Source organism: Neptunitalea chrysea (assembly GCF_027924145.1).
Taxonomy (GTDB): Bacteria; Bacteroidota; Bacteroidia; order Flavobacteriales; family Flavobacteriaceae; genus Neptunitalea; species Neptunitalea chrysea.
This window is the reverse complement of record NZ_BRVP01000009.1, coordinates 115343-162145: the sequence shown is the minus strand read 5'-3', so window position 1 is coordinate 162145 and position 46803 is coordinate 115343. Positions and strand designations below refer to the sequence as shown.

The window sequence follows — 46803 nt, the reverse complement described above, 5'->3', positions numbered from 1 at the left end:
ACTGAATCATCTTTCTCTTGTAAGCTATAGTAAAATACACTTTTACTAAGCAACAATAGTTGTTTTTTTCTCATTCTTAATCCAGTCGATTAAGCATTGGGTTTGTTCTTCAGATTCAGGTGTAGATACTACCACCGCTTCGTAGTTGTAAATGTATATTAATCCGTTATTGCCTTTACAGGTATGCACATAGGTATTGGGTGTTAATTGGGTAATGCGTAAACCGTTGTTGTCTAAACTAGTGGTTTGCCCATTTAACAGCATTGCAAATACAAGAAAAAATAGTAGTAAGTACTGTTGCTTTCTCATCGTATTTAAGTACTTAAAATTCGCTAGTCAATCATATAAAAATAAACTAATCAATAGTTTACCCCCACTTATATTGTTTTTCATCAATATAAGTTAAACCATAACTTGTCAATTCGGCAATAAATACCTCCGGATTTTCTACCGCTTCTTTAGGTATCATTACTGCGTTATTATTATCCATTTGTAAAAAGAAATGCGTAGGTACTTCAATTAAATTTTTAAATTTTTTAATCTTCATACTAGTTTGCCCGCCTTCTTCTATCACATTTACAAACTTCTTAGAAATTTCTAAGGTTGTCTTTTGTCCTAGTGCATCTTCAAACTTCTTTTTTATGTTTCGCAAATACATACGTCTGTAACTATATGCATTATAAATTGGTTGCAGCCACCACCAAGCAATAGCAAACACCATAAACACCAAGCCATACAACCATTTAGATGTGGCAATTACCACAAAAACCCCCAGGCCTATGTATAAAATAGGTACTAACCAACGAGAGCGTAAACGTCTTTTTCTGTGGGTATCAGACTTAGAGGTAATGTATAAACGGTACTCGAGTAAATCTTCTGCCGATACGGTATATGATAGGGTCATAACTTACAATTTAATAGGGCTGCTAAGGTAAAAAAACCAATGCAAACTAAAATACACAAACAAGCTAAAGTAAGCACACTTTTGCTAGGGTACTTGCCGTATAAGTTAAAACAACCCAAAACACTATGAAATCAGGTATCATTAATCATAAAAAACTCCAAAAAAAGTACCTGCAAGACGGTGGTATTTACCAACAGGCATGGAAAACTTATTCGAACGAGTGGATTGACTCATATTGAATTAAAAAGAAATTGGTGGAAACTTCACAACTACTACTACCGTTGCTACCAGAAATGCAAACTACACTTAATAATGGTTGGCGTTAGAGTAGTCAAATTTTTAAGTATCGTACCTAATATCTAAATAGTCATTTTACGGTATACCGTAATACGGGAATCCGTTTGTATAGTATTTTCGCCCTGTATGAAATAAATATATCAATAACACAAAAAACTTGTTAAAAATTGATAGAAAATAACTGTTTTATACTCTGAAAATTTTGATTAATTAGAAGTTACCTTTACATTTAAGGTTAATAAATCTGCTAATAAATACTTGAAGTCTATTTCAACACACAACCTACATCTACTGCCCTCTCCGGCTAAACTAAAGAGCATATGCACATCGTTAGCCGTTTTAGATGCCATAGTTTGCCCAGAGAAACAGTCGAGGTGTTTTAGGTACAGAACCAACAAGAACTCTTACAGTTCTCTATTCCATTATTGTAATGGTATAGAAGACCATATGCATATATATTTCTCAGATTTTGGCACTTTTATAAATGGTTTTGCCTCAGAAAGTGTAATGAATTGCCAAAAGAAAATTAACCACCCTACTAAACTTAATAGCTTGTGCAGACTATTTACATTTGGTAGCAACGAAACACAAACTCATTTACCCTTATGGGATGGGTTAACCACCAATTTACCGGTATACTTTCATGAGTTTTTGTTGAACGATCCGTTACACTCTATAGGATCTACCTTTTGTATATGGAACATTAACCATAAAGATACCTGGAGAATTGGTGATATCGCCTTCCCTGAAGATGGCTATTCAGACGGATCTGAAGAACTTATGGTGTTGTTAGACGGCTCTCCGAAAACGTATCTTACTTGGGCATCTGAGTATTATGATCTACATGAATTTGATTTATATTACCTAGAATATATCTATGACCATAGAATAATAGATTATGCTATTGTAAGAGCCATAAATCCTGAATTTACTCATTGGTATCAACTGAAAAAAGAGCTGGATTGGATAGGCTACCCTAACGAGCTTTAAATGGCATTAAACAATAAACTACTTTGGGGCAAGCATGTATTAAGAAGTACATTTCTATTATGAGACCAGTTTCGGAGTATCTAATCTCGATTATCGATTAACATCATAAAACTAACATACCTCTTATACTTTTTCACTATTTTTGCCGTTTTAAAAAACTCAGAAGATTTCCTGAGTATTGAATTTAGATTAGCGAACAAAACATATGAAACGCACTATAGTATTTTACATTTTAACCCTATTTACAGCCACCTTTTCTTTTGCACAAAGCTTTGAAGGTATCTTAAGTTACTCGGTAGACATTGAGCTTTCGGCAAAAATGAAAGAAAAAGGAATGACCAAAGAAACCGTTATGGTCATTATGGATGAAGATGGTGGTTTTCCTGAAACTATTAACTATAAATACAAAGGTGGTAACTATGTATTAGAAGTACCAAAATCGGGGAGTAAAAGTATATATATTGGTGCTAAAAACACCCTTTATTCGTTTAGTAAAGATAAGCCTCAACTTATTACTGCTACAGATACTAGTGTAAATCTAGAACATCTTATGTACGGAATAAATCCGTCTGTGACAACCGAAGAAACCGATGTTATTATTAACGGTAAAACTTGCAAAAAAATAGTGATTAGCTGGAGCAATGGTACTTATGAATATTATTATAGCGACAACTATCTTTCTATGGATCCTGCATTGTATAAAGACTTTAATTATAATATGTGGAATGCCTACCTTAAAATAAGCAAAGCGCTCCCCTTACGTATTGTAAAAAAAGGCGGAGACGAGTCTATTACGTTAATTATGAACCTTGAAACAGCATCGTATGCCAAACTTGACGATGCTATTTTCAACTTGCCTGCAATGCGTATTGATGAAGAGTTATCTGCCATTATGCCTTCTAACCAAAAAACGTATAGAAAGCTATAAACCATTTATAAACTACTTAGTGCTACATTTTATATCATTCCAATACTACTTTTTGGAATAGCACCACTTTTGTGACTGATTTCCATAAAACAAACTTTTCTATAGAATTTGGATATAAAATCATCTAAACTATTCTACATATCGCTCATAATCATAGACGTACTATCTATGTAACTTACATAATATGTGTCTTTTATAAAACCAAAACTTAATTCTTATGAAGCGAAAAGATTTTTTAAAAGGACTTGGGGCATTGGGTGCTACCATTCCTGTTTTGAGTTTTACAAAAACACCTGTTGCTAATATAATGGATGAACCCTCTAATAACGATTTGTTATTTGACTGTACCGAAACTCCTTCTGAAACCTCAGGTCCTTACCCAACACCAAACACGGTGACAACCTCTACCTTAGTAAGAACTGACATCACAGAAAGTACCGAAACGGGAATTCCGCTTACGTTAACTATTACTATATCGGGTATCTCGGGAAGTTGTGGTGTAGTAGGCTCATAGAGTAGACATTTGGCATTGTAACAAAAGAGGGTGTTATTCTGCTTACTCGGGGCAACCTGATATAGATGGCACTCAGGACACCACCGGAGAAACCTGGCTACGCGGTATACAATATACAGATAGTAACGGGCAAGTAAATTTTACTACTATCTACCCAGGATGGTATACCCCACGTGCTACACATATACATGTGCAGGTATACGACACCGCTAACAGCTTATTGTTAACCACACAGTTAGCATTTCCAGATGCTACCAATACTACCGTAAACAACTATTACAATACCAGTGGCACCAATAATTTCACCAATACGAACGATATGGTTTTTAGCGACTCCTATACCGATGAGTTAATGACGGTTACTGGAGATACAACCAACGGTTATACAGCTACAGCTAATATATTTGTAAGTGCCACTTTAGGCTTAGATGAGTTTACTTCGGAAACAGGAGGACAATTTTCTATGCTTATTGCTCCCAATCCTGTAGAGAGTAGCGCTCAAATTGTATTCAATCTAATTCAGCCTTCAGAGGTTTCATTTGAAATTATAGACATTACCGGAAAAGTTCTTATAAGCATTCCTAAAGAAGCCTATACCAAGGACAAAACAAAGCAAATGTAAATATTACTGGTTTAAGTACCGGAGCCTATTTCTATAAAATAAAAGTACATAATGTAAGTGGTGAGTTTACGCAAACCAAAGAGTTTATAAAAAAATAACCTGCTCTGAGCAATCCCTCAAAGCAGCACAGCTCAATATTTGAGCAACCCATTTTTTCCTGTTTTTCATAAAACCTATACCCTCCTGTACTAACAGTAGTATCGGTTTTTTTATTCAATGGACACATATAACTATATAACTTTCAATCTGTAAGCGTTTTTGGGCATTATACGTTTTTTCATAAAAAAAGCGTACGTTTGTGTAAAACTCAAAAAGCGTACGAATGAAAAAACTTTTACTTTCATGGTGCATGGGGATGTGCGCCATAGTATCTTTTTCTCAGGTACAAAATCTCGACTTTGAAAACTGGGAAACCGACTTTAATCGTCCATCCGGATGGGAATGTGCCTACTATTACAATCCTAGTCCGGTAACTAACTTTTATTTTCCACCGGAAACCAATGCACAAAGCAACAACTTTGCGTTAAAAATATGCTTGTGGTACATGTACGTAGAAGATATGGCTATACAAAAAGCCTCTATAGATTATCGCCCTTCCTCATTACAAGGCCATTATAAGTATGAACAAAACCTAATTTACGATGCCAATTATAATGAGGTTATAGATACGGCTGCGGTAAGCGTTTACCTTACCAAATGGAATACCACAACGGTACAAAGAGACACCATTGGCACCGGTATCTTAGAGTTTGGAGAAGAAAAAACGGCGTATACCGCCTTTACCAACCCAATTACCTATATAAATCAACAGGTACCCGACTCTATCATTATGATTTTTGAACCCTCTAAGTTTCCTGTGTATACCTTACCAGGCACCAACGGGGTTACCAGCACCAGCTTTTTTACCATAGATAACCTATCCTTAACTCAGGGGCCGTTAACCAATGCAGAGGTATTAGCGCAACAAGTTGCTCTATACCCTAACCCTACCAATGCCAATATACGTATTACCAATTTTACAGGAACGGTATCTGTCTATACCACTGCAGGAAAAAAGGTTCTTAACGAAAAAGAAATTACTTTAGGCACTAATGAGCTAGGATTAAAACAACTACCACCCGGCGTATACCTTTTAAAACTACAACAACAAGATCAGGTATTTTATAAAAAGGTTGTTAGGGAGTAAACTACGTTATAACAGATCTAGGAACGTTTAATATTGATTATTAAATAAAATAAACAAACATAAAGTTTGGTTAAAAAGCAGGAAGGTATGATTTCCTGCTTTTGTTTTTTGTGTACCTTCCGCCACAAAAGTTTAGAATACATGCAAAAATTAATGACATTTCTGGTATTTATAAGTCTTTCTATGAGTGCTTTGGCACAAACTACCTTTGTGTTAGATACCGCCTCTATAGAAAACCCTAAGTTTAAAAAACCAGTAGAACGAAACAATGCCGACATCACCTATTACAGTACCTATACGGCAGATACCTTACAGTTGCAAATACGTATACCAGATAGCTTAGTGGTGTTTGAAACTACTCACGACCATACGCCAATTATAAACATAGGAATATCTCCTAAATACTACGATCCAAAAAGGGCTACTAACCTTGTGATTGTAAAAACCCTTTCTACCTTAAATCCGGAGGAATTAGTAGTAAAAGATATCTTGAATATCTACGAGAATTTCACCGATCATCTGGAAGATTTGATGGTACTGAAAAACGGTAAAGACCGTATTGACGGGCAAGATGCGTATTGGTACATGGCCACGTACCGTAATACAGAAACCGACGAAATTAACACTACCTTGTCTTTTTACGTGGTACACCCTGTTACCAAAAAAGCGTATAATATATTTATCTTCTCTTTTGAGCCATTAAATTATACAAAACAACTAAGCATTTATTATAACTACTTACAAACCATCAAATTTGATACTAGACTGCCAATTAAAGACGATAAAAATATTAAGAACGGCATGCTCTATTTAGGAGATGAATAGGTAAAATGTATCGCAGCTATTTTTTTGATGGAGTTTTTGTTTGGTAAGTATTTTCAAAATTAAATAATACCTGATATCTCCCAAAATTCCGTATCTTTAAGTAAACTACTTCGAGGCAAGCCCACGAAGCATTTAATCTCAATTATTGAGTAAAGATTTCACATACCATGAATGCGGACGATTTTAAACCGGTTACGATAGATATTACGCCCAGAGAAAAAGTATTTTGTACCTGTGCAGCGCATAAGGAAGAAAACATTTTACTCATTACGCTTTCGGGAGTTTGTGAGTATGGTTCTCGTGGTGAAAACTATGGTAGGTTCTTTTACGAAAAAATAGGACTCGCTATTCTTAAACACCAACCGAATGCTATACTGGTAGATATGCGTAACCTTAGCTATGAATACGGCGATCGTATTGTAGGTGTGTTTCAAATATTTAACGAGGTTCGTATTTTTGGAGACGATACCGTACTGGCTGCTTTTGTGCTTTCCGACAAAAATATAAAGGGCATTGCCTCTTTGCTAGGGTTTCATCTTAACCACCCTGAACCTCCAATATTTTTAGATATACACGAAGCTTACACTTACCTATATGAGTATGATAAAATATGATGTCTATGAAAAATGCACTAAAAGCACAATTCTTCCATATCACTAATACCTATACTGCTTCACATGAAATTGCCTCCGATTTATGGAACGAGATAGAAACTGCTTACACTGGTAAAAAACGATATTACCATAACCTGCAACACATACACTACATGTGGCAATTGGCAAGCAAACATCAACAGTACATACCAGACTATAAGGTGCTCTTATGGGCCATTTTTTATCATGATTTGGTATACAATGTAAGTTATGGTAATAACGAGTTAAAAAGTGCTAACATAGCCGTAGCACGTATGGCGCAACTAGGAATTTCAAAAACTGAACAACAGTTGTGTCATGACCTTATCATGGCTACCAAACACCATAACGCTACTAGTACCACAGCGGCTTATATGGTAGATTTTGACTTGGCTATTTTAGGAACTTCACCAGAAGTATATGCTACATATAACCAGAACATACGTAAAGAGTACGCTATCTATCCTATGTGTATGTACAAAAAAAGAAGAATAAAAGTCTTAGAACATTTTTTGGCAATGGAACGCATTTTTAAGACCGATACGTTCTACACGTTATTAGAAAGCAAAGCACACGAAAACCTTTTTGAAGAACTTAAAGGGTTACGGTAAACATTGTGTTTATATAGCACTTATTTCTATAAACACAATTACCATCTAAAGATTGTATAGGAATTATGCCCCTACATCACTATTAAAAAAACTGTTATATTTGACTATTGTTTTTACAAACCAACAAATAGTTACTACATGAGCCGCTTAAAACACCTATACTCACTACTTATACTTTGCTTTTTTTTAGTTAACGGTACTGCATTTGCACAAAAAAAGGCATACGTAATTACTTATAATGAACAAGGTATTACTATAGATGGGGTACACATTTCTATTAAAAATTCGGTGAAACAATTAGAAGATTTAATTGGTACTACTGCCAGAACACAAAAATTTGCGGGCACTGCATATGCTCATATTTTTGATGAAGCCGGTATGGTAGTTTACTCTAACGATAACCACGTAGAAGGACTTACCCTTAACTTTATGGCTAATTATGAGCAAGGTGGTCCAACCAAAGCTTTTAAAGGTGATTTTAGTATTAACGGGACCAAGGTTTCTAAAAAAACACACCAAAAAACCATTTACAACTTAACCGATGTAGATATGCACTGCCCGGGCAGCACCTATTGCGATTTGCAAATATTGCAAACCCCAGCAAGTTGCATTATCAGTTTTAATAAAAAAGGAAAAGTTGCCGTGGCTAACTTTACATTTGTACACCCGTATATAAAACCCGGGAACTCTAAAAAGCCAGTAAACTAAAGAGTTAAACTTTACACAACTTACAATTTCACTAGTAATTTCCTGTATTTGTTACACAACATACTTCGTGCAATTCTCAGAGCATTTAATCTCAATTATTGAGTGAAATAATGTTGTTAGCAAGTTGCATTACCTAATAATTATTATGTATCTTATCTCAAACTAAAAAAGGAACATTGTAGTGCTAACCTACTAATACCGTTATGGATAACAATAAATTCAATATTGCCGTTTTAATTGATGGCGACAATGCGCAACCTAAACTGATTAAAGAAATTATAGAAGAGGTGTCTAAATATGGGAAAGCTACCATACGCCGTATTTATGGCGACTGGACATCGCACTTAATGAATGGCTGGAAAGATGTCATTAATCAGCATTCATTGAACCCTATTCAGAAATTCTCGTATACTACCGGAAAAAACTCAACAGACGGTTCATTAATTATAGATGCTATGGATATACTGCACAGCCAAAGTTCTAACGGATTTTGCATTGTAAGTAGCGATAGTGATTACACCGGACTTGCCAAACGTATACGTGAGGAAGGTTTGTTTGTAATGGGCATTGGACAAAAACATACACCGGAAGCTTTTGTAAAATCGTGTGAGGTATTCACGTTTACCGAAAACTTACTCCCTGAAGAGCAACTGGAGGAGCAACCTAAACACAAACAGAAACTTACCAAACCTGCGAAAGCTACACCCGAAAAACATAGAATTAAAATTGATAAAAAGGATTTGGCCATTATTGATAAAGCCTTTGAGATTTCGTTAAACGAAGATGATGAAGCCTACATCTCTAAAATTGGGGATAACATTCGTAAAATTGATCCCAGTTTTGACCCCAGATCATACGGAGTGAAAAGTTTAACCAAATTGTTTGAAACTATAGACAAGTACGAGGTGGTTAAAAATATGGTTAACGGTTTGAATCATCCGTTGTTACGATTGAAGTAAACTACTTAGAAGCAACCCTAAAAAGTATTGATGTAAATTACGTTTTTAGTTAGAGGTACACCGTTAAGGATTTAATCTCGATTATAGAGTAAACCTTCTCGATGGATAAGTAAGCTGTAACAAAAACACATAATACCGACTAATTAATTACAACGTTTTACACTAACAATCAGTCATTAACACAAAACATTATGAAAGTAGGATCTACCAAAAACAATTTAGCTACTTTAAAAGCCTTATACATTACATACGCCTTTCTTCTAATATTACGCCTACTTGTAGTTATAGGATTTAGCTTGCTTTTTTGGACATTATTTGATACGCCTGAGTTTCAATCGGAACTGATTGAATCGGGTGATTTTGATTCAGCTATGCTAGATGCCCCTATTAAAATAATAATTGAAGCAATATTTGCCGTTATCTTTGTAGTTGGATTAGTACATTGTATTTTAAATGTTGTAGCAGTTAATTATATTGATAAAAAAAAGGGACAAACCTTTATTTTTATAGTAGGTATTCTTAATCTATTTAGTGGCATTTTAGGTATTGGTTTAGGCGTATTTACCATTATAGAAATTACTAGACCCCATGTAAAAGAAGTATTTGAAAAAGCATAGATTTTATATCATATAATGTTAAAATACAGCTATATGAGTGTATTTTATAAGTACATATAGCCCCAAAATACCGTATATTTGAATTGTAAAAATGTGAGTATCGTAGTATGACAGCAGGCAACAACACCTTAGATGAATTTTACCAGCAGGCAGCCTCCTTTATGGGTAAAGACATTGCTGAGTTGCTGCCGCCAGGAATTCAAAAAGAAGTGGGACATTTTAACGTGTTCGATATCTCGAAAACCATACACGAATACAAGCAGAAACACATAATGCCCTACAACCGTAGAAACTATTATAAAATTAGTTTAATACGTGGTAAAAACAGAGCCGAATATGCCGATAAGGTTATTGAGATTAAAAACAATGCCTTGTTATTTGCTTCTCATAAAATACCCTATCACTACATTCCGTTAGATGAAAACCAACGTGGCTCATTTTGCGTGTTTACCGATGCCTTTATGGTAAAAAACAAAAGCGGTCTTATATTAGATGATCTCCCTATTTTTAAAAGTGGCAGTGTTCCTATTTTTGAAATTACAGACGAACAGGCCAACGAACTGGCACTTGTGTTTAAAAAAATGGAAAACGAAATTACCTCAGACTACGAGTTTAAATACGATTTACTGCGAACTTATGTAACCGAGCTATTGCATTACGGGCAAAAACTTCAGCCGGCTACCACGCTTACCAATACCAAAAATGCAGCCTCACGCATCATATCGCTGTTTATAGAATTGTTAGAGCGTCAATTTCCTATTGAGAGTCCTAACCAACAATTAACCTTACGTTCTGCTAACGAGTATGCCGAGCGTTTGGCCATACATGTAAATCACCTAAACAAGGTACTTAAAGAAAATACAGGAAAAACCACTACCGAAATTATTACCGGACGCATTTTACAAGAAGCGAAAATACTTTTAAAACAAACCAGTTGGTCAATTTCTGAAATTGCTTATAGTCTAGGGTTTGAAGAGGTGGCTCATTTTTCTAACTTCTTTAAAAAACAAACCAGCCTAACACCATTAAAGTTTAGAGCATAAGTTAAAAGCTCAAGGTTAGCCATTATGTAATGCTTACATACAAGTGGTTCATGTGCTGCTTTTCTATTCTAAGTTTTCTAATAATCTTATTATTTACTCAACTGAGACCCTAAACAAATTTCAAGGTGACAAAGACTATCAACTTTTCAACTTCTCATCTTCTATTTGAATTTTGCAAATGATGCTTTGTTACTTGCAAACAGTTAAGGTCATTTACGCCTCATCTTTGCAGTGTACAATTAAAAAAACAGAAGTATGAAAACAAAAATTGCATTAATTACCGGCGGTAGTAGAGGTTTAGGAAGAGAAATGGCACTACAACTTGCCAAACAAGGTACTAATATTCTATTAACATATTTAAGTAATAAAGAAAAAGCAGAAGACGTAGTAAAAGAAATAGAAGTGCTAGGGCAAAAGGCTTGGACATTACCTTTAAATACGGCAAAAACCAGCACATTTGACGCGTTCTTTACAGAAGCCTCTGCACTCATAGAAAACGCTACCGGAACTCCTCATTTTGATTATTTAGTAAATAACGCGGGTACAGCATTGTACAAATCATTTGCAGAAACTACCGAAGCAGAACTAGACAATATGATTAACATTCATTTTAAAGGCGTGTACATGTTTACCCAAAAAGCACTTCCGTTTTTAAATAATGGTGGACGTATTGTAAATATCTCAAGTGGGTTGGCGCGTTTCTCATTCCCTGGGTCATCTGCCTACGGAGCTATGAAAGGGGCAATTGAGGTACTTACCAAATATTTGGCAAAAGAACTAGGTGATAAACGCATTACCGTAAACTCGGTAGCACCAGGTGCTATTGAAACCGATTTTGGCGGTGGTCGTTTAAGAGACAATAAGGAAATAAACGACACCATTTCTGCCCTTACGGCATTAGGTCGTACCGGACTACCGGAAGACATTGGTGGTGTAGTTGCCTTTTTATGTTCAGAACAAGGCCGTTGGATCAACGGACAACGTATTGAAGTAAGCGGCGGTATATTTTTATAAACCGTTTCCACAAACACTTTATATCCTCTATCTGTAAGTATTTGCAAGTAGGGGATTTTTTTTACAATAACTATACTGAAAATTGGTTATATTTGTACTAGTAAACAATTAACTACCTTACTAATTCTCTTAACACCTGTATTTGGTATTTGAATGGTATGTAGATTAAGGGTTCTGTTATTATAAAAAAAATCTGTTATTTTAGTTCATATGAAAAATTGGACAAATCTACCCGTTTTAGAACACACTACCGTACAACTAATTCCGATGGAGTTAGCGCACAAAGAAGCCTTATTACAAGCTGCTTCCGATGGTGAACTTTGGAATCTTTGGTATACCTCTGTACCTTCTGCTGATACTATAGACGCTTATGTAGACACGGCTCTTGCAAACAAAGCTACAGGGTATGAATTTCCCTATGTAGTAATACACAAACCTAGTGGTCGTATAATTGGCACTACTCGTTTTACCCTAATGGATTCCGTAAACCGTCGTTTAGAACTTGGATATACATGGTATGCCGCATCGTACCAACGTACTGCCGTAAACAGTGAGTGTAAATTTTTAATGCTAGGCCATGCCTTTGAAGTATTGAATTGCATAGCTGTACAAATTTCTACCAACTGGCATAATCATAAATCGCGTGCGGCTATTGCCCGCTTGGGAGCACACCAAGATGGTGTTTTACGCAATCACCGTATCAATACCGATGGTAGCTATAGAGACACTGTTATTTTTTCGATTACTGACAGGGAATGGATTAGTGTAAAAAAGAACTTGCTTTTAAACTTTAGAAAATATGATAGCATAACATTATCTCCAAACTCTGTGGTCTAAAATTGTTCAACTACTTTATAAACCTAACATAATTCCTTTCAAAAAATATCATGATTTCTACGTCGTTACATCCTAATTTTTAATATCTTAAGGTTATGAAAATTGCCTTATCTCAAACACAGCCCATAGCAGGAGCTATTGCTTCTAATCTAGGCACTCATTTAGAATATATTAAACAGGCTGTTACCATGAAAGCCGATCTTATTGTTTTTCCGGAACTTTCCTTAACAGGTTATGAACCACGATTAGCGAAAACGCATGCCGTATTGTTAGACGACGCCTACCTACAAATTTTCTCGGAAGTAAGTAGTAAACATAATATCACTATCTGCTTTGGGGTTCCTTTACAAACAGAGGAAGGCATAACTATAAGCATGCTTATTTATCAACCTAAAAGAGCCTTACAGATTTATACTAAGCAACATCTGCACCCAGACGAAGAGCCCTTTTTTATGGAAGGCAACAAACAAATTTGGCTAGAAATAAAAAAAATGAAAGTGGCACCAGCTATTTGTTATGAATCGTATGTAGAAGAGCACAATAAAATTGCTTTAAAAAACACAGACGCCATGTACATGGTATCGGTTGCTAAAACAGAAGATAGCATAAAATCTGCCGGCTTCTATTATGCAGAAATTTCCAAAGCGTATAGCACCACTATATTTGCTGTAAATAGTGTAGGGTTAAGTGATGATATTATTTGTGGTGGGCAATCGGGTGTTTGGGGATCTGATGGAAAAATAAAAGGACAATTAGACGCTTCGCATCCGGGAATATTGGTCTACGATACAGAAACCGAAGAAACTCAAAAACACTATTGGTAGTAAACTACTTCGGGGCAAGACCGCTATTAAAACTTTATGATACCACCTATACTATTGATGCTGAAATCAAAACCTATAAAAACGGAATTGAATATGCCGACCATGAATTTATAAAGAATAATTAGTACATATCTCTTATCTTTATAGGAATAAAAAACCGTAACCATGGCATCTGATCAGACCTTTGTAGACTTTGTTACCGATCAAATACATAATGCAGGTGTTATACACGCTCGCAAAATGTTTGGCGAATATGGCATTTACTCCGATGGTAAAATATTTGGTCTTATCTGCGACAACAAGCTTTTTATAAAACCTACCCAAGCAGGCAGAGATTTTATTGGCACACCAGTAGAAGCACCACCCTATGAGGGAGCTAAGAATAGTTTTCTGATAGAAGATAAACTGGAAGATGTAGACTGGTTAAGCGAATTGATACGTATTACCGTAAAGGAACTACCCGAACCCAAACCCAAAAAAAAGAAAACAAAAAAATAAGCGTTCACAATTAGTTATATATGGGCATCTAAATACCACTAACATCAAATGGATTTAGTACAACACTGCGAGCTTTGTGACCATCAACAAAAAGATTATATAGAAGGTAGTTTCTGTAAGTTTACCAATAAGAAGCCTGAATTTAATACAACCTGTATTAAAATAGGCCTAACCAATAAATGCGAAAAACGAATTAAAGAGGTAAACATAGCCTACCAAAAAGTGATGCAACGCAAAACAATCACCTGGCTCTATTTTTGTATCTTTTTAACCATTGGACTTTCATTTATTATAGGTGGTATTGTATATTTAGTAACCACCGAAACATTCTTTAGAAATGCTTACAAAGTTCCGGGATTCCTTATTATTTTCGGAGTTGGATTTCTGTTTATTTCATTTCCGCCACTTAAAGGCTATTTACGAGATAAGTATCTTACTGAAAAGAAAAAAAATACTCTAGATTCTGTGTTACAACTATATGGTGTTACCTACAATATAGTTGTAAAACTAGGTAAAGAAAAGAACGGAGATCCTAAAATACATACCCAGCTCACTATTAAGAAAAATCGTTAATATTCTGTATTCATGCCCTATAAACGCAACTATTTTATATTTTAGTCGTTAAATTGCTTTGGTTAATAGCATCTATGACGAAAAAGAAAAAAATAAGAAATGTTGTTATTATAGTAGCAATAGCCATTCTTGTTGCATTTATGAGTACAGCTATGGCTATAGAACGGTACGCTAAAGAATACTATGACACACCTTCAGATGTTGCACTCGTATTGGGCGCAGGCACTAGTAAAGGTAAAATCTCATATGTATTTGAACAACGTATTTTACATGCAGTTAAACTCTACAAAAACAACAGTGTAAAATATATTATTTTTACCGGAGGCTATGGAGAAGGACAAACCATCTCTGATAGTAAAGCCGCCAAAAACTTTGTCATTTCTAAGGGAGTACCTGCCAAGAATATTTTGATTGAAGAAAGTTCTACCATTACCTTTAGCAATATTAAAAATGCCCGAAAAGTGATGGATGAAACCGGATTATCATCTGCGCTTTTAGTTTCGGATCCGTACCACATGAAAAGAGCTATGGCTATGTGTAATCAAATGAATATTAAAGCATTGCCTTCTCCTACCCCTACATCTATGTATCGCTCTAGCAGTAAAAAATTTGAGTTTCTTATGAAAGAAACCATTAATTATTGGGGCTATCTAACGCTTGGTCGTTTCCGTTCTACCGAATAAGAATACACTAATTTCTTTTTTATATCACAGGGTTTTTTAATACTTTGTCAGACAACTAACCTTAGGTAAACAAAATGAGACTTTATACTATTAAAGACAATCAGCTACGCAGTAAATTAGTTATGCTGGCTTTTTCCTTAATTATTGCTCTATTTATTATTATCATGACTGGCGAAGGTTTACAATGGCACTACCTAATACTTATTAGAGATGGTGAATTTACCAATTATGCCTCTGGAGAAATGTTAGATTCATTTGTTCAAATTTGTTATATGCTAGCTGCCATACTAATTATAAGTAGTATGATCGTATTTTTACTATGGTTTAGGCGTGCCTATGATAACATACACAAATATGAACTTAAAATGCCTGATAGTGATCCTTCTGCCGCTACATGGTGCTTTTTTGTTCCGTTTTTAAATTTGGTGAAACCAGCCCACATTATGAAAGAGATTGTGGAATTTAACGAAACTATGCTAAAAAAAATAGATGTTACTTATGTACGGCCAAAGGTTACTTTATTGGCATCTGTTTGGTGGTTAGCATACATTTTTGCTGGTATTATAGGTAGAATTGACGGGGTTTTAACTAAAAACGCAGAAGACATTAATGATTATATAATTAATATACAGGTATCACTTGTAGCAGATGTTTTACTTATAATATCGGCAGCAATATCGTTACTAGTGGTTAATTTTATATCGAAAGAAGAAGCTAAAATATTTAAACATATCTCAACCGAAAAAGAGCTAGCTCTTGCACCTCAGGAAACAGCATAAATTATGAAAATTGTAAAACTAATGACCTTGTTAATGGGGATGGTTATGGTAGTAGCGTCATGTGATTTATTTACCATACCCGAACCAAAGGAAACAGAAGCGAAAAAAAACAATAACAACGATATAGTAGCAAATGATGAGAATATAAAGCTCTCATCGTTTTTAAAAAGTAACGGATTAGAGGTTACTGATATAAAAATGCTTATTAACGACACTGAAAATACCAGAACTTCTTTTAAATACGGTGAAAAAGTTGTCTTTAATTTATATGATGTTAAAGGATTTACGGTTGAAGAAGATCAGATTTACCCAACAGCTTCTTTATATATTATTGATAGTGATGGGGATAGCATATACGGGGTGCCTAATTTACTCGAATATGACAGTAACGGGATTTCTAAGGACTCTACAGATTACACATTCTATCTTAGTACTTTTTTTGATTATGGTATTCCAAAAGAATATGATCTAGCACTCCATTTAAACGATTTAAAAGGAACTGCAGAAGCCGATTTTAGGATGCCATTTTCTTTGGTAGATAACAATCTTTTTAACATACATGATTTAACCGGAATCACCGCTAATCAGGTATTTCTTAATAGTACATATAATGGCTATGCTTTAACCTCTCATCAAACCGAATTAAGAGGAGACTTTAATATTATTATTAAAGGTCTTAAAGGTTTTAAAACGGTAGATGGGTTGACACATCCGCAAGTGTATTTAAACTTAAAAGATGCAAACAAGAAAAGTATTATAAAATCAAAAAACATGTTTAAGGATTATACAACAATAGGAGTTGACCCCGAATTACTTGAAGATATAATTACTTTAGACTTTAACCTTAGCGAAGGTTATCTTGACAACCCAGTAAACATTGAAGTAATGGTTAGAGATAGTATTTCTGAAGTTATATTTAGTGCAGATACGAACATCTATTTTAATTAAACTACAAAACAAATTATCATTAGAATCATACTATTTTGAGAACTATACTCCCCATACTTACTTGCCTTATAATTTGTTATAACGCAATAGCGCAAACCCCTCAAGAGATAATACAAAACTTATTAGATGTAGCACTCATCACTCAAGAACAAAGAGTTGATTACCAAGATGATTTAGATGCATTAAACCATGCTCCTACTACTGCCGATTATTTATCTTTATTATACAGACTAGAATACCATGGTAATCCTGGAGTTGCTTACTATGAGTATTTTGATGATCTTAAAAAAGAAAACCAACATAAGATTCATACTAAATATAGCACTACAAAAAGTATAAGAGATGTGCTTACTACCAAGCTTAAAAAATTAGAAAATATCGGATTAATTTCATCCTACCTAAGTACAAAAACACTAGCCTTTGCAGAAAAATTAGATAAGCGCAGTGGTTTTGCAGAAGCTTATGCCTTTAGTTATCTTATAGCAATCATAGAAAGGCAAGAGGTGTTATATAACCCTGATTACCATTTAAGAGCTTTTGCAGACTCGTTAAAAACAAACGGTTTAATTACTTCACAATATAATGAGTTGGTGGAAAGCATAGAAAACAAAACCCTTATTGGAACCAGAGATTTATTAAAATATTGCGACAATACACTTACCATAGAAAAAGCTTCGGATAATGAAAGTCTAGAAGATTATATGATTTCCATTCATGAGAAGGTAATACGTATGCTATCAGAAAAAATTCAGTTTTATAATTTTTATTCCTATAAAACAAAGGCGGATAGAGCCCCTTCAAATCATAAAAATTGCCATCTTATTACCGCCATAAGTGCTTATGAAAAGGAGTATGAATATCGCAGCTCAACGCTGTTTTGTGGTACAGACGAGACAAAAGATAAACTTAACTATATTTTAGAAGAGAACTGGCAGTATTTATTTAATAAAGTATTTGTAGAAGAGCAACTACCTTACCGTATTTTCCCAATAACTACCTTAAAAGACAATAGAGGAGGTGTTGCTTATATGTTGGTACCCTTAGACGCAGTTTCTTTTTTATCACAAAAAAATAACCTTATACATATTAATACCGAAAGAGATGTCTCTTACAAGTCTAACGGAATTTCAAAAGAAGCACTAGGCGTAAGGTTTAATCAATGTAACGCAATAGGATTGTTTGACCATTTATCGAAATCAGAAATGGAAAAAGCTGCTTCTTTATCTAATCAACAATACATTACAAGTTATTGGAAATGGATACACAACTACCCATATGTTTTAGAAGAAGTAAGCACCACAATACCTGATGGACTAACCCCTTATAAAGAGCTTTTAAAAGTGTTTTCTGAATTAAGTCATGGAGATCTTAAACCCAAAAATATTGTAGATAACTATTACGAAACAGAAGTACCAAATACGATTAGTTTTACAGCTAACGGCACTAAATTCTCTAAAACAATTGCAACTAACGCTCAATTTAAATTAGACTTAGATTTTATTCATTTTATGAATGAGGTTGCTGTTGCTTTAAATCTTCCTAGAAGGTTTTACGGCTATGTAGACAATGAAAAGGAAATTATAACCATGTTGTACCTAACCAATGAGCAATTCGACTTTTTTAACAATACAAACTTTAGTCTATAATAACACTTATCTATTATACTAAGGGTTTTATTTTATAGTCATTTTCTGTGGTATTGTCTTGGTTATACTAATAGCTTTATTAGTTTTTATAGTGGTTAAAAAAAGAAAAGAATAGTACACTAAGTTTTTGTTAAGCCGTATGCTATTGTGACAAGGCTTTGTATCTTGTACATCTATACAGATCATACACTATGAAACTAAAACATATTATTTTTGATTTTGACGGTACGCTGGCCGATTCCGAAGAACTGCATTTTAAAGGTTGGAATGAAACCCTAAAACCTTATAATGTGCAATTAGATGATTTTGAACATTACCTTAAAACCTATGCGGGTATACCAACCCCTGCCAATGCAAAATCGTTTATAGATATGTTTAACTTACCAATGACTGTAGAAGAATTCTCTGAAAAACGAGAAGATACATTTCATAACTTACTTAAAGAGCACAATCCTGTGTTTATGCCATATGCTATAGAAACATTAGACTTCTTTAAAGCTATGGGATATCCGCTGTATTTGGTTACCGGAAGCCCCAGAATGACCATTGATATTATTTTTGAAAAAACCGGATTGGACAAATACTTCGAATTTGAAATCACCCGATCGGATGTAACCCATAGTAAACCTCACCCTGAAAGTTACTTAAAAGCCATAGAAAAGATTAATGACACCCCCGAAAGCATGATTGTTTTTGAAGATACCAAAAGTGGTGTTACTGCTGCTAAAAGTGCTAAATTACGTTGCTTTGCCATTCAGCATGATATAGCAGCTCATGATAATTTAGTAGCTGCAAATAAAATTTTTAGCAACCTAAAAGACATGACCTCCTATCTTAAACAGAGTGAAATAGTTACAAAATAAAACAACCTGTAAAAATAAAAACATTACTATTTGTAACAAAAATTTACCGTTATAGGTAATTTTATTTCAGTTAAATGTATAAAGAGACATTTTCCATCACCATTTGTTATTAATAACGTGTTCCTAAAAAATTTACCTGTTTATATTTTTACACCTCATCGTATTTTCGGTACTTTGCTGCTAACAACCCCTTTAGCACATTTTATGAGAAACCATATTACCTTTGAAAAAGGTATTGTAATTCTATGGATAATTTTAAGTTACACGGCTCTATATATTATATTAAGTTTTAGTATTACACAGTTCTTTGTTCCGTTTGTATTAAAGATATTAAACAATACAATGTCCATTACATCAGCTAATTTACCTACATTATATAAGACACTGCTTTTGCACTTACCACAGCTAATATTGTGTTTAGTAAGTATACATCGCTTTGCCCAAGAACTACTGTACGGATACGCCCCAAAAAAGCATCAAAAAAATATACAATCTCTTATATTTTTTAGCATTACTTTTCTCTTTAATATTTATGTAAGTCTATCAGATTCTGATATATTTAACTTTCTATCGAATTTAAAACCTGTTAAAAGTAATATCTTGATTTACTATATTACCATTATTATTATAGGTAGCTTTTTAGGTTGCATTATACACCGTGTACAATGCTTACCCTGCTTTAAGCGAACCTTCAACTCGTAAACAAAACAGCCCGAAGCATTTAGTAAGCATTGCATTTCTATTTAGAGACAAATCTCGGAGCAATTAATCTCGATTATCGAGTAAAAATCACTCATTAAACTAACGTAAGTGTTATGTAAGGGATTCATAAACAAGATTCACGTTAACATACAATGTAATGCTAACGAACTTTTAACCAAAGCATTCAGTTCTTTATGATAAATACCTCAAGCGTTACCGCCTTTAATAACAAATTTTTGCTGTTTTGCTACTACCACTTGAAGGGTAGCAAGTTCACGTAGGCGTTTTACAATTTGAGATGCCGTTATAATGCTACTTAGCAGTTAAGAAGTGAAAGCTCTCGTAGAAATGTCTGAAACGTAAATCGTATACCCCTGCATTTTGGAATTTATACCACTTTTCTGGTGTTTTAAGAATAATTTCCTCACTGTACACTTCTGGATTGTTTCTTTTAGTAGCAATAATATGCTCTGCTTGCAATCCGTCAATAGTTACTGTTTCTCGTTGCACGATATAATCTTTATAAAAATCGGCATTTGTAAAATAAAAATCAATTCGTTCTTGATCATCGGCATCACTCCAGATAATCACAAATTCTGAATTCGAAAAACCGGCTTCTCTACCACAATAAAAACTTGTATCGCCTCCCTTTGCTTTCCATTTCTTAGGATAATTCACAGTATACCCCACCTTTTTATCTTTAAAGGTTTTATACTCTTCATCCTGTGCTATTGCACTTCCGGTAACAAATACTAGCAATACTGCTAAAAAATTAACATATAATTTCATGTTGGTAGTAAGTTTAGATATCTCGCCTGCGAATATACTTATTTCTAATTATTTATATTAGAGTGCATTTTGTTTTAACATTACAATGAATTAAGGATATTACAATTTTAAACACACTAAAAAAGGGCATTTACACAAAGTAAATACCCTTTTAACCAATCAATAAAAAATCTACTACCTCATTTTTATTTTCTTTTTAGCTTTTTCAAATAAGCTGATATTCCGGTGGTGTCTATATTTCCTTCAATAGACCAAGCAAAATCTAACTTTAGTTGGTTTTTAAATATTGCATCGTTAAGACCTGTATAGGAAGCACCTACATAAGGCGTAATAGACTGCGGATCGAACTGCAAGGTTAACGGATCTATAGAGGCCATGGCATGGCAACTCATGCAGTTGGTACGTACCCCAACATAGGTTGGTATTTGTTCGGTTGGCGTATCTATATCACTAAAGTAACCAGCAAATACACCATAACTAAATCCAGCTTCTAAATACGGATTAAACGAATAGTTAGGAGCTTGATTTTTTGGAGTTTTATACTTACCCTCTAATGGGTTTACCATATAATACGCTACCGACATAGCGTAATGACTAGCTGCTGCGTCTAACATCTCAGGTTGTTGGTTGGCTATGGCTTTAGAACTTGGTAAAGGTGCATTGGTAGCATCTGGTGCCCACCAATAGGTTTGCCATGTCCAGCGCTCAATTTCACGAGTAGTAACATGCATGGCTACTAGTATTACCGTATCTCCCTCGCTGGCTTTTTCTTCGTTATCATCTAGCCCTTCATTATAGGCACTGGCATCTTCTGCAGATAGGGTATAATGTATAAAGTCTGATAGGTTATAAATATACTTCGCCGGAATATTATCAGAGTCAAACCCCTTATCTAAGTAATGTAACTGACTCCCATTTCCTGCTCCTTTACCTTTAGTGCTTACTATAACATACGTTCCCCAATCGGTTTCGTTAAATGCTTTAAATGTTTCGGTAGTACCATGCCAAGTAGCAATAGGAAATAATTCTAAAGAATCGCTAGCTGTTTTTAGTAACTTGTATACAGGCTTTATAAGAATTGAGGTATTAGGAAATGCCGGAATATTTTTAATAACCGAATCACCTTTGCGCTCGTAAATTTCATACAACTTGGTAGCCATAAACAAACTACTATCTTTAGCTCGCTTAGCCGCAGTAGGATCATAAGCTACCGACTCTTTTACCGATGTATTTATTGTAAAAGACTTTAACTGAATGGGCTTAAAATCCACCGACCCTGCATGCCCTAATTGTTTTGGTGTTTTAAGGTTGGTACGGTTATCTCTTTTCACCTCGGTAATATTGGTACTGGCTATAATTTCCTTTGGCGTTTGCCAGGTTTCATACACTCGTAGTGTATCTCCTATAGAGGATACCTGGTTAGACATGGCTGTTAACCCTGCCCAAATACCCCAACCATGTTTATACACATTAGTCTTACCTTGTTCGGTAGTGTCTTGTACCCAGCTAATAATGGTATCGGCGTCCTCCGGAAATGTAAATCCGGGAATTTGAAGTTCCGGAAAAGGAGCTGGTGTAATGGTTGCTAAATTAATGTTTAAGGTAGTTGGTTTACTAGTAGCAGATTGCTCTTCCCCCTTACCACATCCTACAGCTATTGCCATAGCAACACCTACAGTACTTAATACAAAAAACTTTTTCATAACAGTTTTATTTTTGTTTGATTATACTTAATTACCAATTTTGGAGGGAATACTTCAATAAGTACAAAAGGGGGAGATTGCATTATTGCTTTATATCTGATACAATGTTACAAACTATAAAAGTTATTTTTATACCACTTTTTTGGTATTTTACTCAATACTTGAGATTTAATTCTAAAGAACATTACTATAAAATAATGGTAATTTTACAAAATACCCATAAATAAGTATTGAACTATTAATTAATTAATTATACTTTAAACAAAATTTCAAACCCTCCCCTATTCATTTTAAAATCAAACAATTATGTTAAAAAATATAGCACTTTGTTTTAGTGGAGGTGGTTACCGTGCCGCAGGATTTTCTTTAGGTATATTATCATATCTAGACCATTTTAAGATTAAGGATACTGAAACCGATTTAGCGATTTCGTTATTAGATAATGTAAACGGATTAAGTACGGTAAGTGGTGGTACCATAACCGGTGTTATGTACACCTATTTTAGAGCTAATGAGCGCTACTTTGAGGAGTTCTATGCGTTCTTCTATGAATTTATGGATAAGGACTTACTCTTAGATTTAGCTTTAAAAAAATTAGAGGATAAAGACAATACCGTATGGAATAACACTTTTAAGAAAAAGTCGCTCATCAATGCATTTGCTCTTGCTTACCGCGATTTGTTTTTACTAGATCCTGAAGACACCTTTAAAAGCTTATACCCTGCCACGGCGAGCATTAAAGACTTTTGCTTTAACGCTACTGAATTTACGTACGGATTAGCATTCAGGTTTCAGAATGAGGGTGATTTTGGCAACTATCACTATAGAGATAAAACTGGTTTACAAAGCCATAAGGGAGATTTTCATGTGGCAGATATTATTGCTTCTTCCTCTTGTTTTCCGTTGGGCTTTGAGCCCTTAACCATGCCACATGACTATTTTAAAAAAGATTCACTTGCGTACAATCAATTAGTGCAGGATGCCGACTTTAGAGCGGGTGTGGGTATTATGGATGGTGGCATTGTAGATAACCAAGGAATGGGTAGTACCATGTTAGCCGACCAACGTAATAGAGAAAAAGGCACTACTGCTTATTATGATTTAATTCTAAACTGTGATGTAGGTACAGGATATATAGACCCCTGGAAACCAGAACCCACTGCTACCGGTACTTCTGAAACCATAAATCAGCTATGGGGTAAAATAGGCAATTTTGTAGCCAATAATTTTATTGCTTGGTTACTAGTAATTATTGGATTGGGGAGCATTATTGCCGGATCTTGTTACTCTTGCTGCTATGGTAAGTGGGGTATTTTTATAGGTACGGTTTTATTACTCTTAGGCATCTTACTGTTTGTTATAAAAGGAGCTATTGGATACACCCTAAAATTTATAGAGAATAAAATAAAATTAGCAATTCCTGAGTTTTATATTCCAAAATTAAAATCGTTTGATGATATTGGTGTGGGTACCCTAAAACGTATGGTGTTAGAACGACTTACCTCAGGGGCTAACATGGTTAACTATGTGTTCTTAAATCAGGTACGCAGATTAAACTATGACCTATTTTATAAAAGTAAAAACTTAGAAGGTAGAAGAGCCACGGCTATAATTAATGCGTTAACTAAAAAACGGTATACTGAAAATACAACAGTAAATGAAAACGATAATACAACAACCAAAAAAGAAAAAGAATTACTAAATACCATCCCTAAACCTAGCAAAAAAATGTTTGATAGTGCAGAAATTGCGGCTAGTTTTGGGACTACACTGTGGTTTGAGAAAAAAGATAAAGATATACGCACCTTAGACAACCTTATAGCTTGTGGGCAGTTTACCGCTTGTTATACTTTGCTAGTGTATATTTTAAAAACTGAGAAAAAACAAAAACAACCTAATGCACAACTAGAGACTATTAAAGAAGCTCTACTAAAAGACTGGGATGCCTTTAATGAAGATCCGTTTGTTTTGGTAAAAAAACGTAAATAGTTAAACATTCGAGTGTTCAAATTTTAATGTTGCTTACCTAAAATAAATTCTGGGTACGCGCTATTGCTCGTCATTATAAACTAGTTTCAGAATCGCACGAGTAGCTCACATACTAATTGGATTACTCAAATGTGGCCAAGATACTTTTAAAAAATGTATTGCTACTGTTAAGCATACTTATAATACCCTTACATAGGTTCTACCACATATCGGCAATTTTTTTAGCCGCTTGTACATTCTTAATTCAATACAGGAAACTCAGGATTCATATACTGCACTTAAATAATATTTACAAACTTTAAAAATAGCGCAAACACTACAATACCAATGCAAACAAAAATAACCACTGTTTTTAGCATTTTTCTTTTTTGTAGCATCATCTTACTGCGTACTTTCATTTTTTCTACCTCAAGGGCTTTACCGCTTAGTTCTTTAAAATGCAACTGTTGTTTTTTAGAAGAATCCGAGTACATAGTCGGGAAATCATTCCCTTTAAACTTATTCTTATCTCGTTGCTTTCTGTTATTCTTCATGCGATTAATCGCATCTAAAATATGTCCTGCTGAACTCATCGTAACTTAAGTTGTTTACTTTTAAATATAGAAAACTTAAACAAATTTGTATAAAAAAATTTGTTAATTCTGGTTCATGGAATCCCTTATGAGGCTTAAGGTTGACTCCATTATACCCCCAGAACAAATTTCAGAGGAAACTTTACAAATTATGAATTGTTCTTCATTTAGCATTAAAGCACCGTATACCGCAATCCGATAAACCCTCTAATCCCTTGGTTGGGCGCATATACATAACTAGGGTCAAACGTTAAAGCGTATGGATTATCAGTAGTTTGCTGTACACTTCCGTTGGCATCATACTGCACATTTTCATCAAAAGGGTCATTAGCTCTAGCTATTAAAAACGGCACACTTTTATCAGGCGTCCAATTAAGTAGGTTCTTCACCCCTCCATAGATTTCCAGATTCTTAATCTTTTTATAAGTTGCCTGTATGTTTTGTAAACTCCATGTAGGTGAATATGGGTCACGCGGATCAAATTCTCCTGCCAAGGGTAACAACATAGGACCATATATATTTCCGGTATAATCAAATGTCCAGTTTTGCTCTGGAGTAGTATAACTCACAGCCCATGTACCCGAAAAACGTTCGGTTAATGGTTGTCTACTAGTGGCTCCTTCTTCCGTTTTGGTCACATCCATAAACGTTGCCCCAACACTAACAGTTAACTGGTTTGGAAAACTCATTTCTACATCTGCGCTAAGTCCTTTGGTAACAGCATGCCCCTCTAAATTTGAAAATATAATTTGATCAGGATTGGTATCATAATCCGGTAAAATCTGATTACTGAAATACGTATACCATGCAGAAGCCTCTAAGGTAGTTATAATACTACCTTTCATATACAACCGTTTTAAATAATTAAGGTTTACATTCATAGAACGTTCCGGTTTCAAATCCTCTTTCAAAACAACCTCTCTAGCTCCGGTAAGGGCAGCATGCTCCTCTGTAAAAATACTCACCGCTCTAAATCCGGTTCCCATGTTTAATCGGAGTACCGCATCTTCTCCTGTAGTAGCTTTATAAGCCAATCTAGGTGTAAATATATGTCCGTGACGTTTATCATAATCCCATCGGGCACCCAATAGCAAACTATGGTTTTCATTAAATTTATGCTCGTTCTGCACAAACACTCCGGGTATGGTTACCTCATCAGGTACCACAGTTGCCGGTGTATTATCTTCATAATAATTGTACTTTACTGCAGCTCCTACTAGCAATTCATCTTTTCTAAAATCTTTAAACCATGTCCATTGTGCAAAAGCTATTTCTTGTTGGGCGTCAAAAAAAGTATCTCCATACACCGAGTTTTGATCATGAAAAGTATACGAAGCATTCAAAAACATACGTTCTTTTACCGGTAATTGGTACCGCGTTAACAGCTCTACCCTATTGGTATAAATACTCTCACCATACACCTCGTCTCCCCCACGGTATTTAGGTGCCCATTGCATTTCTCCCCCCCAACGGTCTTCATAGAAATATCTACCAGCTATAGAAAACACCCTATTCTCAGGTCGCTCTACACTCAGTTTATTGAATACAGAAATACGATGCTGTAACGTTACATCGGTAAAATTATCATGGTTATTGTCTATCGGGTTGTCGTAATAATAATAATTTACCCCAGAAAGTAGCGCAGCCCTTTTACCTATTGGTACTTTATATCCTATATCTAAATTATTTTCTAACCAGCTAGTTGTATAAGCATCAACCGACAATTTAGGTGCATTAAAAGCCTTTTTAGTAATAATATTTATGAGTCCGCCCACGGCTTCACTACCATATAAACTAGAAGCAGGCCCTTTTACTACTTCTATCCTTTCAATTAATGAATTGGGTATCCCGCTAAGTCCATATACGGTAGACAATCCACTTACTATGGGCATTCCATCTATAAGTACCATGGTATAAGGCCCTTCTAATCCGTTGATATGAATATCACCCGTATTACAAATATTACAATTAAGCTGAGGTCGTACTCCGTTTACACTTTGCAAGGCTTCAAAAATGTTAGGGGTTGGATTCTTTTTTAGAAATGCCTGGGTATACACCGCTACTGGTACCGGACTCTTTAATCGGCTTACAGCTCTTAAATTTCCGGAGACTACCACCTCATCCAACGTAGTTTCTTCTTCTAAAACAATAGCTAGGTTGGTAGTTGTATTTACATCTATAGCTTTGGTAAAAGTTTTAAATCCGGTGTAAGAAACTACCAAGGTTTGCATACCTGACAGCTCATGAGAAAGATTAAAAACACCGTTTTCATTCGTGTTTACACCTATTTTGGTACCCTTAAAAAAAACACTAGCATACGGCAATAAACTCCCCCCTGTATCTGCCACCGTACCACTAAGCACCTTTTGTGCATGTGCCGTGTACGTAACGGTAAACATAACAACTACTACCCATATATTTAAAAGTATTTTTTTCATTATTGAAAATTAAAATTTAGACAAATCTAAAAATAGTTTTTTACAAATAAAAATGTATTTTTGTGTAAGCAAAAAGAATCATGCTAATGACGTTATCTGAAGAGAATTACCTTAAAGCTATTTACAATATATCTACTAAAACAGGAGAAGCCGTTAGCACCAATCTATTGGCTGAAGCAATGGAAACCAAGGCCTCTTCGGCTACCGATATGATTAAAAAACTTGCCGAAAAAGACTTTGTAAACTATAAAAAATACCAAGGTGTAAAGCTTACCAAAGAGGGACACTTAATTGCTGCTTCTATTGTAAGAAAACACCGTTTGTGGGAAGTTTTTCTTGTAGAAAAACTAAACTTTAGCTGGGATGAGGTACACGAAGTAGCTGAACAGTTAGAGCATATAAAATCGGATAAGCTTATTGAAGAGCTGGATGCCCTACTCGATTTCCCGAGAGTAGACCCACATGGTGACCCCATTCCTAATAAATATGGAGAAATTCAGGCCAAAAAGAAAGTACCATTGAGCAGCCTTAAGGTTGGCGAAAAAGGAGTATGTGTGGGGGTAAAAAGTACCGCTAAAGAATTTTTACAATACCTTGATAAAATAGAAATATCACTAGGTATAGAATTGGAAATTATAGAAAAAGAAGCCTTTGACGGGTCTGTAATTGTACTTTATAAAGACCAGCAAAAAAACATATCGGCCATGGCGGCAGCTAACTTATACGTTAGAAAAACATAAGCGAAAACTACTTCGGGAAACGTCTCGAAGCATTTAATCGCAATTATTGAGTAAAATTCATTTTTATGAAAGGAAAATCGTTAGAAGAAGTACACGAGTCTGTAGACACCAGCTCAAAAAAATCGTTATGGAAACGCTTTGTAGCCTTTTTGGGTCCGGCCTATTTAATTAGTGTAGGATATATGGATCCGGGAAACTGGGCTACCGATATTGCCGGAGGTTCTCAGTTTGGATATGCCCTTATTTGGGTACTATTAATGTCTAACATTATGGCATTATTACTGCAAAGTTTAAGTGCCCGATTAGGTATTGTAAAAGGGCGAGATCTAGCACAAGCTTCACGTGAAACCTATTCGCCTTTCGTAAATTTTATTCTGTACATATTAGCCGAAATTGCCATTGCTGCCTGCGATCTTGCCGAGGTATTAGGTATGGCTATTGGATTGGAGTTATTATTTGATATACCACTACTTTGGGGAGTTGGTATTTCGATGTTCGATACCTTTTTACTCCTATTCTTAATGAACAAAGGAATCCGTAAAATGGAGGCATTCATTATTACTCTTATTGCAATTATTGGAGGATGTTTTGTTTTAGAGATGGTTTTAGCCAAACCCGATATGGGAGAAATGGCCACCGGATTTATACCTACCATCCCAAATAAAACAGCTTTGTATATTGCCATTGGTATTATTGGGGCTACGGTAATGCCGCACAACTTGTACTTACACTCGTCATTGGTACAAACCCGTAAATTTAATCGTGATAAAAAGAGTATTAAACAGGCTATTAAATACAATATATTTGACTCTACCATAGCATTAAACCTTGCCTTTTTTGTAAATGCAGCTATCTTAATTTTAGCAGCCGCTACCTTTCACAAAAACGGTTTGTTTGAAATTGCCGAAATACAGGATGCGCACCGTATGTTAGAACCACTGTTGGGGTCTAAATATGCATCAATTTTATTTGCACTGGCCCTAATTGCTGCCGGACAAAGTAGTACCGTAACCGGAACACTAGCCGGACAAATTGTAATGGAGGGATACTTAAATTTACGTATTCAACCTTGGGTACGCCGTATTATTACCCGTTTAATTGCCATAGTTCCGGCGGCGCTTACTGTATTTTACTTAGGAGAAGGCTCCACCGGTGAATTACTAGTACTTAGTCAGGTGATACTTAGTTTACAATTAGGATTTGCTATTATTCCGTTAATTCATTTTGTAAGTGATAAAAAGAAAATGGGCGATTTTGCTATTAGCCTTAAAACTAAAATAGCCTCATGGGCTATAGCCCTTATTATTGTAGGTTTAAATGCACAATTGGTTTTTGATGAAATTTCTAAATGGCTAGCAACCTCTGAACATCCTATTTATATTTGGATATTTGTAATACCTGTTGCAATAGGTGCGGCTGTGCTTTTATTCTACATAACTATTAAGCCACTACTTAAAAGTGCTATAAAGGTAACAACACACGTACCTCATATAGATGAGTTAATATTAAATAAGGAAATTCCGCCACTATCATACAAACGTATTGCAGTAGCCATTGACTTTTCTGAGGCCGATAGCAATAGTATTTATAAAGCTTTACAAATTGGTAAAAAAGAAGCACGCTATAGCTTAATACATGTGGTAGAAACTCCGGGGGCTTTGGTACATGGCGAAAATACCAAAGATTATGAAAGTAGTAGTGACAAAGCGTACCTAGACCATTATAAAGAACAGCTTACCGAACGGGGTTACCAAGTAAGTACACACCTCCGTTTTGGTAGACCAAAACATGAAATACCTGCCATTGTAAACCAATACGATTATGATTTGCTAATTATGGGAGCACACGGACACTCTTGGTTTAAAGATATGGTATTGGGTACTACAATTGATACCGTTAGACATAAAGTTAAAATACCGGTAATGATTATTAAACAAGGTATAACAGCACATAAGTAACGTATATTAAATCCTATATTAGTTTATAAAAACGGAGCATCTTAAAAGCAAAGATGCTCCGTTTTTTATTTTTTATAACTAAACCTATTCGGGGCAAGCCCACGAAGCATTTAATCTCAATTATTGAGTAAAGTACTTTCCTTATTCTTACGGTTTAATTGCCTAAACAAACAGGCTTATCTTATAATCTTTTTGCAAACAATAGTTGTCAAATAAATTTAAGCCATTGTTTTTACAACTGTCTTAAAACCTAAAAAACCACCTATTATAGACTACGAATTTTCTTTAAAATACGTATAAACCCGTATATATTGATGTAGCTATAATTCATACGTTTGAACTCGTAAATATACCTTTCACAATTTTACAAGAAAGGAAAAAAAGTAAGGTACATATGTTTGCAATAGTTCCTTTAGTCTGTACCCGCAACATACAGACTAGTTTTTTGCTGGCAAGCTTTATCTAAAAGATCAGTTACAAAAAGAAATGCTAATTAACCCACATATAGCCACTCTCGCTAACTAGATTTGCCAGCGTCTTTATTCCCCTAAAGACGCCTTCTTTTTTTCCCCAAGCCTTGCCCCGCCTAACGGGCAAGGTATTTTTTTGGGTAAGTCTAACTTTTTAAGTGTTTTTACCATGAAGATAAAAACACCACTCGCACTATTGATCTGCTTTTCATGCCATTATACGTTACAAGCACAAGAAAACTCCTTATAAAATGCCACCTACAAACAAAATCATTATTGTAAAACATAAAACGGAGAATTTAACTTACTACACCTGTTAACCACCTGAAGCTGTAAATTTTGTGCATACTAGTGAAACTTTTGTACTAAAAAACAATAAATTATAAGATTTATTTAACGCTAACAGCACAGCATCATATTTGCCTACTAACTTCGGTTTTGTATATTTACTTGATAATAGAGATTTAATGCTCCGAGACGTGTTTCGTAATAAAGTACTGTTCAATTATAATGCGTTGTGGGCTTGCCCCGAAGTAGTTTACTAACATAGTAAAAGTATGTCTGTTAGTTACCAACTAATACACAAATAAATGTTAGACAGTTGAAGATAACACCAATACTAAGAATTTGAGAAATATCTTTGTTTTGTTTTCTGTGCTTTTGCTGCTAGAATCGTGCACCAACAAGTATGACCGCCAAAAGTATCCACAATTGGTTACCGAGCTAGGGCACTGTTTTCCGGTACATAGCTGCTATGCTACAGATTACAACGATTTTAGCTTGCTTCCATTAGCAATTCGAAAAAATTACTTAAAATACCTAGAAAATAGGTTGGGAGACACCCTTAGCAAAAAGGTTGTATTTCAATCGTGTACTATGTATACTAATACAGAAGAAGCTATAGTGACTCCTACTAAAACCATGGCTACTATTTTATTACAACGCGATAATCCACCAAAACACCCTACTGTATTAAACTGTGATTCTAATATGCCTTATCCTATTTATGCAGCGAGGTATTCTTTTTACTGGCCAGAAAAAGGTATTAAAGAATATGACTTCTGTATTCTGCTAGACAAAAACGGTAGTCCGATAGTAGATATACCACTTCCAAGAAAAGAAGAACTATTGCAGATGCACCCAATTGAAGAGGTTATTACCGCCATGATAGATAGAGGTATTGCCGCGAAGGATGCAACCATCCATTTATGGTATGATAGATATACTGAAACATTGGTATGGCGTGCTTTTGAAATTGCAAACAACGAAAACGCTGAGAACGTTGGGCATTTACCCATTGTAAAAAAGCAATTTTCGTTAAATGCGTTTACCGGCACCATTACAGAACACAAACCTAATGGGTTATAGCAACCCTCTGTTACCAATAAAAAAACTCATTAAAGCACTATTATACAAACGTATAGCACTTTTATTTTAACATAATTTTATTTTTGGCATCCTTATTGTATTTCTTTTTTTAACTGATAAAAAAAACATGTTATGAAAAAATTGATACTTTCTGTTGCCTCGCTATGTGTTATTTACAGCTGCGGCACTAACAAGAACACTGAGGCAGATACCACCACCACCCAAACCTCTACCACACACCCCATAGTTACAACCGATACCCCACCAGAACCACCAGAGATTAATGAAGTTGTAAATGATGAGGAAGAATTGATGGAGGATGTAGACGTAGGTGATGTAGCTTTTATGAAGGCAAGCAAAAGTAAGCGTACGTTAGTAGGCAAAAATGGCTATATGTACAGCAATGATTATAACACCGAAGAATACGAGCCCATTACCGAAAACGAGTTTAAAGAAGTACTAAAAAATCCGTTATCTACCTTTTCTGCCGATGTAGACGGGGCTTCCTATAGCAATACCCGTAGATTCATCTCTCGCGGACAATTACCGCCTAAAGATGCGGTACGCATAGAAGAGTTTATTAATTACTTTGATTACGACTATAAAAACCCAACCGGAAACAATCCGTTTTCTATCAATACAGAAGTTTCCGAATGTCCGTGGAACCCAGGTAACCGTTTAGTACATATTGGGCTACAAGGGAAAAAAATTGCTACTGATAATTTACCAAAAAGCAACTTGGTATTTTTACTAGATGTATCGGGCTCTATGGATGCGCCTGATAAACTACCCTTGTTAAAATCGTCTTTCAACTTATTGTTAGATCAGTTAGGAGAAAACGATCGTATTGCTGTAGTGGTATATGCCGGGGCTGCCGGAGTGGTATTACCATCTACCTCTTGTGATGATAAAGAAACCATTATCGATGCCATTAATAAACTTGATGCAGGCGGAAGCACTGCCGGTGGTGAAGGTATTCAATTAGCTTATAAAATTGCACAAGAAAACTTTATTAAAGGGGGTAACAACCGTATTATCTTAGCTACCGACGGCGACTTTAATATAGGAACATCTAGCAATGCTGAGTTGGTTCGTTTAATTGAAGAAAAACGTAAGTCGGGTGTATTTTTATCAGTTCTTGGGTTTGGCTCAGGCAACTATAAAGACAGTAAAATGGAACAGTTAGCCGATAAGGGTAACGGTAACTACAATTATATAGACAACCTGTTTGAAGCTAAAAAAGTATTAGTTAATGAAATGGGCGGTACTATGATGACCATTGCTAAAGATGTAAAAATTCAGATTGAATTTAATCCGGCTAAAGTGGCACAATACCGTTTAATAGGGTACGAAAACAGAAAGCTAAACAATGAAGATTTTAATGACGACACCAAAGATGCCGGAGAAATAGGATCAGGGCATACCGTAACGGCGTTATATGAAATTGTACCTGTGGGTAAAGAAAACAGTACCAGCACTGACTACAAGTATCTACAAACTTCTATTTCTGAAACAGCTTATAAAGGCAACGAATTGGCTACAGTAAAATTTAGATACAAAGCACCAAATAGCGACACCAGTAGTTTGTTAGAACAGATAATAAAAGATAACAATACCGAGCTTTCTAAAACCTCAGATAACTTTAGATTTTCTGCCGCCGTAGCCGAGTTTGGATTGTTATTGCGCGACTCTAAATTTAAAGGTAGTGCAAATTACCCTCAGTTACTAGAATTAGCTAAAGGTGCTAAAGGCAAAGACGAATATGGATACCGTATAGGTTTTATTACCATGGCAGAATCTTCTCAAAGTCTTAGAAGAGAACCATATTAAAACATTGCTATGAAAAAGAGAAAAAAATATAAAACAAATACCGGGTTTAAAATGGCTCACTTAGGGTTGGTACTGCTTATGGTTACTGCATTTATGACCGCCATGAAACCTGCTCCCAAAATAGAGAATATTATTATAGGTTCATGGAAATATGAATACCATGGGAAAGACAGCATTACACTAACAAAGGTTAAACACCTGAAAAACAATACACCGGGAATTATTTTTAAAAGTGACGGTACGCTCATAAAACGCCAAAATATAGGTTGGTGTGGTACCCCACCTATTACGTATGGAAATTTTAGCGGTGAATGGACAAAAACCTCTGACGTTACCCTTGTCATTTCTCATACATATTGGGATGGTACAATACATAAAAATTGGATGCTAAAAAATGCATCGGACAAGCGATTGTTGTTTGCGGAAAGTGATGTGAAATTCGATAAGAAAATCAGGCAATAGAATGCAAAACGCTAAAACTATGCTTATAGCTTGTGGCGGTGGTATGTAAGAGCAAGGCTTTCGCCATACCACTACAATAGCTGTAGCCAGTATTAACACCCCTAATGAAAAACTTGCCGAAATAGTGAATATCAGAAAACACCGGGCATTGGTTGGCGGTTATCTTTACGCTGCCTACAATATTTATTACTAGGTATAGATAAGGAAATTATATATTTTTGTAGTACTATGAAGAAAATCACAATGTCTTTTATATTCGGCTATATATTTTTACTAATGACGGCCTGCACCTCAGCAAACAATGATATCCCTGAGGATACTCCTGATCCGGAACCTACCGAAACCGAATTTATTTCGGCAGTAGATATCTCTAGTCTACCTGAAATTTTAGAAAGCAATCCTACATTTTATGATACTGATGGTACAACTGAAGACATGCTTACTATTTTAAAAGACAACGGAGTTAACACCATTAGGTTACGACTATGGGTGAACCCTGCCAATGGACATTGTGGATTTGACGAAGTAAAACAGTTTGCACAAACTTTGCGTACCTACAATTTTAAAATATGGCTTACTGTTCACTATTCCGATACTTGGGCAGACCCATCGCAACAGGTAATACCTGCTGCCTGGGAAAACGATACAATGGCCGAACTACTTACCCATGTTCAGGATTATACCTCCTCTATAATAAACCAAATAGACCCCGACTATATTCAGGTTGGTAATGAAATTAATAGCGGGTTTATGCATCCAATGGGCAATATAAGTAGTAATACAGATCAGTTTATAACCTTGTTAACCACCGCTACATCAACTGTAAGAACTTTAGCTCCGGATACAAAAATTATATTACATTATGCAGGATTAGAAGGTGCCGACTGGTTTTTTAATCAGGTAACCGATATTGACTATGATTTTATAGGACTATCTTATTATCCTATATGGCATGGTACAAGTTTAACTAATGTAGAAAGTACTATAACACAATTAGGTACTACTTACAACAAAAAAGTACTTATTGCAGAAACTGCTTACCCATTTACATTAGGCTGGAATGATTGGACCAATAATATTGTTGGACAAGATGATCAGTTAATACTACCCGATTATCCTGCTTCTCCTGAAGGACAGAAGAACTTTATAACCGCCATAAAAACCATTCTTACCAATAACGAAAACGGACAAGGATTTTGTTATTGGGGTGCCGAGCTTGTTGCATGGAAAGGAATTGAAGCTACTGATGGTTCTTCATGGGAAAATCAAGCAATATTTAACTTCGATAATGAAGCATTACCCGTTATAAGCAGTTTTACGCAAGAATAAAACACCTTGTATATTTGTAAGTATTACCCCTAGTCTTTTATGAGTAACAAGAGTTAATTATCGAGTATAATTTAAGATAATCTAAAAAAGAGCATCGTTTTTAAAAAAAACAGCAATTTAGACTTATTCAACGTGATTTTTTTTGTAAATTACTAATTAACGTCTTACAATAAATGTTTAATTCGTTTTTAAAAATAATAACCGCTTTTCTAATATTTCTTTTTGTTGGAATTAAGTATCACCCAGAGCTCAATGAAGCTCACTTTTTTATTAAACATAAGCCCAACTTTAAATTAGAATATTTTAGACCAATTTCTGATTCAGATGTGACTTTAGAAGAACTCTCTAATGATCATCTTGCGGAAGAATTAGCTTATCGGGAGTATGTGGGAGATTTTATGGATACAGACATTTTAGATGAATTGGCTCCTTTTTTTATAGCACTAATGTCCTACTTATTTGCTACCGGATTATTGGAGTTACTAATATCTAAAAAACGACGTAAAAGAAATAGTCCAAAACGCATAATTACGGGATACTTAGGCAATTTATTATTATTTTTTGGGTCTTATGCCATCTTTTGGAATTTCCATATAAAGGGAATTATTATTATTGCCTTATATTTTTCAGGGTGTATTATTTTTCAATATTTTGTATTTAAATGGAAAAGAAAGTCCCGAAGAAAAAATAAACACAACGGTCGTAATAACGGTAATCACCATCGTAAACCTATTAAAAATACGTAAAAGTTGGTATGTTTTTGCATTTCAATATATACTATAATTGAAACGATCAAACCTCCTAAATAACCATCAATTTCATTTAACTACTACCAAATGAAATTATTGAAAAAGCATCCATAAAACTGGGTGCTTTTCTATAAAAAAACTTACAAATATTCTAATATTAACTACAAAAACACGTTATTTATAAAAGTTTAAATGCTAATATATTCGTTATATAACGTCCATTTAAACCATAAATTCCTCCATTATAAAATATTTTGAATTATTTTGAACCCACATTATTATGAGGGAAAATACATTTATTATTACAGGAGCCGGAGCCTCGGGTCTACTATTGGCATACGCTATTGCGAACGATACTTATTTTGATGACTATCAAATACTTATAATTGACAAAGAAATTAAAAATAAGAATGATAGAACGTGGTGTTTCTGGGAAAAAGAAGCAAATGATTTTGAACATTTATTGATGCATTCATGGCAAAATCTGCAGATTGGCGGCAAACATACCTTTATGCAAATTCCTACAGCACCTTACACGTACAAGATGCTTCAAAGTAAGCCTTTCTACAAAGCTATAATGAATACCATTACAGCGAAAACCAACATGACATTTATAGAAGATACCATAGTAGCCGTTAACGACAAAGATACGTATGTAGAAGTGGTTACCAACAAGGCTACGTATGAGGGAGCAAAGGTATTTTCGAGTCTTCTAAAGTCAGATGAAATAACCAAGACAACCAAACCATTATTATGGCAACATTTTAAAGGTTGGTATATAAAAACGGAAAATAAAGAGTTTGATTCAGATGCAGCTACGTTTATGGATTTTTCTATTCCGCAAGAAGGAAATACATGTTTTATGTATGTATTACCAATTTCTGCTACAGAAGCTCTGGTAGAATATACCTTATTTTCTGATGAACTTCTTGAAGATAAAGCGTATGATAAAGCCCTAGAAAATTATCTTACTACCCTAGACATTGCTAACTATACAGTTACCGAAACGGAGAAGGGAAAAATTCCAATGACCACGCATAATTTCTATACCAAGAATACTAAAAACGTATTGCATATTGGTACCAGTGGCGGGTTTACTAAACCAAGCACCGGATACACTTTTAAAAGCATGCAAAAAAGGATTCCTTTAATTATTGAAGCCATAAAAAACAACACTTCATTAGATACTCTTTTTAGCACCAACAGGTTTACCTCTTACGATACCATTCTGCTAGAATTGTTAGCTAAAGAAAATCATTTAGGAAGTGAAATATTTATATCGTTGTTTGAAAACAACCCTATAGCATCTATACTGAAATTTTTAGATGAGGATACTAGCCATGCAGAAGAATTGGCTATTATAAACACCCTCCCTAAAAAGCCTTTTTTAAAAGCTTTCAAAAGAATACTTTAAGAACAAAATAATACAGAAAGGGTCTCGTATTGCTTACACGGTTCGCTTCATTAGCGTATTACCAAAAGCCATAAGAAACTCTTTTTTATCTTGGCCTATCTGTAATTTATCTAAGGCAATAAATGCTTTGTTGGTATATGCTTCTATAGCCTCTTGTGTAGCAACATCTGCACCGCTGGAAATAAAATAAGCTTTTACCTGTTCTATTTTGTCTGCTGGGTTACTAGGTTTAATTGCAAACAAATGTTGTAATTGTACCTTTTCCTCATCAGAAATAAACGACATGGTTTTTAAATACAAATAAGTCTTTTTATTTTCAATAATATCGCCTCCTATCTGCTTACCAAAAGTAGCTTGATCTCCAAAGGTATCTAAATAATCATCTTGTAACTGAAAAGCAATCCCTAAATTCAAACCAAACTCATAAATGGCATTGGCTTCCAATGCACTGGCATTAGCTACTATAGCTCCCATTTTCATGGCAGCCCCAACCAATACGGCAGTTTTATAAGTAATCATTTTAAGATACGCATCTAAGGTAACATCGTCACGGGTTTCAAAATCTACATCATATTGCTGCCCCTCGCATACCTCAATAGCTGTTTTACTAAACAACATAGCAAGGTCTCTAAATTTCACCGACTCATAGTACTCAAATAACTGGTAAGCTATAATCAGCATTGCATCGCCCGATAAAATTCCGGTATTTAAATCCCATTTTTCATGCACGGTTTGGTGCCCTCTTCTTAAAGGAGCTTCATCCATAATATCATCATGTACCAAAGAAAAATTGTGAAATACTTCAACGGCAAGTGCTGCATCTAACGCCTCTTTAAAATCTCCTGAAAAAATATCTGCTGTCATTAAAGTTAAAATAGGACGTAAACGCTTTCCGCCTATTCCTAAAATATAATGCATAGGAGCATACAAATTTTCTGGCTCAGTGGCATTAATACGTTCTTCCAAATGCGATAAAAAAGCTTCTCTGTACTGACTTAGGGTTTGCATGAAAAAAAATTTTTACGAAAATACCATATTATTTAAAACTATGCTTAACACACCCTGTATTTATACAGGTAACTTACTAATGAAAAATTAAAAAAAAATTTGTTATTTATTAGCAAATTCTTCGACTAAGAGTAAAAAGTCCTCCCTATTTAGTAACCCACTGACTTACAGTTATAAAGTTTTATTTAACCAAAATGTTAAATAATAGTAAACCATGGAAACTTTTTTTGTTTCTAAAGTTTCCATTACTATTTTTGTCCCCGATATGGAAAACAAAATAATAGAACGTGCACTAGACTTATTCTTAAACTTAGGTTTTAAGAATGTAACTATGGACGAAATTGCAAAGGAAACTGGTATCTCTAAAAAAACCATCTATCAGTTTTTCGAAAACAAGAACACACTTATTTTAGCATGTCTTAATAGTATGACACTAGAAATCAATAAGAACATATCGTTCGTTAAGGAGAAAAACTACAATGCTGTTGTAGAACAAATGGAAGTTAAAAAACTGATTATGAGACAACTTAAATCAGAAAAAACTTCTCCTCACTACCAACTACAAAAATATTACCCCAAAATATACGCCAATGTTCGCAGCCGACATAAAGAGATTATGAGTACGTGTGTGGCCGATAACTTAGCCAAAGGAATTAAAGAAGGCTTATACCGTAAAGAAATTAATATAGATATAGTTACAAAAATTCATTTTATATGTGCAATAGAAATTAAAAATGAAGATCATTTTCCGCCAGAAAAATATTCGGTATTGGAAATTATGAACACGTACACCGAGAACTTTTTACGTTCTATGGTAACCACAAAAGGATTAGAAATTTTAGAGCAACAACTTAAACAGCAATGAGAAAACTATTAGTACTGATGCTTCTTCTATGTGTAGGAATGTTAAGTGCTCAGGAAAAGGAAACCCTGAACTTAACTCTAGAAGAGGCTATTAACTACGCCCTAGACAATAACCGCTCTGCCATTAATGCACAGCGCACTATTGAAGCAGCCAAAAAACAGAAGTGGGAAACCACCGCTACCGGATTGCCACAAATTAGTGCTTCGGTAGATTACCAAAACTACTTAAAACAACAGGTATCGTTAATTCCGGCTGAGTTTTTTGGCGGAGAAGCTGGCACCTTCGAATCTATTACCTTTGGAACCAAACAAAGCGTTAGTGCTTCTGCTACCCTAAATCAGCTGATTTTTGACGGATCGTATTTAGTAGGACTACAATCGGCTAAGGTATACCTACAGATTTCTGAAAATGCTAAGCAAAAAACCGATTTACAAATTCGCAAAACGGTTATAGCATCGTATGGTAACGTATTGTTAGCAGAAGAAAATATTGCCATACTAAAAAACAACAAACAAGTGCTAGAAAAAAACTTGTTTGAAACAGACCAAATGTTTAAAAATGGTTTAAGCGAAGAAGAACATGTAGAGCAATTACAAATTACATTATTACAAGTAGACATTTCATTAAAAAATGCTTTACGTCTTAAAAATCTGGCCTATGACATGCTTAAGGTTACCTTAGGTACCAATATCACCAGTACGGTTACCGTTACCGATGATTTGGCTACGCTTACACAACAAAATATTGACCTAGAGTTGTTTGAAGCTACATTAAATATAGAAAACAACATTGATTATAAGATTGCTAAAAACAATGAGGTATCACAAGAGTTGTTATTAAAACTTGAGAAAAGCAAAGGATTACCAACTCTTAGTGCCTTTATTAATGGAGGTTACCAAGGGTATGCAAGCAAAGAGTTTACCTTTTTGAAAAGCACACAAGATTGGTTTGGGTCTTCACTATTTGGGGTTAGCTTAAACGTCCCTATTTTTAGTTCGTTAGGAAGATCGGCAGCTACGCAACGTATGAAGATTGAGCTTGACAAAGCTAAAACTGATTTAACCGAAACAGAACAACAACTTATGCTACAATTTGAACAAGCTAAAAGTGAATACCAATACTCGGTTGAGTTCTATGAAAGTGCTAAGCAAAATTTAAAACTTGCAGAGCGTATAGAATATAAAAACCAAACGAAATACACTGAAGGTATTGCGACCAGTTTTGATTTAAGACAAGCACAAACACAGTTATATACTGCTCAGCAAGAATACTTGCAAGCAATGTTAAATGTACTTACCAAAAAAGCAGCACTCGAAACTATTCTAAACAACTAAAAAAATTACAATGAAGAGAATTATATTATCTATACTAACCGTTGCCATGGTAGTTTCCTGTGGTAAAGACGAATCTAAAAAAATTGAGAAGGCCATTGAAAAAAATGACCCTAAGGAAATGAAAACGGTGAAAGCCGAGCTAGAAACTAAAATTGAAGGCTTACATGCACAAATAGCTACGTTAGATGCTGCTCTTGCAAAATTTGATACGGTTGAAAAATTTGTGTTAGTTACCGCTTTTAAAGCTAAAGACACCATATTTAATCACTTTCTTGAATTACAAGCCGATGTAAAAACCGACCAAAACATTGTACTAAATGCAGAATACAGCGGTATGCTAACCAATGTATATGTAAAAGAAGGTCAAAAAGTAAGCAAAGGGCAGCAATTGGGTAAAATAGACGATGGCGGATTAAGTCAACAACTTGCCCAATTAGAAATAAAAACCGAATTAGCTAAAACTACCTATGAGCGTCAACAACGTTTATGGGATCAGAAAATAGGTTCAGAAATTCAGTACCTACAAGCTAAATCTAATTTTGAAGCGCAAGAAAAAGCGGTAACGCAATTAAAAGAGCAAATAACTAAAACCGTTATAACAGCTCCGTTTAGCGGAACAATAGATGAAATTATTACGGATAAAGGTTCTATTGTAGCTCCAGGCGTTTCTATCTTCCGTTTGGTAAACTTAGGCAAAATGTACTTAGAAGCCGATGTACCCGAAAGCTATGTAGGTAGCGTAAAACAAGGTACAATGGCGAAAGTAAACATCCCGGTATTACACGAAGAAATTACCACTAAAGTAGTACAGGCTAGTGATTTTATTAATCCGGGGAACCGTTCGTTCCGTATTAAAATTGAAGTACCTAACAAAGCCGGACTTATTAAGCCTAACTTAACTGCTAAAACATTAATAAACGATTATACAAACGAAGCGGTTATTAAAGTACCGGTAAGTATTTTATCGGAAAATGCTGATGGTGATCAATACGTATACTTGGCAAAAGAAAAAGATGGAGAACTAGTAGCACAAAGAACCATTGTAACCACCGGAAGAACTCAGAATGGTAAAATAGAAATACTAACCGGTATCAATAACGGAGATCAGGTACTTTTAGAAGGCGCCAGAAGTGTAAAAGACGGTCAGAAAATTAGTATCCAATAAATCAATAGACTATGAGCAAAAGTAAAACAAATAAAGAATTTGTCCTCTCATCCTGGGCTATTGATAATAAGGTTACTATCTATGTAGTGGTAGCTATCTTCCTGATTGTAGGTGCTATGGCCTACAACGGAATGCCTAGAGAAAGTTTTCCCGAGGTTAAAGAAACCAAAATATATGTTAGTACAGCGTATCCGGGTAACACTGCCGAGGATATAGAGAAACTAATTACTACGCCTTTAGAAGACGAACTTAAAAATCTGAATAACAAAACAGATATTGAGTCTACTTCTCAGGAAGATTACTCAATTATTACCATTGAGTTTGACGAAAACATTACGGTGGAAGCTGCGAAGCAACGCGTAAAAGACGAAGTAGATACCAAAAAAGCCAGTGAAGACTGGCCTACATTTAATAATGCCAAAGTAGAACCGAATGTATTTGACCTGAATTTTTCGGAAGAAATGGCTATCATGAACATTAATATTAGTGGTGACTACCCGATTGAAAAACTAAAAGATTTTGCCGAATACTTGCAAGATGAAATAGAAGGGCTGGAAGAAATTAAAGAAGCCAGTATTCGTGGGGCACAAGAAAAAGAAGTGGAAGTTGCCGTAGACATTTATAAAATGATGGCTGCTAAAGTAAGCTTCGATAATGTTATCAACGCTATTAGGGGTGGTAACGTAACCCTCTCTGCCGGGAGCTTAATTACTGAAGGACAACGTAGAATTATACGTGTACTTGGTGAGGTAGATGACCCTGCTGCGCTTAACAACTTTGTAGTTAAAACAAACGATGGTATTGTATATCTTAAGGATATTGCAAAAGTGTCTTTTAAAGAAGAGGACAGAACTACGTTTGCCCGCGATATGGGTAACAACGTTGTGATGTTAGACGTTAAAAAACGTGCCGGTAAAAACATGGTAAATGCATCTGAAAAAATAGATGTTATTTTAAAAGATGCTGCCAAAAAATTACCTCAGGATCTTAAAATAACCAAGGCGAATGATACTTCTGAAAGAACCATTAATCAGGTAGATGACTTAGTAAATAACATCATTTTTGGTATTTTCTTAGTAGTATCTGTATTGATGTTCTTCTTAGGATTCCGAAACGCCTTATTTGTAGGGTTTGCAATTCCTATGTCTATGTTCATGTCGTTCATGATTTTAGACACTTTAGGCTATACCTTGAACACCATGATTTTATTCGGACTTATTATGGGTCTGGGAATGTTGGTAGACAACGGTATTGTGGTGGTTGAAAACGTATACCGTTTAATGGATGAAGAAGGCATGAGCCGTATGGAAGCCTCTAAAAAAGGGATTGGTGAAATTGCCGTACCTATTATTATTTCTACCGCTACTACGGTAGCCGCCTTTGTACCGCTAGCCATGTGGCCGGGTATTATGGGATCGTTTATGAAGCTCTTCCCTATTACCCTTTCTGTTGTACTGGGGTCGTCACTCTTTGTGGCTATTTTTATCAACTCCATGTTGGTATCAGAGTTTATGAAGGTAGAGGAAGACAAACTTTCTATTAAGCAATTAGTAGTAATTAGTATTGTATTAATTATTCCGGGATTATTGATATTCTTTACAGGTGGCGCTGTAAAAGGATTGGGTACCTTAATGATTTTTGTGGCTATTATGTTCTGGATTCACCAGTTATTTTTAGTAAAAGTAGCCGAATGGTTTCAGCACAAAATACTTACCGTATGGGAAAACTTCTATGAAAAAATCATTAGGAGTGCCTTATCAGGGCGTATGCCTTTGGTATATGTTGGTAGTACCGTGTTACTATTAATTGTATCGTTAATGTGGTTTGGTAGCCGTTTAAAAAATAAACAAACGGAGGTATTGTTCTTCCCTGATAACAAACCGAATCAGATTTTCACCTATATAGAATACCCACAAGGTACCGATATTGAAAAAACCAACAAACTTACCAAAGAGATTGAAAAGCGTGTATATGCCATAGCCAATGATGCTATGTATATTGATAAAGAAACCGGTGAAAACTTTATGGTTGAAGCTGCCGTATCTCAGGTAGGTGAAGGTGCAGGGAACCCACAAACCGATGGAGGTTCTGCGGCAGAAATGCCACACAAAGGAAAGGTATCGTTAACGCTAAGAGAGTTTAAATACCGTAAAGGAAAAGACTCTGAAGTTTTAATGAACCGTATTAAAGATACCTTGCGTAATGTATACCCTGGTGTATTAATATCGGTTGAAAAAGATGCTGTTGGTCCACCAGCAGGATACCCAGTTAATATTGAACTTTCGGGTGAAGACTATGATGACTTGATTACGGTTGCAGAGAATATGCGCGACTTTATAAACAGTAAAAATATTGAAGGAGTTGATGAACTTAAGCTGGATGTAAATAAATCCAAGCCTTCTATGAAGGTAGAAATTGACCGTGAAAAAGCCGGAGAATTAGGTGTTACGGCTGCCATGATTGGAACCCAGCTAAGACGTTCTATTTTTGGCGAAAAAGCAGGGGTTTACAAAGAAGACGGTGACGATTACGATATCTATGTGCGCTTTAATAAAGATAATCGTTACAATATGAGTGCCTTGTTTAACCAAATGATTACGTTTAGAGATCAGGCTTCGGGGCAATTGAAACAAGTACCACTATCATCGGTTGTTAGCTATAAGAACACGGCTTCGTTCACAGCTATTAAGCACAAAGAAACTGTACGTGTGGTAACTGTATACTCTAACCTTGCTCCTGGCTATAGTGATGCAGGGGCTGTGGTAGAAAACATTAAGAAAGAACTAGATGCCAGCGGATTTAAAATTCCGGATACTATTAAGTCTGACTTTACCGGACAGATAGAAGAGCAAAACAAACAAATGGCATTCTTAATGTCTGCATTAATTATTGGTTTAGGATTAATTATGCTTATTCTAATCTTCCAGTTTAGCTCTATCTCTAAGCCAACTATTATTATGGTGGCAGTGTTCCTGAGTTTTATTGGCGTATTTTTAGGATTATCCATCACCGGATGGCCGTTTGTAATTATGATGACCATGATGGGAATTATATCACTGGCGGGTATTGTAGTAAACAACGGGGTAGTACTGCTAGATTATACACAAATATTACTAGACCGTAAGAAAGAAGAAATTGGCGCGCCAAACAATGCCTTTTTACCAAAAGAATTGGTATTAGAAGCTATTGCACAAGGAGGTAAAGCACGTTTGCGCCCAGTATTATTAACGGCGATTACTACCGTATTAGGGTTAATTCCGTTAGCTATTGGTTTAAACATTGATTTCTTCTCTATGTTTGCTGAGTTTGACCCTAATATTTATATTGGTGGTGATAATGTAATTTTCTGGGGACCTTTAGCATGGACGGTAATTTTTGGTTTGGTTTTTGCTACCTTCTTAACATTAGTTATTGTACCTGTACTATTTTACCTGTCTTTACGTTTAAAGTTTAGAGTAATGAAAAGTAGAAGGTTTGAACCTAAGAAATTAGAAGATCATGAATATCCTATTGTCCCTTTAGACAATAAAGAAGAATAAAATAATAATACCTGTTATTATTCAAAAACCCTCAGGCGCTTTAATTATGCCTGAGGGTTTTTATTTTATATATTGTTTTACTATTCAGTTTCTTTTTCATAAGAACTTAATAGAATGTCATCTTCTTCGGGTACCTTAATGGTCATACTAGTAGTTACTTCATTCATTATTCCTGCTTTTTTAGCGGCATACGCAAAAATGGCTCCCAAAATACGTACTTCATACACATGTTTTAAGTTGAAGCTAGCAAAAAGAGATCTCTTAAACGTATTACTTCCCAAAGTTCCTTTCTCCTCAATATACCTATCCAATCTATCTTTTACTAATTGAAATGTATCCGTTAATTCCTTAAGCTCTTCATACATATTGTCTGAACTTAGCAAGAAACTCAATCGTGATTCATTTCTGGTATGATCCTTTTCATAACTCAGTAAATGACGACTCACATTATCGTTATTATTAAAACTATCCCCTAGTTTCTCTTCAATTTCATAGTCACTCAGGTTACCTTCTACAGCATCGGTTAAATAGTATCTAAAAAACGGTACATACACCTCCTCTTTTTGGGTTAAATTTCGTCTACCATAAAATGCTTTTATATAAGGTAAACATTGAGCTAGAATCAATGCCTTTTCATTGATGTTTAATCCTAAAATAGTTTCTAATAAGCTATCAAAATTTCCTTCCTCAGTTACCAAAGGTCTTGAAGGCACTTTCAACAACAACTCAAATGAAACCCCTTTTTCACCTTTCACTTCTTGTATTAACTCATTATACGTGCTCTCAAACTTATCTTCCGGTAATATACCCCAGCAAACCGCAAAGTCTAGAAACTCTTTAAACTCATGACGAGTTAATTTCTTACCATCTTTATAATT

The 46803-nt window shown here is 35.1% G+C and carries 45 protein-coding genes (1 of these 45 running past the window's edge); 36 read left to right on the top strand and 9 right to left on the bottom strand.

Going from position 1 to position 46803, the window contains the following annotated elements:
• Nucleotides 1-45: 45 nt before the first annotated feature.
• From NBRC110019_RS08380 to NBRC110019_RS08370, 3 genes are all read right to left on the bottom strand, one after another.
• Nucleotides 46-309, bottom strand: a complete 264-nt coding sequence (locus NBRC110019_RS08380; protein WP_281753984.1) for an MBL fold metallo-hydrolase — start codon at nt 307-309, stop codon at nt 46-48.
• A 58-nt stretch (nt 310-367) separates the two neighbouring features.
• Complete coding sequence (locus tag NBRC110019_RS08375) at nt 368-904, bottom strand: YcxB family protein (RefSeq protein WP_281753983.1); 537 nt, start codon at nt 902-904, stop codon at nt 368-370.
• 503 nt (nt 905-1407) lie between these two features.
• Nucleotides 1408-1551: a hypothetical protein gene (locus NBRC110019_RS08370; protein ID WP_281753982.1), complete on the bottom strand. Its 144-nt coding sequence runs from the start codon at nt 1549-1551 to the stop codon at nt 1408-1410.
• A gap of 97 nt (nt 1552-1648) precedes the next feature.
• Between NBRC110019_RS08370 and NBRC110019_RS08365 the strand changes: the two genes are divergently transcribed.
• The 23 genes from NBRC110019_RS08365 (at nt 1649) to NBRC110019_RS08255 (ending at nt 19501) form a co-directional block, all read left to right on the top strand.
• The gene (locus NBRC110019_RS08365) at nt 1649-2191 is read left to right on the top strand and encodes a hypothetical protein (RefSeq protein WP_281753980.1); all 543 of its coding nucleotides are present in this window, start codon (nt 1649-1651) and stop codon (nt 2189-2191) included.
• A gap of 205 nt (nt 2192-2396) precedes the next feature.
• Nucleotides 2397-3119, top strand: a complete 723-nt coding sequence (locus tag NBRC110019_RS08360) for a hypothetical protein (RefSeq protein WP_281753979.1) — start codon at nt 2397-2399, stop codon at nt 3117-3119.
• Between the two features lie 217 nt (nt 3120-3336).
• The gene (locus tag NBRC110019_RS08355) at nt 3337-3633 is read left to right on the top strand and encodes a peptidase associated/transthyretin-like domain-containing protein (protein ID WP_281753978.1); all 297 of its coding nucleotides are present in this window, start codon (nt 3337-3339) and stop codon (nt 3631-3633) included.
• Between the two features lie 190 nt (nt 3634-3823).
• Nucleotides 3824-4255, top strand: a complete 432-nt coding sequence (locus tag NBRC110019_RS08350; RefSeq protein ID WP_281753976.1) for a peptidase associated/transthyretin-like domain-containing protein — start codon at nt 3824-3826, stop codon at nt 4253-4255.
• A gap of 322 nt (nt 4256-4577) precedes the next feature.
• Entirely contained in the window at nt 4578-5441 is an 864-nt protein-coding gene (locus tag NBRC110019_RS08345; protein ID WP_281753975.1) for a T9SS type A sorting domain-containing protein, read from the top strand.
• Nucleotides 5442-5582: 141 nt separating this feature from the next.
• Nucleotides 5583-6266 (top strand): hypothetical protein, encoded by a 684-nt coding sequence (locus NBRC110019_RS08340; protein WP_281753973.1) that lies wholly within the window; start codon nt 5583-5585, stop codon nt 6264-6266.
• 167 nt (nt 6267-6433) lie between these two features.
• Nucleotides 6434-6880: a hypothetical protein gene (locus tag NBRC110019_RS08335; RefSeq protein ID WP_281753971.1), complete on the top strand. Its 447-nt coding sequence runs from the start codon at nt 6434-6436 to the stop codon at nt 6878-6880.
• Between the two features lie 5 nt (nt 6881-6885).
• Complete coding sequence (locus NBRC110019_RS08330) at nt 6886-7509, top strand: HD domain-containing protein (protein ID WP_281753969.1); 624 nt, start codon at nt 6886-6888, stop codon at nt 7507-7509.
• A gap of 138 nt (nt 7510-7647) precedes the next feature.
• A complete protein-coding gene (locus tag NBRC110019_RS08325; protein WP_281753968.1) occupies nt 7648-8217 on the top strand; it encodes a DUF7738 domain-containing protein in 570 nt (189 codons plus the stop codon).
• A 203-nt stretch (nt 8218-8420) separates the two neighbouring features.
• Entirely contained in the window at nt 8421-9176 is a 756-nt protein-coding gene (locus NBRC110019_RS08320; protein ID WP_281753966.1) for an NYN domain-containing protein, read from the top strand.
• A 191-nt stretch (nt 9177-9367) separates the two neighbouring features.
• Nucleotides 9368-9793, top strand: a complete 426-nt coding sequence (locus NBRC110019_RS08315) for a hypothetical protein (RefSeq protein WP_281753965.1) — start codon at nt 9368-9370, stop codon at nt 9791-9793.
• Nucleotides 9794-9900: 107 nt separating this feature from the next.
• Nucleotides 9901-10836 carry a helix-turn-helix domain-containing protein gene (locus NBRC110019_RS08310; protein WP_373876995.1) on the top strand — a complete coding sequence of 312 codons (936 nt, stop codon included), beginning with the start codon at nt 9901-9903 and terminating at the stop codon, nt 10834-10836.
• A gap of 255 nt (nt 10837-11091) precedes the next feature.
• Nucleotides 11092-11850 carry an SDR family NAD(P)-dependent oxidoreductase gene (locus tag NBRC110019_RS08305; RefSeq protein ID WP_281753963.1) on the top strand — a complete coding sequence of 253 codons (759 nt, stop codon included), beginning with the start codon at nt 11092-11094 and terminating at the stop codon, nt 11848-11850.
• A gap of 210 nt (nt 11851-12060) precedes the next feature.
• Nucleotides 12061-12687 carry a GNAT family N-acetyltransferase gene (locus tag NBRC110019_RS08300; protein WP_281753961.1) on the top strand — a complete coding sequence of 209 codons (627 nt, stop codon included), beginning with the start codon at nt 12061-12063 and terminating at the stop codon, nt 12685-12687.
• 95 nt (nt 12688-12782) lie between these two features.
• Nucleotides 12783-13511, top strand: a complete 729-nt coding sequence (locus NBRC110019_RS08295; protein ID WP_281753959.1) for a carbon-nitrogen hydrolase family protein — start codon at nt 12783-12785, stop codon at nt 13509-13511.
• Entirely contained in the window at nt 13505-13636 is a 132-nt protein-coding gene (locus NBRC110019_RS08290) for a hypothetical protein (RefSeq protein WP_281753957.1), read from the top strand. The genes NBRC110019_RS08295 and NBRC110019_RS08290 overlap by 7 nt, the downstream gene beginning before the upstream one ends.
• Nucleotides 13637-13676: 40 nt before the next feature.
• Nucleotides 13677-14009: a TfoX/Sxy family protein gene (locus NBRC110019_RS08285; protein WP_281753955.1), complete on the top strand. Its 333-nt coding sequence runs from the start codon at nt 13677-13679 to the stop codon at nt 14007-14009.
• A 48-nt stretch (nt 14010-14057) separates the two neighbouring features.
• Nucleotides 14058-14582, top strand: coding sequence for a hypothetical protein (locus NBRC110019_RS08280; protein WP_281753953.1), 525 nt, complete (start codon nt 14058-14060; stop codon nt 14580-14582).
• 74 nt (nt 14583-14656) lie between these two features.
• Nucleotides 14657-15265 carry a YdcF family protein gene (locus NBRC110019_RS08275; protein WP_281753951.1) on the top strand — a complete coding sequence of 203 codons (609 nt, stop codon included), beginning with the start codon at nt 14657-14659 and terminating at the stop codon, nt 15263-15265.
• A gap of 74 nt (nt 15266-15339) precedes the next feature.
• Nucleotides 15340-16044, top strand: coding sequence for a DUF4328 domain-containing protein (locus NBRC110019_RS08270; RefSeq protein WP_281753949.1), 705 nt, complete (start codon nt 15340-15342; stop codon nt 16042-16044).
• A 3-nt stretch (nt 16045-16047) separates the two neighbouring features.
• Entirely contained in the window at nt 16048-16992 is a 945-nt protein-coding gene (locus NBRC110019_RS08265; RefSeq protein ID WP_281753947.1) for a hypothetical protein, read from the top strand.
• A gap of 35 nt (nt 16993-17027) precedes the next feature.
• Nucleotides 17028-18638, top strand: a complete 1611-nt coding sequence (locus NBRC110019_RS08260; protein ID WP_281753946.1) for a hypothetical protein — start codon at nt 17028-17030, stop codon at nt 18636-18638.
• Nucleotides 18639-18829: 191 nt separating this feature from the next.
• Entirely contained in the window at nt 18830-19501 is a 672-nt protein-coding gene (locus NBRC110019_RS08255) for an HAD family hydrolase (protein ID WP_281753944.1), read from the top strand.
• Nucleotides 19502-20515: 1014 nt separating this feature from the next.
• Here NBRC110019_RS08255 and NBRC110019_RS08250 read toward each other — a convergent pair.
• Both NBRC110019_RS08250 and NBRC110019_RS08245 read right to left on the bottom strand, forming a co-directional pair.
• Nucleotides 20516-20992, bottom strand: a complete 477-nt coding sequence (locus tag NBRC110019_RS08250) for a hypothetical protein (protein ID WP_281753942.1) — start codon at nt 20990-20992, stop codon at nt 20516-20518.
• 185 nt (nt 20993-21177) lie between these two features.
• Entirely contained in the window at nt 21178-22695 is a 1518-nt protein-coding gene (locus tag NBRC110019_RS08245) for a hypothetical protein (RefSeq protein WP_281753940.1), read from the bottom strand.
• A 306-nt stretch (nt 22696-23001) separates the two neighbouring features.
• Between NBRC110019_RS08245 and NBRC110019_RS08240 the strand changes: the two genes are divergently transcribed.
• Nucleotides 23002-24684, top strand: coding sequence for a patatin-like phospholipase family protein (locus tag NBRC110019_RS08240; protein ID WP_281753938.1), 1683 nt, complete (start codon nt 23002-23004; stop codon nt 24682-24684).
• Between the two features lie 278 nt (nt 24685-24962).
• Here NBRC110019_RS08240 and NBRC110019_RS08235 read toward each other — a convergent pair whose 3' ends face one another.
• A complete protein-coding gene (locus tag NBRC110019_RS08235) occupies nt 24963-25256 on the bottom strand; it encodes a hypothetical protein (RefSeq protein WP_281753936.1) in 294 nt (97 codons plus the stop codon).
• A gap of 173 nt (nt 25257-25429) precedes the next feature.
• Complete coding sequence (locus NBRC110019_RS08230) at nt 25430-27694, bottom strand: TonB-dependent receptor (protein ID WP_281753934.1); 2265 nt, start codon at nt 27692-27694, stop codon at nt 25430-25432.
• An 86-nt stretch (nt 27695-27780) separates the two neighbouring features.
• Between NBRC110019_RS08230 and NBRC110019_RS08225 the strand changes: the two genes are divergently transcribed.
• The 8 genes from NBRC110019_RS08225 to NBRC110019_RS08190 all read left to right on the top strand — a co-directional run bounded on the left by NBRC110019_RS08225 (nt 27781) and on the right by NBRC110019_RS08190 (nt 38014).
• A complete protein-coding gene (locus NBRC110019_RS08225) occupies nt 27781-28434 on the top strand; it encodes a metal-dependent transcriptional regulator (protein WP_281753933.1) in 654 nt (217 codons plus the stop codon).
• Between the two features lie 65 nt (nt 28435-28499).
• Nucleotides 28500-30392 (top strand): Nramp family divalent metal transporter, encoded by a 1893-nt coding sequence (locus NBRC110019_RS08220; protein ID WP_281753931.1) that lies wholly within the window; start codon nt 28500-28502, stop codon nt 30390-30392.
• A gap of 1097 nt (nt 30393-31489) precedes the next feature.
• The gene (locus NBRC110019_RS08215; protein WP_281753929.1) at nt 31490-32230 is read left to right on the top strand and encodes a hypothetical protein; all 741 of its coding nucleotides are present in this window, start codon (nt 31490-31492) and stop codon (nt 32228-32230) included.
• A 132-nt stretch (nt 32231-32362) separates the two neighbouring features.
• Complete coding sequence (locus NBRC110019_RS08210) at nt 32363-34060, top strand: vWA domain-containing protein (protein ID WP_281753927.1); 1698 nt, start codon at nt 32363-32365, stop codon at nt 34058-34060.
• 9 nt (nt 34061-34069) lie between these two features.
• Nucleotides 34070-34522, top strand: coding sequence for a hypothetical protein (locus tag NBRC110019_RS08205; RefSeq protein ID WP_281753925.1), 453 nt, complete (start codon nt 34070-34072; stop codon nt 34520-34522).
• Between the two features lie 228 nt (nt 34523-34750).
• A complete protein-coding gene (locus tag NBRC110019_RS08200; RefSeq protein ID WP_281753923.1) occupies nt 34751-35851 on the top strand; it encodes a glycoside hydrolase family 53 protein in 1101 nt (366 codons plus the stop codon).
• A gap of 173 nt (nt 35852-36024) precedes the next feature.
• The gene (locus NBRC110019_RS08195; RefSeq protein WP_281753922.1) at nt 36025-36597 is read left to right on the top strand and encodes a hypothetical protein; all 573 of its coding nucleotides are present in this window, start codon (nt 36025-36027) and stop codon (nt 36595-36597) included.
• Between the two features lie 283 nt (nt 36598-36880).
• Entirely contained in the window at nt 36881-38014 is a 1134-nt protein-coding gene (locus NBRC110019_RS08190; RefSeq protein ID WP_281753920.1) for a lycopene cyclase family protein, read from the top strand.
• Nucleotides 38015-38047: 33 nt separating this feature from the next.
• On the opposite strand, the gene NBRC110019_RS08185 is transcribed toward NBRC110019_RS08190, so the two are convergent.
• Nucleotides 38048-39022 carry a polyprenyl synthetase family protein gene (locus tag NBRC110019_RS08185; protein ID WP_281753918.1) on the bottom strand — a complete coding sequence of 325 codons (975 nt, stop codon included), beginning with the start codon at nt 39020-39022 and terminating at the stop codon, nt 38048-38050.
• A 214-nt stretch (nt 39023-39236) separates the two neighbouring features.
• On the opposite strand from NBRC110019_RS08185, the gene NBRC110019_RS08180 reads away from it, so the two are divergent.
• From NBRC110019_RS08180 to NBRC110019_RS08165, 4 genes are read left to right on the top strand one after another with little or no spacing between them, the layout of a single operon-like run.
• Nucleotides 39237-39887, top strand: coding sequence for a TetR/AcrR family transcriptional regulator (locus NBRC110019_RS08180; RefSeq protein ID WP_281753916.1), 651 nt, complete (start codon nt 39237-39239; stop codon nt 39885-39887).
• Complete coding sequence (locus tag NBRC110019_RS08175) at nt 39884-41221, top strand: TolC family protein (RefSeq protein WP_281753914.1); 1338 nt, start codon at nt 39884-39886, stop codon at nt 41219-41221. Before NBRC110019_RS08180 ends, NBRC110019_RS08175 begins: the two co-directional genes overlap by 4 nt.
• Nucleotides 41222-41231: 10 nt before the next feature.
• Nucleotides 41232-42386, top strand: a complete 1155-nt coding sequence (locus NBRC110019_RS08170; protein ID WP_281753912.1) for an efflux RND transporter periplasmic adaptor subunit — start codon at nt 41232-41234, stop codon at nt 42384-42386.
• Nucleotides 42387-42397: 11 nt separating this feature from the next.
• Entirely contained in the window at nt 42398-45925 is a 3528-nt protein-coding gene (locus NBRC110019_RS08165) for an efflux RND transporter permease subunit (protein ID WP_281753911.1), read from the top strand.
• Nucleotides 45926-46005: 80 nt separating this feature from the next.
• Here the strand turns inward: NBRC110019_RS08165 and NBRC110019_RS08160 are convergent, their stop codons facing one another.
• Nucleotides 46006-46803 carry the final stretch of a hypothetical protein gene (locus NBRC110019_RS08160; protein ID WP_281753909.1) on the bottom strand. It continues 1512 nt past the right edge of the window, so 798 of the gene's 2310 nt are visible here — the last part of the coding sequence; its start codon lies beyond the right edge, outside the window; it ends in the stop codon at nt 46006-46008.

Bases quoted from the DNA above. Each gene is read 5' to 3' on its own strand.
- NBRC110019_RS08380 (WP_281753984.1), bottom strand. From the start codon at position 309: ATGAGAAAGCAACAGTACTTACTACTATTTTTTCTTGTATTTGCAATG.
- NBRC110019_RS08375 (WP_281753983.1), bottom strand. From the start codon at position 904: ATGACCCTATCATATACCGTATCGGCAGAAGATTTACTCGAGTACCGT.
- NBRC110019_RS08370 (WP_281753982.1), bottom strand. From the start codon at position 1,551: ATGGCATCTAAAACGGCTAACGATGTGCATATGCTCTTTAGTTTAGCC.
- NBRC110019_RS08365 (WP_281753980.1), top strand. From the start codon at position 1,649: ATGCATATATATTTCTCAGATTTTGGCACTTTTATAAATGGTTTTGCC.
- NBRC110019_RS08360 (WP_281753979.1), top strand. From the start codon at position 2,397: ATGAAACGCACTATAGTATTTTACATTTTAACCCTATTTACAGCCACC.
- NBRC110019_RS08355 (WP_281753978.1), top strand. From the start codon at position 3,337: ATGAAGCGAAAAGATTTTTTAAAAGGACTTGGGGCATTGGGTGCTACC.
- NBRC110019_RS08345 (WP_281753975.1), top strand. From the start codon at position 4,578: ATGAAAAAACTTTTACTTTCATGGTGCATGGGGATGTGCGCCATAGTA.
- NBRC110019_RS08340 (WP_281753973.1), top strand. From the start codon at position 5,583: ATGCAAAAATTAATGACATTTCTGGTATTTATAAGTCTTTCTATGAGT.
- NBRC110019_RS08335 (WP_281753971.1), top strand. From the start codon at position 6,434: ATGAATGCGGACGATTTTAAACCGGTTACGATAGATATTACGCCCAGA.
- NBRC110019_RS08330 (WP_281753969.1), top strand. From the start codon at position 6,886: ATGAAAAATGCACTAAAAGCACAATTCTTCCATATCACTAATACCTAT.
- NBRC110019_RS08325 (WP_281753968.1), top strand. From the start codon at position 7,648: ATGAGCCGCTTAAAACACCTATACTCACTACTTATACTTTGCTTTTTT.
- NBRC110019_RS08320 (WP_281753966.1), top strand. From the start codon at position 8,421: ATGGATAACAATAAATTCAATATTGCCGTTTTAATTGATGGCGACAAT.
- NBRC110019_RS08315 (WP_281753965.1), top strand. From the start codon at position 9,368: ATGAAAGTAGGATCTACCAAAAACAATTTAGCTACTTTAAAAGCCTTA.
- NBRC110019_RS08310 (WP_373876995.1), top strand. From the start codon at position 9,901: ATGACAGCAGGCAACAACACCTTAGATGAATTTTACCAGCAGGCAGCC.
- NBRC110019_RS08305 (WP_281753963.1), top strand. From the start codon at position 11,092: ATGAAAACAAAAATTGCATTAATTACCGGCGGTAGTAGAGGTTTAGGA.
- NBRC110019_RS08300 (WP_281753961.1), top strand. From the start codon at position 12,061: ATGAAAAATTGGACAAATCTACCCGTTTTAGAACACACTACCGTACAA.
- NBRC110019_RS08295 (WP_281753959.1), top strand. From the start codon at position 12,783: ATGAAAATTGCCTTATCTCAAACACAGCCCATAGCAGGAGCTATTGCT.
- NBRC110019_RS08285 (WP_281753955.1), top strand. From the start codon at position 13,677: ATGGCATCTGATCAGACCTTTGTAGACTTTGTTACCGATCAAATACAT.
- NBRC110019_RS08280 (WP_281753953.1), top strand. From the start codon at position 14,058: ATGGATTTAGTACAACACTGCGAGCTTTGTGACCATCAACAAAAAGAT.
- NBRC110019_RS08275 (WP_281753951.1), top strand. From the start codon at position 14,657: ATGACGAAAAAGAAAAAAATAAGAAATGTTGTTATTATAGTAGCAATA.
- NBRC110019_RS08270 (WP_281753949.1), top strand. From the start codon at position 15,340: ATGAGACTTTATACTATTAAAGACAATCAGCTACGCAGTAAATTAGTT.
- NBRC110019_RS08265 (WP_281753947.1), top strand. From the start codon at position 16,048: ATGAAAATTGTAAAACTAATGACCTTGTTAATGGGGATGGTTATGGTA.
- NBRC110019_RS08255 (WP_281753944.1), top strand. From the start codon at position 18,830: ATGAAACTAAAACATATTATTTTTGATTTTGACGGTACGCTGGCCGAT.
- NBRC110019_RS08250 (WP_281753942.1), bottom strand. From the start codon at position 20,992: ATGAAATTATATGTTAATTTTTTAGCAGTATTGCTAGTATTTGTTACC.
- NBRC110019_RS08245 (WP_281753940.1), bottom strand. From the start codon at position 22,695: ATGAAAAAGTTTTTTGTATTAAGTACTGTAGGTGTTGCTATGGCAATA.
- NBRC110019_RS08240 (WP_281753938.1), top strand. From the start codon at position 23,002: ATGTTAAAAAATATAGCACTTTGTTTTAGTGGAGGTGGTTACCGTGCC.
- NBRC110019_RS08235 (WP_281753936.1), bottom strand. From the start codon at position 25,256: ATGAGTTCAGCAGGACATATTTTAGATGCGATTAATCGCATGAAGAAT.
- NBRC110019_RS08230 (WP_281753934.1), bottom strand. From the start codon at position 27,694: ATGAAAAAAATACTTTTAAATATATGGGTAGTAGTTGTTATGTTTACC.
- NBRC110019_RS08225 (WP_281753933.1), top strand. From the start codon at position 27,781: ATGACGTTATCTGAAGAGAATTACCTTAAAGCTATTTACAATATATCT.
- NBRC110019_RS08220 (WP_281753931.1), top strand. From the start codon at position 28,500: ATGAAAGGAAAATCGTTAGAAGAAGTACACGAGTCTGTAGACACCAGC.
- NBRC110019_RS08210 (WP_281753927.1), top strand. From the start codon at position 32,363: ATGAAAAAATTGATACTTTCTGTTGCCTCGCTATGTGTTATTTACAGC.
- NBRC110019_RS08205 (WP_281753925.1), top strand. From the start codon at position 34,070: ATGAAAAAGAGAAAAAAATATAAAACAAATACCGGGTTTAAAATGGCT.
- NBRC110019_RS08200 (WP_281753923.1), top strand. From the start codon at position 34,751: ATGAAGAAAATCACAATGTCTTTTATATTCGGCTATATATTTTTACTA.
- NBRC110019_RS08195 (WP_281753922.1), top strand. From the start codon at position 36,025: ATGTTTAATTCGTTTTTAAAAATAATAACCGCTTTTCTAATATTTCTT.
- NBRC110019_RS08190 (WP_281753920.1), top strand. From the start codon at position 36,881: ATGAGGGAAAATACATTTATTATTACAGGAGCCGGAGCCTCGGGTCTA.
- NBRC110019_RS08185 (WP_281753918.1), bottom strand. From the start codon at position 39,022: ATGCAAACCCTAAGTCAGTACAGAGAAGCTTTTTTATCGCATTTGGAA.
- NBRC110019_RS08180 (WP_281753916.1), top strand. From the start codon at position 39,237: ATGGAAACTTTTTTTGTTTCTAAAGTTTCCATTACTATTTTTGTCCCC.
- NBRC110019_RS08175 (WP_281753914.1), top strand. From the start codon at position 39,884: ATGAGAAAACTATTAGTACTGATGCTTCTTCTATGTGTAGGAATGTTA.
- NBRC110019_RS08170 (WP_281753912.1), top strand. From the start codon at position 41,232: ATGAAGAGAATTATATTATCTATACTAACCGTTGCCATGGTAGTTTCC.
- NBRC110019_RS08165 (WP_281753911.1), top strand. From the start codon at position 42,398: ATGAGCAAAAGTAAAACAAATAAAGAATTTGTCCTCTCATCCTGGGCT.